Below are 56,472 nucleotides of genomic sequence, written 5' to 3' on the forward strand. Positions count from 1 at the left end.
CAGGCGCCGCACCATCGCGCAGGCTGCATGCGTCATGTAGGTGTTGAGCGGCGCGCCGAAGAAGGTGAGCCCGCCGGTCACCGTGGGCTGCACGTCGGCGCCCAGCCCCAGCGTCCGCCGCGCCATCTTCGGCACGCAAGGGAAGCAGCTGTACAGCTCGATCGCGTCGAAATTTTTACCGTCGCCGCCGGCGATGTCCATCACGGCCGTCAGGACCGCGTTCTGCGGATGGCTCTCGTAAAACTGGTCGCGCACCAGATAGTCGGGCGGCTCCTCGGCAGACGCGCCGCCGAGCGGGTAGACCAGCTTGTCCTCAGCAATGCCAGCCGCACGCGCCCTGGCAAGGCTGGTGAGCAACAGCGCGCCGCCCATGTTAACACTTGGATTGGCGACCATCAGCTTGTTGTAGGGCCAGGCGATCAGCCGGTTGTCCGCGGTCGGCGTCGTGATCTCCTCGGGCGCATAGCGCCGCTTCAGCCACGAATTGGGATTTTGCGCGGCGGCCGCCGAATAGCGCGACCACAGCGTGCCTGACTCCGCCATCGCCTCGCGCGGTGTCTGGCCCCAATGCGCGGACGATGCCGCTTCATAGAACGGATAGACGGTCACGGGCCGGAACACGCCGAGCTTGATAGCCAGTGGCTTCTGAAACGCAGCGCCGCGCTTCGGCTCCGGGACATCCTGGGCGAACGGCGTCCATGGCAGCTTGACGCCGGCGCGCTCGGCCTTGGTTGCCGTCGATTGCGCTTCCGCGCCGCAGACCGCGGCGACGGTGCATTCGCCGCGCGCGATGCGTTTGGCTGCCTCGTGAATGAAGCGGATCGGGCTCTCGCCGCCGACCGGACCGTAATAGCAATGCGCCGGCGAGACGCCGAGCCGTTGCGCAAGCAGCTTCTCCGCATCGCGATAGCGCCAGCTCAGGAAGTTGACGACGTCGAGCGATTGCACCTCACCGAGCAGCTTCGCGCCGGCGTCAGCTTCGGCGCGTCGCAGCGCCTGTTCGAGCAGATCGAGCGGCTCGAGGCCCTCGGCGATCTCCTTGGGGCGGTCGACGATCTCGCCGATGCCGACGATGACGGGGATGCGGTCTTCGTGAACAATGGTCTTTTCGGTCATGGCCTCAATTCACGATGTCGATTGTTTTCGTCATTGCGAGCGTAGCGAAGCAATCCAGAATCTTTCCGCGATGACGGTCTGGATTGCTTCGCTACGCTCGCAATGACAGGTGGTTGTTACTCCGCCACCAGCGCATTCATGTGCTCGACGGCTTCGGCAAACTCTTCCTTGAACTCCTGCACCACGGCGCCGGCCGATTTCACGCTGTCGATCAGGCCGACGCCCTGGCCGACGAAATAGCTGACGAGATCGCGCGCCCTGGCGTTGCCGGCGGCCGCGGCGCGGTCGATCGAGTTGAAGGCGTCGCGGCTGATGATGCTTTGCAGCGGCATCGGCAGCGCGCCGGGGCTTTCCGGCGCGCGGTCCCAGGCATCGGTCCAGACCGAACGGAGCTGTCGCGCCGGCTTTCCGGTGCGGCCCTTCGAGCGGATTGCGTCACGGGACGACGCAGCGATCATCTTCTCGCGAAAGATCTCACTGGTCTCGGACTCGACGGTGGCAAGCCACACCGAGCCGGTCCAGGCGCCGGCTGCACCCATCGCCATGCAGGCTGCCATCTGCCGGCCCGTCATGATGCCGCCAGCCGCCAGCACCGGCACGTCGCGGACCTTCTTGATCGCCTTGATCACCTCGGGCACCAGCACCATGGTCGAGACCTCGCCGCAATGGCCGCCGGCTTCGGTGCCCTGCACCACGAGGATATCGACGCCGGCCGCGACCTGGCGCAACGCGTGCTCCTTGGCGCCGACAAGGGCGGCCACGGGCACGTTGTGCTTCTTGCCCATCTCGATCATCGCTTTCGGCGGCACGCCCAGCGCGTTCGCGATCAGCCGGATCGGATGATTGAAGGAGACTTTTAGCAACTCCAGCGCGGTCTCGGCATCGAACGGCTGCGGCTCGTCGTCAGCCACATCGGTTGTCATCAGCTCGATGTCGTACTTCTTCAGGAGATCGCTGGTGTATTTGCGGTGCTCCTGCGGCACGCGCGCCTCCAGGCTCTTCCAGGTGACGTCCTTCTCGCCCGCGGTCGAGATGTTCTCGGGGATCAGCACGTCGATGCCGTAGGGCTTGCCGTCGACGTGGTCGTCGATCCATTTCAGCTCGCGTTCGAGCGTATCCGGCGTATGCACGGTAGCACCTAACACGCCAAAGCCGCCGGCACGGCTGACGGCAGCAACGACATCGCGGCAATGGCTGAAGGCGAGCAGCGGAAACTCGATGCCCAGCATGTCGCAGATCGGCGATTTCATGGTCCTCTCCCGGCGGCCTTCTGTTGTTGTCTCTCGGGCGAAGGCCATCGAAGCTAGGCCATCGTCTTGCGCAATGCCAATCCGGATTTGGCAACGCATCTTGCGTGCACACGCCGTGCTGCGTGCCAGGCCGCACGCGGGAGCTCGGCAGGGCGGCCTCCATTCCAGGCCTTCCTCAGCAAGGTCAAGTTGCATGACCCGGACGTGAGTTCCGCGCCTCGTGCAGACCCGGCAGGGCTTGTCATCGGCCGTCAGCGGGCTAATTAATGCATGCGCATCTTTTCGCCGGAGCCCTCGCATGACCGATACCCCTTACGTGCCGCCAAAAGTCTGGACCTGGAACAAGGAGAATGGCGGCCAGTTCGCCAGCATCAATCGGCCGATTGCCGGGGCCACCCACGACAAGGAGCTGCCGGTCGGCAAGCATCCCTTCCAGCTCTATTCGCTGGCGACGCCGAACGGGGTGAAGGTGACGGTGATGCTGGAGGAGCTTCTGGCGCTCGGCCACAAGGGCGCCGAATACGACGCCTGGCTGATCAGAATAGGCAATGGCGACCAGTTCGGCAGCGGCTTTGTCGACATCAACCCGAACTCGAAAATCCCAGCGCTGATGGACCGCTCGGGTCCGGAGCCGATCCGGGTGTTCGAGTCCGGCTCGATCCTGTTCTATCTCGCCGAGAAGTTCGGTGCCTTCCTGCCGAAGGACATCAAGGCCCGCACCGAAGCCATGTCCTGGCTGTTCTGGCAGATGGGCAGCGCACCCTATCTCGGCGGCGGCTTCGGCCACTTCTACGCCTATGCGCCGTTCAAGATCGAGTACGCCATCGATCGCTTTGCGATGGAGACCAAGCGCCAGCTCGACGTGCTCGACCGGCGCCTTGCCGATAACGAATATCTCGCGGGTAAGGACTACACCATCGCCGATATGGCGGTGTGGCCCTGGTACGGCGCGCTCGCCAAGGGGCTGGTCTACGGCGCCGGCGAGTTCCTGTCGGTGCAGGACTACAAGAACGTGCAGCGCTGGACCGACCAGATCGCAAAACGCCCCGCGGTGAAGCGCGGCCGCATGGTCAACCGCGTCTCCGGCGACCCCGCCAGCCAGCTTCACGAACGCCACGACGCGAGCGATTTCGAGACCAGGACCCAGGACAAGATCGGCGAAGTGGCTGCTGCGTCGTAGGGCCTCTTCGCCTCTCCCCGCTTGCGGGGAGAGGCCGACGCGCGCCGAGCGATGCGAAGCATCGTCCGGAGTGCGGCGGGTGAGGGGGAGTCTCCGCGAGTCCGACTGACACCGTTTTCCCAAAGACAGCCCCTCACCCCAACCCTCTCCCCGTAAAGAACGGGGAGAGGGAGAGGACAGAGTTCACGCCATGCTCAGCTCGTGGCGTCCCACCACCATCCAGTGTACCTCGTCCGGACCATCCGCGAAGCGCAGGTGGCGGACGTCCTGGTACATTTCGGCGAGCGGGGTCCAGTGCGAGATGCCGGTGGCGCCGTGCATCTGGATTGACTGGTCGATAATCTTGCAGGCCCGCTCCGGCACCATGGCCTTGACCATGGAGACCCAGACGCGGGCTTCCTTGTTGCCGAGCACGTCCATCGCCTTGGCCGCTTTCAACACCATCAGCCGCATCGCCTCGATCTCGCAGCGCGCCTGCGCGATGATCTGCATGTTGCCGCCGAGATGGGCGATCTTCTTGCCGAAGGCTTCGCGGGTGAGGCCACGCTGCACCATCAGGTCGAGCGCCTTTTCGGCCTTGCCGATGGTGCGCATGCAGTGATGGATGCGGCCGGGGCCAAGACGGAGCTGCGAGATCTCGAAGCCGCGGCCTTCGCCGAGCAGCATGTTCTCCTTGGGCACGCGGACATTGTTGAATCGCATGTGCATGTGACCGCGCGGCGCGTGGTCCTGGCCGAACACATACATGGGCCCGAGCACCTCGACGCCGGGCGTGTCGCGCGGCACCAGGATCTGCGACTGCTGCTTGCTCGGCGCCGCGTCCGGATTGGTCTTCACCATCACGATGAGTATCTTGCAGCGGGGATCGCCGACGCCGGAGATGTAATACTTCTCGCCGTTGATGACCCACTCGTCGCCGACAAGCTTTGCGGTGGTCGAGACGTTCTTGGCGTCGGAGGAGGCGACGTTCGGCTCGGTCATGACATAGGCCGAGCGGATCTCGCCGTTCATCAGCGGCTTCAGCCACTTCTCCTTCTGCTCCTTGGTGCCGACGCGCTCCAGCACCTCCATGTTGCCGGTGTCGGGCGCCGAGCAGTTCATGGTCTCGGAGGCGAGCGGGCTCTTGCCGAGCTCGGAGGCGATATAGGCGTAGTCGAGATTCTTCAGGCCCTGGCCGGTCTCGTCATCGGGCAGGAAGAAGTTCCAGAGGCCTTCCTTCTTGGCCTTGTTCTTGGCGACCTCCAGCACCTCGAGCTGCTTCGGCGTAAAACTCCAGCGATCCTGTTTGCCTTCGCCGGCCTTGGCGAACTCGGTCGACATCGGCTCGACCGTCTCGCGAATGAATTTCCTGACATGATCGTAGAGCGGCCGCACCTGGTCCGACATGCGGAGATCGTTGAGCTCGTCGCCGGGATTGAGCGTGTAGTTGGTGGTGCGGGGAATGTAGGCGTGCTTTGTCATTGTTCCTCCCGGGGTCACTGAGATCGCGTTGGGCCGGAGAATAGTCGCAGCACGGCCAAAGCGCGAGCGCGTATTTTCTCACGCAAGCCATGCCATGCGATGGAATTTCGCAAGGGCGTTTGAAATGTTGTTTGAATCGAGGAGCGCTGTTTCGATGTGCTCGCCGCGCTCTCCGCTGTCATCGCCCGATTCAATCGGGCGATCCAGTATTCCAGAGACGGAAGTGATTGAACCGAGAAGCCGCGGCTTCAATCAGTTCGGCATCCGGTGCATCGCGCAGATCTTGTTGCCGTCGAGATCGCGCAAATAGGCGATATACAGCTTGTTTCCCGCGCCCTCGCGAATGCCGGGCGGATTCTCGATCGGCGTTCCGCCAGCGGCGACGCCGGCGGCGTGCCACTTGTCGACCTGCTCAGGCGAGTTGGCGGCAAAGCCGATGGTGCCACCATTCGCACAGGTCGCCGGCTCGCCGTTGATCGGCTTCGACACCGAGAATACGCCGGTCCTGGTGAAGTAGAAAATGCGATGGCCGTCGACCTTCGCCGGACGTACTTCGAGCGAGTTCAGCAAATTGTCGTAGAAGACCTTCGCCTTGTCGAGATCGTTGGTGCCAATCATGATGTGCGAAAACATTTGCCCTATCCCCTCAGCGCTTGCAAAACCAGAGACCGTAGGTGGGCAAAGCGCAGCGTGCCCACCACGGTAGTCGAAAGCGCTTGTGGTGGGCACGGCGCAGATGCGCCTTTGCCCCCCTACGAGATCTCAAAACGCCGTATAGCCGCCGTCGATCACGAACGTATCCGCGGTGTGATACGACGACGCCTTGCTCATCAGATACACCGCGATGCCGCCGAAATCGGATGCCTCGCCGAAGCGCCGCACCGGAATGCGCGGCATCACGTTGGCGACGAATTTTTCGTTGGCCATGATGCTTGATGTCATGTCGCTCTTGATCCAGCCCGGCAGGATCGCGTTCGCGGTGACGCCGTGGCGCGCCAGCTCGACGCCGAGCGCGCGCACCAGCGCGTTGATGGCGGCCTTGGTCGCCGCATAATGCTCGTTGCGCGCAGTGCCGAAGATCGAGGCGAGGCTCGAGGTCGCAACCAGCCGGCCAAAGGGATCGCCGGCATTGGCGCGGTCGGTCATGTGCTTTGCGGCCGCCTGGAAGGCGTGGAACACACCATCGAGATTGGTCGCAAACATCGCGCGCCATTCCGCCTCGGTGCGCTCGATGAAGGACCTGCGGCCGCCACCGCCGATGCCGGCATTGGCGAAGCAGCCGTCGACCCGGCCGAAGCTGTCGAGCGTCGCGTTCATAGCGGCATTGACGGAGGCCGGATCGGTGACGTCGCAGACGCGGGTATCGACCTTGCCGGTGAGGCCCGCCATGCTCGCGGCAGCAGCCTTGTTCTTGTCAGCATTGCGGCCCCAGATCGAGACGTTGCAGCCTTGGCCGGCGAGCGCCTGCGCGATGCCGAGCCCGATACCGCCATTGCCGCCGGTGATCACCGCGACGCGGCCGGAGAGGTCGAAAAGATTCATGGGCGCGTTTCCTGTTTTTTGCTTAAGGCGCATCAGCCGCTGCGCGCAAGATTGCTTGCTATGCTCTGATCACCATGGACAAGACCGCGCCAAAAATCAAATATGCGCTCCGGCAACAAATTCCGGTCTGCGAAACTGACGCGGGCCGCAACCGACGAGGAAACGATGCAGTTCAAACACGTCACGCTCGAAATCGATGGTTCGGTTGCGATCATCAGGCTCGATCATCAGGAGGTGATGAACGCAGTCTCCGTGGACATGCTGGGCGGGCTCTCCGATGCGCTCGACGCGATCGAGGAGAAAAAGGATGAGGTGCGCTGCGTCGTGCTGACCGGCGCCGGGCGGGCGTTCTGCACCGGTGCGAATCTCCAGGGCCGCAACAACCAGTCGAAGAAGACCAAGGCCGGCCTGACGCTCGAGACCGGCTTTCATCCGTTCCTGCGCCGCGTCCGCAATCTGCATTGCCCGATCGTCACGGCGGTCAACGGCCCGGCGGCGGGCGCCGGCATGAGCTGCGCGCTGCTCGGCGACATGATTTTATGCGCGCGGTCGTCTTACTTTCTTCAAGCCTTCCGCCGCATCGGCCTCGTGCCGGATTGCGGCTCGACCTGGCTGCTGCCGCGCCTGATCGGCAAGGCGCGCTCGGTCGAATTGTCGCTGATGGGCGAGCGGCTGCCGGCCGAAAAGGCGCTGGAATGGGGCCTCATCAACCGCGTCTACGATGATGGCGTGCTGATGGAGGAGGCGATGAAGCTCGCGCGCGATCTCGCCAGCGGCCCGACGGTCGCGCTGTCGCTGATCCGCAAGCTCTATTGGGACAGCCCGGAAAACTCCTTCGAGGACCAGCTCAATCTCGAATTCCAGTGCCAGCTCCGCGCCGGCGATACGCAGGATTTTCGCGAAGGTGTCGGCGCCTTCCTGGAGAAGCGTCCGGCGCAGTTCAAAGGCAAATGATCGAGGCGGAGCTCTCCCGCAGCGTTGCGCGCTGGTGCAAGGGAGCGACCGGCGTTACCGGCGCGGCAAAGCTGTCCGGCGGCGCCAGTCAGGAGACCTGGCGCTTCGACATTACCCATCCCGATGGGCCGATCGGCGCGATCCTGCGCCGCTCGCCGAAAGGCTATGGCGCAGCGCCAACGCGTGCAGCCGGTCTTGCCGCTGAAGCGCGGCTGATGCAGCTCGCCTATGAGGCGGGCGTGCCGTCGCCGCGTGTGATGCATGTGCTGACGCCGGACGAGGATCTCGGCACCGGTTTCATCATGCAGCGGGTCGAGGGCGAGACCATCGCGCGCAAGATCCTGCGCGACGAGGAGTTCGCGGCGGCGCGGCCGCTTCTCGCGCGGCAGATCGGCGTCGTGCTTGCGGGCCTGCACAGGCTGCCGCAGGACAAGCTGCCCGAGTTGCGCAGCCGGTCCGGGACTCAGGAGATATCCGAGTCCGAGCGCGACTATCGCAGCCTGAATTGGCCAAAGCCGGTGTTCGAGCTGGCGCTGCGCTGGCTGCGTGACCACGATCCCGGTCCGTCCGCCGAGACCACGCTGGTGCACGGCGACTTCCGCAACGGCAATCTCATCATCGGCGCCGACGGCGTTCGCGCGGTGCTGGACTGGGAGCTCGCCCATCTCGGCGATCCCATGGAGGATCTCGGCTGGGTCTGCGTGAACTCCTGGCGCTTTGGTGAGATCGACAAGCCCGTCGGCGGTTTCGGCTCGCGCGAAGAGCTGTTCGCCGGTTACGAGGCTGCCGGCCGCAAGGTCGATCCGTCGCGCGTGAAATTTTGGGAAGTGATGGGCACGCTGCGCTGGGGCATCATGTGCGGCGGCATGATGCAGCGGTTCCGCGAGGGTCCGGATCATTCGATGGAGCGCGCCATGATCGGCCGCCGCGCCTCGGAGACCGAGATCGATCTGCTGCGGCTGCTCGCGCCGCGGGGAGGTTAGGCATGCAGGACGAACCGACACCGATCGAGCTGACCAAGGCAGTCGCCGATTTCCTCCGCAACGACATCACGCCGCTGGTCTCGGGCCATCAGGCCTTCAAGTTGCGGGTGGCGGTCAACATCCTCGACCTCGTGACTCGGCAGTTGACGCAGGAGGAGGGGGGTGATGCTGCGGAGGTGGAGCGCCTGCGCGCGCTACTTGGCATGGACGGCGCGGTGACTGACCTCAACCGCGCACTCGCGGATCGTATCGCCAAGGGCGAGGTGGATCTCGCAACACCGGGGCTGGCCGAGCATCTGTGGGCGACTACGATGGACAAGCTCGCGGTGGATCAGCCGAACTATGCGTCATACAAGCGCGAGCTGGGGCGGGGCGGGTAGGCAGTGGCCCCATCCTCCGTCATTGCGAGGAGCCCTTGCGACGAAGCAATCCAGACTGTCTCCGCGGGAAGATTCTGGATTGCTTCGCTCCGCTCGCAATGACGCGTTGAGCTACTTCCCCACCCAGTTCGGCGGCCGCTTCTCCGAGAACGCCTTCGGGCCCTCGATGTAATCCTGCGACGCGACCATCGCCTTCACCGCCGGATATTCGCGCTGCTCCTCGATTGCCTGCTCCAGCGACACGGCAAGGCCCTTCCGGATGGTCTGCTTCGACGCCCGAATCGACATCGGCGAGTTCTTGGTGATCATCTCGGCCCAGCGCAGCGCGCCAGCAAGCGCTTCGCCCTGCGGCACCACCTCGTTGACGAAGCCGAGCTCAAAACTCTCCTTGGCGCTGACATGACGCGCGGTGAGGATCATGCCCATGGCGCGCTTCAATCCGATCTGGCGCGGCAGCCGGTGCAAACCGCCAGCAAGCGCAGCGAGGCCGACGCGCGGCTCGGGCAGGGCGAAGGTCGCGTTCTCCGAGGCGATGATGAGGTCGCAGGCGAGCGCGATCTCGAAGCCGCCGCCCATGGCGACGCCGTTGACCGCGGCGATGATCGGCTTGTCGCAGTCGAATCGCGCGGTGAGGCCGGCAAAACCGCCCTTGTCCCAGCCGCGCTTGCCTCCCGCCGCCTGCCACTTCAGATCGTTGCCGGCGCAGAACGCCTTGTCGCCGGCGCCGGTGACGATCGCAACCCACTGCGCAGGGTCGGCGGCGAAATCGTCAAACACCTTTTGCAGCTCGAAATGCGCATCGGTGTGCAGCGCGTTGTAGACCTCGGGCCGCGACAGCGTGATGATCGTGATCGGCCCCTTGCGTTCCACTTTTGAGAATTTCAGCTCCATCGCGCGCTCCCGCATTTTCTCGTGAAGGAATATTGGCGTCATAGTACCGCGGAGGCATCGTTCAACACCATCGAATTGCGCAATGTGCCTTGCGCGTCTGGCACGCCTCGCTTTGCTTGACTTGAGCGCGCTCTTCTCACCCTAATCGTGCGAAGCAAAACGCGCCTAGCGTCTTAACGCAAAACGATAGAATCAATCCGGGAGAGAACCGTGGATTTCTCATTACCTGCCGATCTCGTCGCCTATCTCGGAGAGCTCGATCGTTTCATCGAACGCGAGATCAAGCCGCTGGAACAGGCCGACGACAACATCCGCTTCTTCGATCATCGCCGCGAATGGGCGCGCACCGATTTCGAGAATGGCGGCCTGCCGCGTCACGAATGGGAAGCGCTGCTGCGCAAGGCGAAGGATCTCGCGGACGCCGCCGGCCATCTGCGCTTTCCGGTGCCGAAGCAGTATGGCGGCAAGGATGGCTCCAACCTCTGGATGGCCGTGATCCGCGAGCATTTTGCCGCAAAGGGCCTCGGCCTGCACAACGACCTCCAGAACGAGCACTCCATCGTCGGCAATTTTCCCGTCGTCACCATGCTCGATCGCTACGGCCGCGACGACCAGAAGGCGATGATCGACGGCTCGATCAAGGGCAAATACCGCATCACCTTCGGCCTGACCGAACCCAATCACGGCTCGGACGCGACTCACATGGAGACGCGCGCGGTGCCGGCGACTCGCGACAACGTCAAGGGCTGGATCATCAACGGCGAGAAGATGTGGACCACCGGCATGCACGTTGCCACGCATTGCGCGCTGTTCGCGCGCACCTCGGGTAATGACGGCGATGCCCGCGGCATCACCTGCTTCCTGGTGCCGGCCAAGAGCCATGGCGTGAAGGTCGAGGAGTACATGTGGACCTTCAACATGCCGACCGATCATCCCCGCGTCAGCTTTACGGACGTGTTCGTGCCTGAGGATGCGCTGTTCGGCGAGGTCGGCCGCGGCCTGTCGCTGGCGCAGTGCTTCGTGCACCAGAACCGCATCCGCCAGGCCGCGAGCTCGCTCGGCGCGGCCGTTTACTGCATCAACGAAAGCGTGAAATATGCGCGCGAGCGAAAGCCGTTCGGCAGGGCGCTGGCAGAGAACCAAGCGATCCAGTTCCCGCTGGTCGAGCTTGCCACGCAAGCCGAGATGCTGCGCCTGTTGATCCGCAAGACCGCATGGGAGATGGACCAGCTCACCGAAGAGCAGGTCGAGCGCACGCTCTCCGATCGCGTCTCCATGTGCAACTACTGGGCAAACCGCCTCGCTTGCGAATCCGCCGACCGCGCCATGCAGGTCCACGGCGGCATGGGCTATTCACGCCACAAGGCGTTCGAGCACATCTACCGCCACCACCGCCGCTACCGGATCACCGAGGGCAGCGAGGAGATCCAGATGCGCAAGGTGGCGGGGTTTTTGTTTGGGTATATGGGGCCGGGGAAGCATTGAGCGTCAATCTGTGCACTCGTAGGGTGGGCAAAGCGAAGCGTGCCCACCATGCTTCCGGCTAGCGTAGTAAGACGGTGGGCACGGCGCGCGAAGAGCGCACCTTTGCCCACCCTACGAAATCAATTCACCCGTCGATCCTTGCCCGCCCAATACGGCTCCCTCAATTGTCGCCCGCACCACGCCGAAGGCGGCGCGCTGCGCTGCGTCCGGGGCACGAGATTATCCCCGCTTCGCCCGGTCCTTCTCGTTCTGCGCCATGATGCTCTCGCGCGCGGTCTTCCAGTCGTCGTCGCTCCAGTCCCGGAGCTGGTAGAAATTGCCGCCCATGGCCAGCGCCTGTGCACCGTCCATGGCGATGGTCTCGCCGGTGATCCAGTCGCAGCCGCCGGAGATCAGGAACACCGCGAGGTTCTGCAATTCCTCCATGGTTCCGACGCGGCCCATCGGGTTCATCGCCTTGGTGCGAGCGCCGGCCTCGTCGCCGGGCTTGATGCGCTTGCTCATGCCCTCGGTCGGGATCTCGCCCGGCGCGATGGTGTTGAGACGGATGCCGTGTCGGCCCCATTCGGTCGCAAGCGACATCGTCATGGCGTGGATCGCCGACTTGCTCATCGCCGACGGCACCACGTAAGGCGAGCCGTTGCGCACCCAGGTCACCGTGATTGAGACGACATTGCCGGGCTGCTTCAAGGCGATCCAGCGCTTGCCGACCGCATGCGTCACATAGAACGTGCCGTGCATGACGATGTTGGCGACCGCGTCGAAGCCGCGCGGCGAGAGCTCCTCGCTGCGCGAGATAAAATTGCCGGCGGCGTTGTTGATGAGGTCGGTCAGCGGCGCGTCGCGAAAGATACTCTCGATCATCTCCTCGACGGCGAGCGCATTGCGGATGTCGACGCCGTGGCTGGTGACGCGGCCGCCATACTGATCCATCAGTTCTGTCGCGGTCTCGTCGCAGACGATCTTGCGCCGGCCGCAAATGTGCACCTCGGCGCCGAGCTGGAGAAAGCGTGCCGCCATCGATTTGCCGAGGCCCGTGCCGCCGCCGGTCACGAGAATGCGCCGTCCAGCCAGAAGATTTTCCTTGAACATGGCTGTTTCTCCCTTACGGATTGTCAGTTAATTGGTCGATTGACTAAATCCGGCGGTCAGCTTTCTGTAAAGCGGCACCGAACAAGAACAGGCAAGAACTAGGGGAGAATTCATCCATGGAAGAGCGCGTCTCGATCTCGATCTCGGAAGGCGTCGCCGACGTGCGCCTGGTGCGCGCGGATAAGATGAATGCGCTCGATCAGGCCATGTTCGAGGCCCTTGTTGCGGCAACCGAGCGGCTTTCGAAGGAAAAAGGCGTGCGCGTCGTCGTGCTGTCCGGCGAGGGCCGCGCCTTCTGCGCCGGTCTCGACATGGGGCGTTTTGCCGCCATGAAGGAGAATGGCGGCAACGGAATTCCGGGTGGCGAAAATCGCGATCTCACCAAGCGCACGCATGGCCAGGCGAACTTTCCGCAACAGGCGGTATGGGGATGGCGCCAGCTTCCGGTTCCCGTGATTGCGGCCGTGCACGGCGTTGCCTTTGGCGGTGGCTTCCAGCTCTCGCTCGGCGCCGACATGCGCTTCCTCGCCCCCGATGCGCGGATGTCGGTGATGGAGATCAAATGGGGCCTCGTGCCCGACATGGCGGGCACGCCGATCCTGGCCTCGCTCGTGCGCGATGACATCTTGCGCGATCTTACTTACACCGGCCGCATCTTCTCCGCGCAGGAGGCGATGACGTATGGCCTCGCCACGCGCATCTGCGACGACCCGCGCGTCGCAGCGCTCGAAGTCGCACGCGAGATTGCTGGCAAGAGCCCCGATGCGATCCGCGCTGCCAAGCGCCTGCTCAACAATCTCTCGGTCGATTCCGGCCCTGCGTTGCTTGCAGAGTCGGTCGAGCAGCAGAAGCTGATCGGCAGCGCGAACCAGACCGAAGCGGTGCGGTCGAATCTGGAGAAGCGCGCGGCGAGGTTTGCGGATTGAGTTCGTCATTCCGGGATGCGCCGCAGGCGCAGGCCCGGAATCCATCGCACCTCATCGTCCGCTGTGAAATGGATTCCGGGTTCGATGCTTCGCATCGCCCCGGAATGACGGCCTGAGTGATGCCCACCTCTCTCAACCCGACGAAACATCGGAAAACAAAAATGAGCGAAGCGTCCCAATTCCTCGGCATCGTCTCCGGAGATCGCCGTCGCGACCATGCCGAGGTCGCCAATCGCGCCGACCGCATCGCGTCCGGCCTCGCCAGGATCGGCGTCCGCCAAGGCGATTGCGTCTGCATGCTGATGCGCAACGATATCGCCTTTCTCGAAGCCGCTTACGCCGCGATGCGGCTCGGGGCCTATGGCGTGCCGATCAACTGGCATTTCAAGCCGGAGGAGATCAACTACATCCTTGGCGATACCGGCACGTCCGTGCTGATCGGACATGCCGACATGCTGCACGCCTTGCGCGATGCGATCCCGAAAGGCGTGACGGTGCTCAGCGTGCCGACACCGCCGGAGATCCTGTCCAACTACAAGATCGATCCCGATCACCTGACGGCTCCTGAATTCGCGATCGATTTCGAATCCTGGCTCGCGCAATTCCAGCCCTATGACGGCCCGGTCGTGCCGCAGCCCATGAACATGATCTACACCTCAGGCACCACCGGCCATCCCAAGGGCGTGCGCCGCAATGCGCCGACGCTGGAGCAGCAGGCCGCCGGCGAGCGCATGCGCGCGATGATCTATGGCTTGAAGCCCGGCGCTCGCGCGATCCTGCCGGGCCCGCTTTATCATTCCGCGCCGAACTCGTTCGGCATCCGCGCCGGCAAGCTCGGCGGCGTATTGGCGCTGATGCCGCGCTTCGAGCCGGAAGAATTTCTGGAGCTGATCGAGCAGTACAGGATCGACACCATCTTCATGGTGCCGACCATGTTCATCCGCCTGATGAAGCTGCCGGAGGAGGTGCGCAGCAATTACGACGTCTCCTCGCTGCGCCACATCATTCACGCTGCGGCACCATGTCCGGCCGATGTCAAGCGCGCCATGATCGAATGGTGGGGTCCGGTGATCTACGAATTCTACGGCTCGACCGAATCCAGCGCGGTCACGTTTGCGACCTCCGAGGACGCACTGAAGAAGCCCGGCACCGTCGGCAAGATCTCGCCCGGCGCCGAGCTGCGCTTCATCGGCGATGACGGCCGCGTGCTTGGTGTCGGCGAGATCGGCGAGATCTATTCGCGCATGGCCGCGATGGCCGACTTCACCTACCACAACAAGCCGGAGAAGCGCGCCGAGATCGACCGCGACGGCTTCATCACCTCGGGTGACGTCGGCTACATCGACGCGGACGGTTACGTCTTCATCTGCGACCGCAAGCGCGACATGGTGATCTCGGGCGGCGTCAATATCTATCCGGCCGAGATCGAATCCGTGCTGCACGCCGTGCCGGGCGTGCATGATTGCGCCGTGTTCGGCATCCCCGACGCCGAATTCGGCGAGGCGCTGATGGCCGTGGTCGAGCCGCAGCCGGGCGTCACGCTCAATGCAGCCGATATCCGCGCGCGGCTGAAGAGCTCGCTTGCCGACTACAAGGTGCCGAAGCATATCGAGGTCCGCTCGGGACTGCCGCGCGAAGACTCGGGAAAAATCGTCAAGCGCCGCCTGCGCGATCCCTATTGGGAGCAGGCGGGACGAAAGATCTAGCTCGGATTTGTGTTATACAAACGCGATCATTGACCCCGGATCATCCCAAGGTTCCTGAATCTAATGGCCCCCGTTTCCATTCTGCTCAACGTCATCTGGATTCTCATCGGCGGTGCCTGGATGGCATTCGGCTGGCTGGTGGCGTCCATCATCATGGCCATCACCATCATCGGCCTGCCTTGGGCGCGGGCGGCGTTCAACATCGCCGTCTATGCGCTCTTGCCGTTCGGTTCGCGGGCGGTCAGTCGCGACGAGGTCACTGGTGCTGGCGATATCGGAACCGGCCCGCTCGGAGTGATAGGCAACATCATCTGGTTCGTGCTGGCCGGCTGGTGGCTGGCGCTCGGCCACGTCCTGACGGCCGTGATCTTTGCCATCACCATCATCGGCATTCCCTTTGCGTGGGCCCATCTGAAGCTCGCAGGCATCGCGCTCTGGCCGATCGGCAAGGTGATCGTGCCTGCCTGACCTTGCCGGCACACTTCGAGCCCGGCGCGGGCCTGTGTGCGCCGCCCCCAACTTCATCTTGCGCTGCGGCAAAAAACTTGCACACTTGGTAGGCCGGGGAGCCATTGGGAGCTCTGCAAAAGGAGCGAGCCATGTCCCTCCAGACCCTACCATCCGACGCTGCCGATCTTCGCCCGAACAGGCCTGAGGACGCCCAGGCGCTGGAGGCCGATGCGCGGCTGCGCGACGACATCCGCCTGCTCGGGCGTATCCTGGGCGACACGGTGCGCGACCAGGAGGGCGCAGATGTGTTCGACCTGGTCGAACGCATCCGGCAGACCTCGATCCGGTTCCACCGCGACGAGGACCGGCCTGCGCGCCGCGAGCTCGAGCAGATCCTCGACGGCATGTCGACCTCGGAGACAGTGCGAATCGTCCGCGCCTTCAGCTATTTCTCCCACCTCGCCAACATCGCCGAGGACCAGAACAACATCCGCCAGATGCGCGCGGGCAAGGGCGGCGGCTCCGGCGTGCTGGCGGAGACGCTCGCCAAAGCCAAGGCCGCGGGCATTGGCGCGGATACGCTACGCAATTTCTTCAAGAGCGCGCTGGTCAGTCCGGTGCTGACGGCGCACCCCACTGAAGTCCGCCGCAAGAGCACCATGGACCGCGAGATGGAGGTCGCTCGCCTGCTCGACCGCCGCGAGCGGGTTGCGCTGACGGAGGACGAGGCCGCCGCCAGCGACGAGCAGCTTCGCCGCGAGGTGCTGACGCTGTGGCAGACCAATCTGTTGCGCCGGACCAAGCTCACCGTGCTCGACGAGGTCGCCAACGGCCTGTCGTTCTACGATTACACCTTCCTTCGTGAAGTGCCGCGGTTGGTCAACGCACTGGAAGACCGGCTGGAGGAGGGCGGCGAGCAGGCCGCCAGCGAGCTCGCCTCGTTCCTGCGCATGGGAAGCTGGATCGGCGGCGACCGCGACGGCAATCCGTTCGTGACCGCCGACGTGATGCGCGGCACGCTGCGGCTCCAGTCGAGCCGGGTCATGCAGTTCTATCTGAACGAGCTGCACGTGCTCGGCTCGGAGCTGTCGATCGCAGCGCATCTCGCCGACGTCTCGGGGGAGCTGCGCACACTGGCGGAGCGTTCGCCCGATACCTCGCCGCACCGGAGCGGCGAGCCCTATCGCCTCGCGGTCTCCGGCATCTATGCCCGCCTGACGGCCACGGCCGAAAAGCTCGAGGTCGAGATCACCCGCCGTCCCGTCGGCAAGGGCGCGCCCTATGAGAGCGTCAAGGAGTTGCAAGCCGATCTCGACGTGCTGCACCGCTCGCTGATCTCCAATAACGCCCGCGTCATCGCCCGCGGCCGGCTGCGGCTGTTGCGTCGCGCGGTGGATTGCTTCGGCTTCCATCTGGCGCGGCTCGATATTCGCCAGAACTCGGCAGTACACGAACGCACCATCGCCGAGCTGATGGACGCGGCAAACCCCGGCATGTCCTATCTCGCGCTCGGCGAGGAGGCGCGCATCTCGCTGCTCACCAACGAATTGCGCAGCATCCGCTCACTGGTTTCGCCATTCGTCAAGTACAGCGACGAGACCATGGGTGAGCTCAACGTCTTCCATGCGGCTGCGGAGGCGCATGCGAAGTTCGGCTCGGACGCGATTCCCCAATGCATCATCTCGATGTGCAAGGGCATGTCTGACATGCTCGAGGTCGCGGTGCTGTTGAAGGAGGTGGGCCTGGTCCATCCCTCCGGGCGCAGCGCCATCAACATCGTGCCGCTGTTCGAGACCATCGAGGATCTGCAGGCCTCCAGCGGCATCATGGATCGCATGCTGTCGCTGCACGATTACCGCCGCCTCGTCGACAGCCGCGGCAGCGTGCAGGAGGTCATGCTCGGCTATTCCGACTCGAACAAGGACGGCGGCTTCGTCACCTCGGGCTGGGAGCTCTACAAGGCCGAGATCGGCCTCGTCGAGGTGTTCGAGCGCCACCACGTTCGCCTGCGCCTGTTCCACGGCCGCGGCGGCTCGGTCGGCCGTGGCGGCGGGCCGAGCTATGACGCCATCGTTGCGCAGCCGGGCGGGGCGGTGAACGGCCAGATCCGCATCACCGAGCAGGGCGAGATCATCTCGTCGAAATATTCCAACGCGGAGGTCGGCCGCAACAATCTCGAAATCCTGGCGGCGGCGACGCTGGATGCCAGCCTGTTGCAGCCGAGCCAGAGCGCGCCGCGCCGCGAATATCTCACTGCGATGGACGAGCTTTCAAATCTGGCCTTCAAGGCCTATCGCGGCCTCGTCTACGAGACCGACGGTTTTGTCGATTATTTCTGGGGTTCGACCGTCATCAACGAGATCGCGACGCTCAACATCGGCAGCCGTCCGGCGTCGCGCAAGAAGACCCGCGCGATCGAGGATTTGCGTGCGATCCCCTGGGTGTTCTCCTGGGCACAATGCCGCCTCATGCTGCCGGGGTGGTACGGCTTTGGCAGCGCGGTGGAGCAATGGATCGCGCAACATCCCGACAAGGGCATGCCGTTCCTGAAAGAGCTCTACAAGGAATGGCCGTTCTTCCGCATGCTGTTGTCGAACATGGACATGGTGCTCGCGAAAAGCTCGATCGCGATCGCATCGCGCTATGCCGAGCTGGTGCCGGACGAAGCCCTGCGCGAAAAGATCTTCGGCCGCATCCGCCGCGAGTGGCATTCCTGCATCGAGACGTTGCTCGACATCATGGATCAGGACCGGCTGCTGCAGGGCAACCCGCTGCTGGAGCGCTCGGTGCGTCACCGCTTCCCCTATCTCGATCCGCTCAACCACGTGCAGGTCGAGCTCTTGAGGGAGCACCGCGCGCAGAACCCGGATGAGCAGGTGCTGCGCGGGATTCAGCTGACGATCAACGGCATCTCGGCGGGGCTGAGGAATACGGGGTAGGTTCAGGAGCCACGCGGTCGCCTCGCACTCTGTCGTCATGCCCGGGCTTGTCCCGGGCAACCACGTTCTTCGTGCCGTGTGTCAACGCGTGGATGGCCGGGACAAGCCCGGCCATGACGAGGAGCGGGGCTCTCAACAGAAATGCGCGCCCTGCGTCTCCACATAGACCGAGTACAGCGACTGGCTCGCGGTCATGAACAGGCGGTTGCGCTTCTTGCCGCCGAAGCACAGATTGGCGCAGGTCTCCGGCAGCATGATCTGGCCGATCCGTGCGCCGTCGGTCGGCGCGAACACCTGCACGCCGTCATAACCCGGTCCGACCCAGCCGGCGCCGACCCAGATATTGCCTTCGGTGTCGACGCGCATTCCGTCGGGGAAGCCCGACTTGCCGTCGAGCTTCATGTCGATCAACCGCTTCGGGTTCGATAACTTTTGACCGTCGAGGTCGTAGGACCACACCACGTTTTCCGCCTGCGGATAATGCGTGATCCCGGTGTCGCAGACATAGACCTTCTTGTAGTCGTGCGAGAAGGCGATGCCGTTCGGCTTGAACGGGTCGTCCGCGACCTTCGTCAGCTGGCCGGACTGCGCGTCGAGGCGATAGACGGCTTCCTTCTGATAGGGCTGCAGCGAGCCGGTATTGGCGAGCTTGCCCTCGTAGATGCTGATCGCGCCGTAGCCGGGATCGGTAAACCAGATCGACTTGTCGTTGGGATGCACGACCATGTCGTTCGGGCCGTTGAGCGGCTTGCCGTTGGCCTGCTCGGCCAGCGTTGTCACCGAGCCATCGTGCTCGTAGCGGACGAGGCGGGTGCGCTCGGCGCTGATCTGGCGTCCCTCGGTGTCGAACGAATTGCCGTTGGCCTCGTTCGACGGCTTGTGGAACTGCTCGGAGATATGGCCGTCATCGTCGAGGTAGCGCAACTGCCGGTTGGCGGGGATGTCGCTCCAGACGAGATATTGCCCCTGCGCATTCCACGCCGGTCCCTCCGCCCAGAGGCAGCCGGTGTAGAGCCGCTTGATCGCGGTGTTGCCGACCTTGGCCTTGAAGCGCTTGGGATCGATGACGACGATGTCGGGGTCGGGATAGCGCTGCGGCTCGGCATTGGCGCCATAGTCGCGGGCGTCGGCCTTGGAGGCGAGCAGGGCGGATGCGGCGACGGTCGCGGCGCCCTTGAGAAGCGTGCGGCGGCCGAGACCGCCACGCTCGCTTGCAGTGATGTCGTCAGAGTTGGTCAGTATTCTTGTCATGGTTTCCTCCCAAAGTTGTGTTGGGAGGACACCATTCGCCCGCATTCGGGCGTAAAGCGGGGCGATCTCTGGACAAGGCAACCAGAGATCGCGGCGCAGGGATGCCAAAAATATGGCTAGACCGGATCCCACGGGAAGATGTCGGCGGAGCGATCGAGCTTGTAGAACGAGCCCTTCAGCGCCGGCATGCCGTGCTCCGCGATCGACTGCGGCGTCCAGCCTTCGCTGCGATGCACCGAGCGCAGCGGACGGTTCTGGCTGAACAGGAACAGCTCGTTCATGCGCGCGCCAAAGATCTGGCCAGAGACATCCTTGGCGGCATCGGAGAGCAGATAGGCGCAGATCGGCGCGATCTTCTCCGGACCCATCTGCTTGATCTTCTCGACACGCGCCTTCTCGGCGTCGGTCTCGGTCGGGATGGTGCCGATCATGCGGGTCCAGGCAAACGGCGAGACGCAGTTCGAGCGAACGTTGAAGCGGCCCATGTCGAGGGCGATGGATTTAGAGAGCCCGATGATGCCGAGCTTGGCGGCGGCGTAGTTGGCCTGGCCAAAGTTTCCGATCAGGCCCGAGGTCGATGTGAAGTGCACGAAGGAGCCGCTTTCCTGCTCGCGGAAGATGCGCGCCGCGGCATGGCTGACGTAGAACGAGCCCATCAGATGTACCTTGATGACGGCCTCGAACGCTTCCACGCTCATCTTGTGGAAGATCATGTCCCGCAAGATGCCGGCATTGTTGACGACGCCGTCGAGCCGGCCGAAATGATCGGTCGCGGTCTTCACGATCTTACTCGCCGGCACGGCTTCCGCGACCGATTCGAAATTGGGGACGGCGATGCCGCCGCGCTTCTTGATCTCGTCGACCACCTCTTCGGCGGGGGATGCGCTCGAGCCGGCACCGTCGGCGGCAACACCGGGGTCGTTGACCACGACCTTGGCGCCTTCCGCCGCGCAGAGCAGCGCGATCTCGCGCCCGATGCCACGGCCTGCGCCGGTAACGATGATGACCTTGTCCTGCAGTGATTTGCTCATGTGGGTTTCTCCGCTGTCCGTTCCAATTTCCGCCGTCATTCCGGGGCGCGCCTCTTGGCGCGAGCCCGGAATCCATTTCTCCGCCTCGCCTGCTGCACGATGGATTCCGGGCTCGTCGCTTGCGCGCCGCCCCGGAATGACGGTGCGCTACCTCTCGTTCGTAAACACGATCGTGCCACTTGCGGCGAACATGCCGCCGACGCCGTGGCATACCGAAATCTTCGCGTTGGGCACCTGTGCCGGCGCGATGCCGCGCATCTGGCGCACACTCTCCTGGAGCGCGTACATGCCGTACATGCCCGAATGCATGTAGCTCAAGCCGCCGCCATTGGTGTTGAGCGGAAGCTTGCCGCCGGGGCGCGTGTTGCCGTCCGAGATGAATTGGCCGGTCTCCTCGTGCGGCATGAAGCCGAGGTCGCCGAGGCCGAACAGCGGCAGATGCGCGAAAGCATCGTAGATCATGAGGTGATCGACGTCCTTGTGCGCGATGCCGGCCTCCCTGAACGCCAACGGCCCCGCGGTCTTGAACGCGCGCGAGGAGTTGAACGTCTCCATCTGGCTGACCATCGGCGTCTCGACGCTCTCGCCGGTGCCCATGATGTAGACGGGCTTGCGCGGAAAATCCCTGGCGCGATCGGCCGAGGTCAGGATCAGCGCGCCGCCGCCGTCGGTGACGAGGCAGCATTGCAGCAGCCGGAACGGATAAGCGATCATGCGCGAGTTGAGGACATCGGCGACCGTGATCGGGTCCTTCATCATCGCCCGCGGATTCTTCGCCGCCCATTCCCGCTGCACGACCGCGACCGAGGCGAGCTGCTCATGCGTGATGCCATAGGTTTTCATGAAGCGCAGCACGGGGATCGGGAACATGCTGGGCGGGCCGTAGACGCCGAACGGCGCTTCGAACTGGCCTTGCAAACTGTCGGCGGGGATCGAGCGCGGCGCCTTGCCGATCATCGACTTGCCGCTCTCGGCATGCGTGATCAGCACGGTCTTGCACAGGCCGGCCTCGATCGCCGCGGCAGCGTGGCGGACGTGCAGCATGAACGAGCAGCCGCCGACCGAGGTGCCGTCGACCCAAGTGGGCTTGATTCCGAGATAATGGCAGACCTGCTGCGGCGTCTCGACCGCGGTGGCGAAGCCGTCGATGTCGGACAGTTTTAGCCCGGCATCGGCGATGGCATTGAGCGCCGCATCCGCGTGAAGCTGGAGCTGCGAGACGTTGGGGATGACACCGAGCTCGGTGGTCTCGGCCGCGCCGACGACGGCAACCTGGTTCTTGCGCATGGTTTACCCCTTCGCCGGACGGAACACGGGGAAGGTGATCTTGTCGTCGAGTGCCTCGAAGGCGACCTCGAGCTTCATGTCGAGCTCAAGCGCCTCCGGGGTCTGCGGACAATCGATGATGTTGCTCATCATCCGCGGCCCTTCGGCGAGCTCCACCACTGCGATCGCGTAAGGCGGCGTGAAGCCGGGCGCGGCGGGACGGTGATTGATCACGTAGCTGTAGAGAAAGCCCTTGCCGCTCGCCTTGAACATCGAAACCTTGCGCGAGGCGCAGGACGGGCAGAACGGGCGCGGCGGGAAGTAGACATGCGCGCAGGCGTCGCAACGCTGCAGGCGCAGCTCGCCCGCCTTGGTGCCGTCCCAGAAATGCTGGGTTTCCGGCGTCGGTTTCGGTCGCGCGCGCTGCGGTTCGGCCATCTCGGAACGCCCTCCTCAGGGACAGGCTTCATGCCCGCCTGTTTCAATCTTGATGCGACAATCGGCTATAGCGCGTCAACGGTCCAGCAGGCAGCATGCATGCCATCATGCGCACAATGCTTGTGTCGAACTGAGCCGGCGCTATAGATTGCGCGCGCAATATTCCGTGAGACAGACATGCCCGATTTTCCGACACTGGCGAAGCTCGCCGACGACCTCGAAAGCGGTCGCACCACCTCCCGAAAACTGGTCGAGGCGTGCATCGCCAAAATCGCCGATCCCGCCGGCGAGGGGCAGCGCACCTTCGTCCATGTCGCCAAGGACGCCGCGCTTGCGACCGCGGATGCGATGGACGGTTTGCGCAAGGCCAAGGCCGCGCCGTCGCGCTATGCCGGCATCCCGGTCTCGATCAAGGATCTGTTCGACATCAAGGGCCAGGTGACGCGTGCCGGCTCCCGCGCGCTCGACGATTCCCCGCCGGCCGAGCAGGATGCCGCCACCGTGGCGCGGCTGCGCAGGGCCGGATTTGTCGTGATCGGCCGCACCAACATGACCGAGTTCGCCTATTCCGGCATCGGCATCAATCCGCATTACGGCACGCCGAAGGGCGCCTGGAACCGGGCCGAGGGCCATGTGCCCGGCGGCTCGTCCTCGGGCGCGGCGGTGTCCGTGCTCGACGGCATGGCGCACGGCGCGCTCGGCACCGACACCGGCGGCTCCTGCCGCATTCCGGCGGCCTTTAACGGTATCGTCGGCTATAAGCCGACGCAGCGCCGTGTACCGCTCGACGGCGCGGTGCCGCTCTCGTTCTCGCTCGACAGCATCGGGCCTTTGGCGCGATCGGTCAGCTGCTGTGCCATTCTCGACGCCGTGCTCGCGAACGAGCCGATCGTGCCCCTGAAGCCGCGCCCCGTGAAAGGCATGCGGCTTGCGGTGCCGACCACGATCGCGCTCGACGATCTCGACGCTGAGGTGGCCCAGACGTTCGAGCGCGCGCTAAAGTCGCTCGCCGACCATGGCGCCATCATCGACCGCATCGAGATGGCCGAATTCCACGACATCGGCCCGATGAACGCCAAGGGCGGCTTTGCCGCGTCCGAAAGCTATGCCTGGCATCGCTACCTCATCACGTCCAAGGGCGACGTTTACGACCCCCGTGTCTCCGTCCGCATCATGCGCGGCGAGGCGCAGAGCGCGGCCGACTATATCGATCTCCTCAACGAGCGCCGCTCGCTGATCGCCCGCGTCAATGCGCGCATCGCGCCCTATGATGCCCTGGTGCTCCCGACTACCGCCAACACGCCGCCGAAGATTTCGGATCTCGCCGACGACAAGGCGTTCACCGTCCAGAACCTGCGCGCGCTGCGCAATTGCACCCTGATCAACATGATCGACGGCTGCGCCATCTCGCTGCCGGCACATCGCCAGGGCGACGTTCCCGTGGGCCTGATGCTTGCAGGCGCGGGTGGATCCGATCGTCGTATCTTTGAGCTTGCTGCCGGCATGGAGGCCGTAATTCGTGTTTGACCTGACTTTCACCGTCGACGCCCAGGACACCACCACGCCGCTGACGCTGGCGGTTGACCAGATGGTCATCGCGGGCTGGACCGGCCGCGACGCGATCGCGCGCGACAAGCACATCGCCGAGCTGGAGGCGATGGGCATCGCCCGGCCGGCCTCGACGCCGATCTACTACCGCGCCTCGGCGCGGCGGCTGACCCAGGAAGACAGCATCGAATGCTGCGGCGGCGATTCCTCAGGCGAGGTTGAGTTCGTGCTGATCGGCTGGCAGGGCCGCATCTTCGTCGGCTGCGGCTCCGACCACACCGACCGCAAGGTCGAGGCCTACAACGTCACGGTCTCCAAGCAGATGTGCGACAAGCCGATTGCGTCCACGCTGTGGGAGCTCGAGGACGTCATCGGCCATTGGGACAGGATGATTTTGCGCTCCTACGCCACGATCAAGGGCGAACGCGTGCTCTACCAGGAGGGCACGCTGGACGCGATGCTGCCGGTCAATGACCTCATCGCGCGCGGTTTCGAAGGCGGAAAATTTCCTGACGGCTGCGCCATGTTCGGCGGCACCTTTGCAGCCAAGGGCGGCATCCGCCCCGCGGATCGGTTCGAGTTCGAGCTGGAAGATCCCGTGCTGAAACGCACGATCAAGCACGGCTACAATGTGATGACGCTACCGGTGAGGGGCTAAAGTCTCTCCGCCGTCATTGCGAGCGACGCTCTCTCGGCGTCATTGCGAGGAGCCCTTGCGACGAAGCAATCCAGAATCCCTCCGCGGAAAGACACTGGATTGCTTCGCTCCGCTCGCAATGACGGGGAGAGAGTCGGAAATCGGGTGGCAGAGGGCGGGGCGGTCCTGCGAGAGTCAATGCCATGGCAGCAACGGCACGCAAACCACCTCGGTCCCAGTCGGTGGACCTCACCGCCCACGTCGATGCCCTCGACTGGTCCCACATCGCCGGCGAGCTCGACACCCAAGGCTGCGCCGTCCTCAAGGACCTGCTGACGCCGGATCAATGCCGCGCCCTCGCCGCCCTCTATCCCGACGACGCGAACTTCCGCAGCCGCATCGTCATGGGCCGCCATGGCTTTGGCCGCGGCGAGTACAAATATTTCTCCTATCCGCTGCCCGATCTCATCACGCAGCTGCGGCCGGCGCTCTATGCGCATCTCCAGGGCGTCGCCAACCGCTGGAACGAGGCGATGGGCATCGACATCCGCTATCCCACAGCGCATGCGGCCTTCCTGAAGCGCTGCCACGAGGCGGGGCAGGCGCGGCCGACGCCGCTACTGCTGCAGTATGAAGCCGGCGACTACAATTGCCTGCATCAGGATCTCTATGGCGAGCACGTGTTCCCGCTCCAGGTCGCGATCCTGCTCTCCGAGCCCGGCCGCGACTTCACCGGCGGCGAGTTCGTGCTGACCGAGCAGCGCCCGCGCATGCAATCCCGCGCCGAGGTGGTTCCGCTCGCTCAAGGCGATGCGGTCGCCTTCGCTGTGCATCATCGCCCCGTGCAGGGGACACGCGGCACGTACCGCGTTAACCTGCGTCATGGCGTCAGCCGGATCAGGTCCGGCCGGCGCCACACCCTGGGTGTGATCTTTCACGATGCCAAATGAGTGCGGCGATTGACGGCTGATTTGTTCGACAGCGTTGCCGAGGCGCAGCCGTCACGCGAGGAGATCGCGGACGGTGCCGTGCTGCTGCGCGGCTTCGTCAAGCCGATCGAGAGTGAGCTGATCGAAACCGTGCGCACCATCGTGGCGCAGTCGCCGTTCCGCCGCATGACCACGCCCGGCGGCTACCAGATGTCGGTGGCGATGACCAATTGCGGCGAGCGCGGCTGGATCGCCGACCACACCGGCTATCGCTATGATCCCATCGATCCGCGAACCGGCGCGCCATGGCCGGCGATGCCGCCGGTGCTCCGCGATCTCGCCCGCCGCGCCGCGGAGCAGGGAGGCTTCCAAAACTTTGCGCCCGACGCATGCCTCGTCAACCGCTACGAGCCCGGCACGCGACTGTCGCTGCATCAGGACAAGGACGAGCTGGATTATTCGGCACCGATCGTCTCGGCCTCGCTCGGCCTGCCCGCGACCTTCCTGTTCGGCGGCCTGGCGCGCGCCGACAAGCCGCGCCGTTTCCGCCTGGTCCATGGCGACGTCGTGGTCTGGGGCGGCCCGTCCAGGCTCGCCTATCACGGCGTCGCGCCGCTCGCCGATGGCGAGCACGCGCTGCTCGGCCGGAAGCGGATCAATCTGACATTCCGTAGGACGCGCTGACGCTTACGGCTTCGGCGGGTGAATGAACGCCCACGGGCTGACCTCGGAGTCCCGCGTCACCTCGACAGAGAGCAGATAGGGCCCGCTGTGGCTAAGCGCCCTCTCCATCGCGGCCTTGAACTGATCCGGCGAGGTCACGCGCGCGGCCGCCACGCCAAAGGACTCCGCGAGCTTGACGAAGTCCGGATTGACCAGATCGGACGCCACCACGCGGCCGTCGAAACGTTCGCGCTGGTCGCGGCGGACATTGCCGTAGGCGTTGTTGTTGAACACCAGCGTCACCACGCCGATATTGAATTGCACGGCGGTGGCAAGCTCCTGCACGCCGAACATGAAGCCGCCGTCGCCGGTGATCGCCACCACCGGCCTGTCGGGATTGGCGACCTTGGCGCCGAGCGCAGTCGGGAAGCCCGAGCCGAGCGTGCCCTGGTAGCCCGAGGTGATGAAGGTGCGCGGCTCGTAGATCGGAAAGCCGTACCAGGAGGCAAAGCCGAACTGCGAGAGTTCGTCGGTGACGATCGCATTCGCCGGCAGCACCTCGCGCAGGATGTTCAGATACGCCATCTGCGGCTGGATGCGCTGGATCTCCGCCAGCGCGGTTGCGCTGGCCTCGCGGATCGCGGCGCGGCGGCCGGCGGTCTTGCTGTAGCCCGCCTTGCTGACGGCGGCAGTGAGATCGGCGGTCGCGGTCTTGGCGTCGGCGACGATGGCGGTGTCGGCGATGAAGCGCCGCATCTCGACGGGATCGATGTCGATGCGGATGCTCTTCAACCCGTCCGGCCGATACGGCCAGCGCGACATGGTCGGCAGCTCCAGCCGCGAGCCGATGCCGATCATCAGATCCGTCTTCGGCCACAGCTTGTAGGCGGCGGCCATGGTGAGGCCAAGCTCGTGCGCATTGGAGACGATGCCGCGGCCGCTGCGGAAGGCGACCACAGGCGCGTCGATCATCTCGGCGAGCTCGAGAATCTCCTCGCGTGCCTCGATCGCGCCGCTGCCGACGAAGATCATCGGCGCCTTGCTGCTCTTGATGAGTGCTGCGGCCTGCTTGATCATGTCAGGATCAGGCAGCGGCGCGGGCAGCGGCTCAAGCACCTGCGCGGCGGCCGTGTCCGCGCGCTGCGTAAAGATGTCCCAGGGCATCTCGACCGAGGCCGGACCGCGCCGCCCCGATGTCATCTCCTGGAACGCACGCGCCACGGTCGTCGGCGCATTGCCGGGATGCTCGATGCGGTCCGCCCACTTCACATAGGTGCGCAAGGTGGCGAGCTGGTCCGGCATCTCGTGCAGATGACCGCGGCCCTTGCCGAGAAACTGCGTCGGCACCTGGCCCGTCACGCACAGCACCGGCTCGTTGCAGCCGTAAGCGGTGAGCAGCGCCGCGCTGGCGTTGAGCACGCCGGGGCCGGGCACCACGCTGAACACGCCGGGTCTGCCGCTGGAGCGGGCATAGCCGAACGCCATGTAGCCGCAGGCCTGCTCGTGCCGCGCGCCGATCACCTTGAGCTGGGCCTGGTGGAAGGCGTCGAACAGGCCATAGACCTGCGCGCCGGGCAGGCCGAACACGGTGTCGATGCCGTGGGCGACGAGCCCGCTTACGATCGCTTCGCCGCCGGTGAGGGTGGTCATTGCATCATTCCATTCGTGGTGTTGTTCAGGCTTCGTCGACGACGCCGTTGCGCAAGGATCCGATGCCCTCGGCCGCGACCTCGATGACATCGCCGGGCTTCAAATAGCGCGGCGGATCGAACCGAGCACCGGCGCCGGTCGGCGTGCCCGTGACGATGATGTCGCCGGGGACCAGCGTCGCGAAAGTCGAGATATAGCTGATGAGATAGCGGAACGGAAACATCAGCCGGCTGGTACGGTCGTCCTGCCGCAGCTCGCCGTTGACATGCGTGGTGAGGCGAATGTCAGCGATTTGCGCTTCCCTGGCGTAGGGCACGAGCCAAGGCCCGAGGCTGCCGCTGGAATCGAAGTTCTTGCCCTGCGTGACGTTGAATTTGGCGTGGCGCAGCCAGTCACGCACCGAGCCTTCGTTGCAGAGCGTGAGGGCTGCGATGTGATCGAGCGCGGCGTCTTCCGCAATGTGCCGGCCGGGCTTGCCGATCACCAGCACGATCTCGCCCTCGTAATCGAGCTGCGCGGATGCGCGCGGGCGCACCAGCGGCGTGTCGTGGCCGACAAAGGAGCGGGGCGAGCGCATGAACATGCTCGGATATTTCGGCGCGTCCTGGCCGTCCTTGTACTCAGCATTGCGGTCGGGATAGTTGACGCCGATGCAGATGATCTTTTCCGGCGCAGGCACCGGCGGCAGCCAGATGACGTCACCATGCGCGTGATCCGGCGCAAGGCTGGCGGCCGCTTCGGCAAGGCTCGCGAGCTTTCCTGCCGCAATCACCTCGCGCAGCGTCGGATAGTCCTTGGCGTGGCGCGGGGAGAGATCGACGATGCCGCCCTCCAGGACGGCGCCGTACCGGGTTGCACCCTTGACGGAATAGGTGGCGAGGCGAGGGAGCTTCATCGCTTAATCCGCCACCAGCACGTCGGCCACGAACTTTGGCTCACGCACGGCTTGGCCTGAGAACGACGAGCCTTGCTCGAACCAGGAGCGTGGCGCCGGCGCGCCCCACAGGGTCTGGCGGCGCGGATCGCGCAGCGACCAGCGCAGCGGCTCGTGGTCGTGATCCCCAGTGAAGTAATCGCTGGTGTAGAGCTCGAGGCGGTGTCCATCAGGATCGCGAACGTAGAGGAAGAACGCATTCGAGATGCCGTGGCGCCCCGGTCCGCGCTCGATGTTCTTGACGAAGCCAGCGGAAGCCATGACGTCGCAGAGATGGATGATGTTCATCGCCGTCGGCGTCCAGTAGGCGAAGTGGTGCAGCCGTGGGCCCTTGCCGTTGGTGATCGCGAAATCGTGGACGTTGCCCTTGCGATGCATCCAGGCCGCTGCGATACGACCGTTCGGTCCGTCCTCTTCGGCATATTCGGTGAGGCGGAAGCCCAGCCGCGCATAGAAGTCGACCGTATCCTGCACCTCGGCGGCGAAGACGTTGAAATGATCGAGCCGCTGCGGATGGCATCCCCTGTAGAGGTCGTAGCGGCGGAGCAGATGCGGTCTGCGGTCCATCGACGCATAGAGCTCGATCTGGAAGCCGAAGGGGTCGGTGAATTGCAGCGTGCGACCCTGGAACGGCTGGTCGCCGAAGGCGTAGCCAAGACCGTTCTCGGAAAGAAACTTTGCGGCCTTGTCGAGGTCGCCGTCATTGCCGACCTTGAAGCCGAGCCTGTTACAGGCGGGCACGGCTGCCTTGCGCAGCACCAGCGAGTGATGCTGATGCTCCTCGGCGGCGCGAAGGTAAACGCATTTGTCGTCGGCATCCTCGACATGCAGGCCGACGACGGTCTCGTAGAACGCCCGGCTCAGCTTCAGATCGGTCACGTCGAGCACGACGTGGCTGGAGCGGATGATGTTGAATGGCGGCTCGAAGATATGTTGCGGTACGGGCATTGCGTTTCCCCTCTCGGCCCTTGTCATTCCGGGGCGCGCGGAGCGCGAGCCCGGAATCCATTCTTCCACTAACTCTGCTGCGCGATGGATTCCGGGTTCGGCTCTTCGAGCCGCCCCGGAATGACAATCAAATTCCCAGTTTCTGAATCTTGTGCGTGCCCCGCGCCAGCGAGACATGCTTGGTTTCCATGTAGAAGTCGAACGAATAGTCGCCACCGTCGCGGCCGATGCCGGAGGCCTTCATGCCGCCGAACGGGGTCGGCAGATGGCGGACGTTCTCCGAGTTCAACCAGATCATGCCGGCCTCCAGCGCGTCGGCAACGCGCAAGCTCCGGCCGACATCGTTGGTCCAGACATAGCCGGTGAGGCCATAGCGGATGTCGTTTGCGATCTCGATCGCGTCCGCTTCGTCCTTGAACGGCAGCACGGTGAGGAAGGGGCCGAACACCTCTTCCTGCGCCACGCGCATCTTGCCGCTCGCGCCGGTCACCAGAGTGGGCTCGACATAATGTCCGCCGCCCGGGCCGTCATAAGCCTTGCCGCCGACCGCGATCGTGGCGCCGTCCTGGCGCGCCACGTCGAAATAGGAGCAGACTTTTGCGAGGTGCCGCTCGTGGATCAGCGGCCCGATTTCGGTCGCGGGATCGAGGGGGTGGCCGACCTTCAGCGCCCTCACGCGCGCGGTCAGCCTTTCGATGAACTTGTCCGCGATGCTTTGCTGGATCAGCAGGCGGCTCGATGACGTGCAGCGCTCGCCGTTGAGCGAGTAGATCATGAACACGACAGCATCGAGCGCGCGGTCGAGATCGGCGTCGTCGAACACGATCACGGGGTTCTTGCCGCCGAGCTCGAAATGCACGCGCTTCAAGGTCGGCGCGCCCTGAATCATGATCGCCGATCCCGTCGCGCTTTCGCCGACGAAGCCGATCGCCTTGATGGCGGGATGTTCTGTCAAAGCCTTGCCGGCCTGTTCGCCAAAACCGTGCACGGTGTTGAACACGCCATCGGGTACGCCGGCTTCCTTGACGAGCCTGGCCAGAATGGATGCCGTCACCGGCGACCACTCGGCCGGCTTGTGCACGACGGTGCAGCCAGCGGCCAGCGCGGGCGCAATCTTCCAGGTCGAGAGCATGAACGGCGTGTTCCACGGCGTAATCACGCCGACCGGGCCGATCGGCACGCGGGTGGAGATATTCCAGTGCTCGTCGCTCGGCGTGTTCTGGCCGTCGCGCGCCTCGGCGCATTTGTCGGCGAAGAACCGGAAGTTTTCCGCGGCGCGGATCGCGGCCTTGGCCATGAAGCGATAGGCCTGGCCGGTGTCGATGCATTCGAGCACGGCGATGTCTTCAGCATTGTCCTCGATCGCGTCTGCAACGCGATGCAGCAGCTTCTTCCGCGTGACGGGGCCCATGTCGCGCCATGATTTGAAGGCCAGCGCAGCAGCCGTTGCTGCGGCGTCGATGTCCTCGGCATTGCCGCGGGCGACGCTCGCGAGCGTTGCGCCATCGACCGGCGACTTTGTCTCAAAGGTCCGGCCCGAGATCGACGGGACAATCTTGCCGTCGATCATGTGGCCGATGCCGTCCGCCTGCAGCTTTTTAAGCAGGGGTGCTGCGCGGTCGTGGTTGGCCTGGAATACATCGGCTTTCGGCGTGGGCTTATCCATGGGCGGCCACCACTTTCAATGCGTCGTGGATGTTGTTGCGCTTCCAGCTGGTGTCCTTGTCGTTGATCTGCATGTCGAACGACAAGGCGAACTTGCTGGCGGCAAAAACGGGATCGAGGTGTTTCGAGAGCGCCTCAAAGACATGCTCGCCGGCCTTCTGCCGCGTGGCGAGATCGCGGCCTTCACCGATGCGCAGCACCATGTCGAGAAAGCCGTAATCGTGCCTGTTATCGGCGACCGCATAGTGCTCGCAGCGGATGGCACGAACGCGGATGCCGCCGAGCGGGAAGATGCCGGTTTCGACCGCCGCCTTGCGCACGATCTCGCAGACGGCGCCGATGTCGACACGGTGATCGAGATTGGCCGAATATTCGATCGTGAAATGCGGCATGGCTGTTTCACTCCCTGGGTCGTCTAATTGCCTTAGGCGAAGTAGCAGCTGACCGAGCCGTAGGCGCCATAATCGGCTTGAATTGTGTCGCCCTTACGGGTCTCGATCGGACGGATGAAGGAGCCGGCGAGCACGATTTGGCCGGGCTCGAGCGCGAGCCCAAGCGGCGCGATCTTGTTCGCAAGCCACGCAACTGCAGTCGCGGGGTGATTGGGCACGCCGGCGGCGAGGCCGGTTTCTTCGAGCTGGCCGTTCTTGAAGCAAAGCGCGCCGATCCAGCGCAAATCGGCGTCGAGCGGACGGATCGGCCGGCCGCCGAGCACGATGCCGGCATTCGCCGCGTTGTCGGCGATGGTATCGTAGATTTTTCGCGTGGCTTTCGTCTTGGGATCGACGCGCTCGATCCGCGTGTCCAGAATCTCCAGCGCCGGAACCACGAAGTCGGTGGCATTGAGCACGTCGAACATTGTGCAGTCGGGACCTTCGAGCCGCTTGCTCATGACGAAGGCGAGTTCGGCCTCGACGCGGGTTGCGATGAAGCGCTCGGTCGGGACCATGCCGCCATCGGCGAAGAACATGTCGTCGAGCAGCACGCCGGAATCCGGCTCGTCGATGGCAAGCGCGCTCTGCATCGCCTTCGAGGTCAGGCCGATCTTGTGGCCTTTGACGCGGCGTCCCTCGGCGATCTTGATGTCGACCCAGGCCTTCTGAATCGCGTAGGCATGGGCGATGGTGATGTCGGGGAAGTCCTGCGAGAGCTGCCGGATCTGCACGCGCGTCTTCTCCGCCTCGTGCAGACGGTTCGCGCAAGCTTGGATATCGTCTTTGGAAAGCGCCATCAGTGATCGACCAAAATCGTGGTGCCCGGAGATACTTAACATGTTAAGTGAATGCGTCAATCACAATTCGGGCTTGCTGCACTGCAAACGTTTTGCAGTCTGAAAGGGCGTCATGACGAAGAGACCGGCTGATTCCGCGAACGCAAGCGCGCCTGCCGCGCGGCAGGTGCCGATGCGCGATTTCTCGCGATCGTTGCCGATGTCGCTGCTGCGGGCACGCGAGGCGGTGATGCGGCAATTTCGCCCATCGCTGCGCGAGCACGGCCTGACCGAACAGCAATGGCGCATCCTGCGTGCGCTCGCGTCCATTGAGGCCGCCGAGGTCACGGAACTCGCGCGCACCGCGTTTCTCCTTGGGCCGAGCCTGTCACGCATCCTGCGCGATCTCGAGGCGCGCAACCTGATCGAGCGCAAGACCGCGAAGGCCGACCAGCGCCGCAGCATGGTCTCGATCTCCAGGGACGGCGTGAAGCTGATGGCCTCCGTGGCGCCGTCCTCGGAAGCGATCTATGCCGAGATCACGCAGCGCTTCGGCGCGCGCAAGCTCGCGGAGTTGCAGGAGATGCTGGGCGAGCTCGAGCGCAGTCTTGCCGCACCTGGCGCCGCGGACGAGACAACAGCCGAGGAGTGAGACCAGATATGCGTGCCCGCGCAGCGAGAACAATGGACATCCGCGCGTTTTTTCGCTCAAAGTGCCGCGAGACGTACAAAGGCGAGGCGATCCGGAGCGTCAGAATAAAGAAGTTCCGGATTGCTTCGCTTGAGCCTCGGCGAACAGGTCGCCGGCACGACGGCGAGCGAGAACAACTGAGAAGGAAGGCAACGTGGCGAACAAGGTCAAGGAAATCTGGAAGTCGGGCAAGGCCGTGGTCAATGCGTGGCTGGCTATTCCCTCCGGCTTCTCCGCTGAGATGATCGCGCAATGCGGCTTCGACAGCGTCACCGTCGACATCCAGCACGGCGTGCAGGATTATCAGTCGATGGTGCAGTGCTTCCAGGCCATGGACAAGCATCCGGTCACCCCGATGGTCCGCGTGCCCTGGAACGAGCCCGGCATCATCGGCAAGGTGCTCGACGGCGGCGCCTATGGCGTGATCTGCCCGATGGTCAACACGGCGCAGGAGGCCAGGAACCTCGTGTCCTATTCGAAATATCCGCCGAAGGGCGTCCGCTCGAACGGCCCGATCCGCGCTGGCATGTACGGCACCGCAGGCTCCTACCAGAAGACGGCCAATGACGACATCGTGCTGCTGCCGATGATGGAGACCAAGACCGCGGTCGAGAACATGGAAGCGATCTTCGACGTCGAAGGCATCGACGGCGTCTATATCGGCCCGTCCGACCTCGGCTTCTCCTACGGCCTCGAACCGAAGCTCGACCGCTCCGAGCCCGAGATCCTCGCGATCTACGACAAGATCATCAAGGAGTGCGCCAAGCGCGGCCTCAACGCGGGCATCCATTGCAGCGGCGCCGAGGGTGCTGCGCGCGCCATCAACATGGGCTTCAGGCTGGTGACCCTCTCGAACGAGGTCGGCCTGATGACGACCTTTGCCAAGATGCAGGTGAATGCGACCCGCAAGGATTCCGGCGGCAAGGCTTGATGACTCTCTGTGTCCCGGACGCGGTGCGGCACGCAGTGCCGCTCCGCAGAGCCGGGACCCAGAAGCCAACCTCACGCATGGGCCCCGGCTTAGCAGCGCACCGCTTTCGCGCTGCGCAGCATCCGGGGCACGATAGTTTCGATACAGGAGATACCCATGACCATCAGCCCCGTCATCCGCCTGCATCCCGCTGATGGCGTGCTGATCGCGCGCGCGAGTCTGCCGCCGGGGACACTGGTGGCTGACGGCGTGACCACGGTCGAGCGCATTCCCTCCGGCCACAAGGTCGCGATCAAGCCGATCGCAGTGGGCGAGCCTGTCATCCGCTACGGTCAGATCATCGGCTTTGCGACCATTCCGATCGCGCCGGGCCAGCATGTGCACGTGCAGAACATCGGCATGGGCGATTTCGCCAAGGACTACGCCTATTGCGCCGACGTCAAGCCGACGCCGAATTTCGACCTGCCGGCGACCTTCGAGGGCATCCGCCGCCCGGACGGCCGCATCGCCACGCGCAACTATATCGGCATCCTCACCTCGGTGAATTGCAGCGCGCATGTCGCGGGCCTCGTTGCCGACGTCTTCAAGAAGAATCCCTTCACCGGCGACAATCCGCTGGCCGATTTCCCCAATGTCGACGGCGTCGTCGCGCTGACGCACAAGACCGGCTGCGGCATGACGCAGAACGAGCCGCTGGCGCTGCTCCGCCGCACGCTCGGCGGCTACGCGCGGCACGTTAATTTCTCCCACGTCATCGTGCTTGGCCTCGGTTGCGAGGTGAACCAGATCGGCGGGCTCATGGAGGAGCAGAAGCTCGCCGGCCGCCTGCGCGCGATGGACATCCAGGAGGTCGGCGGCACCCGCAAGACGGTGGAGGCCGGCATCGCCTTCGTGCGCGAAGCTCTTGCGGATTCCAACAAGGTCAAGCGCGAGTCCGTGCCGGTGAGTGAATTGACTGTGGCGCTGCAATGCGGCGGCTCGGACGGCTATTCCGGCGTGTCGGCCAATCCGGCGCTGGGCGCGGCGAGCGACCTCATCGTCCGTCACGGTGGCACCGTGATCCTGTCGGAGACACCCGAGACCTACGGCGCCGAGCATCTGCTCACGCGCCGCGCGGTCAGCCGCGAGGTCGGCGAGAAGCTGGTCGATCTCATGCGCTGGTGGGACGAATACACCGAGCGCGAGGGCGCCGAGATGAACGCCAATCCGAGCCCCGGCAACAAGGCTGGCGGCCTCACCACGATTCTGGAAAAGTCGCTCGGCGCGATGGCGAAGGCCGGCACCACCAATCTGGTCGACGTGGTGCGTTACGCCGAACCGGTGACCAAGCGCGGCTTCGTGTTCATGGACACGCCCGGCTACGATCCGGTCGCCGCCACCGGCCAGGTCGCCGGCGGCGCCAACCTCGTCTGCTTCACCACCGGCCGCGGCAGCGTGTTCGGCTGCAAGCCCGCGCCCTCGATCAAGCTCGCCACCAACACGCCCATGTACAAGCGCATGGAAGAGGACATGGACGTCAATTGTGGCACCATCCTCGAAGGCGAGGAGAGCGTGCAGGAGTGCGGTCAGCGTATCTTCGATCTCATCCTCAAGACCGCATCCGGCCAGCCGACCAAGAGCGAAAGCTTTGATTTCGGCGGCGCCGAGTTCGCGCCCTGGGTGCTGGGCGCGACGATGTGAGGGGCGAATAGCGAATAGGGAGTAGCGAATAGAGCGATCCCCCGGCAATTCGCCATTCGCCACTCACCATTCGCCCTTACCATAGGCACGGTCTGCCCGTTGTTAATGCTTGATCGAGGTCACCAGCGGTGTTCTGCTCAAAAAAGCTGCTGGAGCACCGCACCCCGTGTCGATCTACGTCGCATTACACCACGTCACGCACTACAAATACGACCGCCCGATCGATCTGGGACCGCAGACCATCCGTCTGCGGCCGGCGCCGCACACGCGCACGCCGATCCTGAGCTATTCGCTCAAGGTCACGCCGGCCAATCACTTCGTGAACTGGCAGCAAGATCCGCTAGGTAACTGGATCGCGCGTTACGTCTTCCCGGAGAAAACGACCGAGCTGAAGATCGAAGTCGATTTCACGGCACAGATGACCACGGTCAATCCGTTCGACTTCTTCGTCGAACCTTACGCCGACAGCTTTCCGTTCGAATACCCGAAAGACCTCAAGGCCGAGCTGGCGCCGTATCTCGAGATCATCAAGCCCGATCCCGCATTCGCAAAATATCTCGCCTCGATCCCGCGCGAGGCCCCGAATACCGTCAATTTCCTGGTCGATCTGAACAGGGAACTGCAACAGAAGATCAACTACGTCATTCGCATGGAGCCCGGCGTGCAGACGCCGGAGGAGACGCTCACATCCTGCGCCGGCTCCTGCCGCGACTCCGCCTGGCTGTTGATCCAGACCTTCCGCCATCTTGGCCTCGCCGCGCGCTTCGTGTCCGGCTATCTCATCCAGATCCGCCCCGACATCGATCCGATCGAGGGGCCGCCGGAGGTGGAGAACGACTTCACCGATCTGCACGCCTGGGCCGAGGTCTATCTGCCGGGCGCGGGCTGGATCGGGTTTGATGGGACCTCGGGCATGCTCGCGGGCGAGGGGCACATCCCAGTTGCCGCCACGCCGCATTATCGTTCGGCCGCGCCGATCTCCGGTGGCGCGGGCTTTGCCGAGGTCGAATTTGCCTTCGACATGAGCGTCCGCCGCATCCGCGAGGCGCCGCGCATCACGAAGCCGTTCTCCGATGACTCCTGGACGCGGCTCAACGATCTCGGCGAGCAGGTCGACGGCGATCTCGCTGCGCAGGACGTGCGGCTCACCATGGGCGGCGAGCCGACCTTCGTCTCGGTCGACGATCTCGAAGCGGCGGAGTGGAATACGGAAGCGGTCGGCCCGACCAAGCGCGCGCTCGGCGACGATCTGATCCGCCGTCTGCGCAATCGATTCGCGCCGGGCGGCCTGCTGCATTACGGCCAGGGCAAATGGTATCCCGGCGAAAGCCTGCCGCGCTGGGCCTTTGGCCTGTACTGGCGCAAGGACGGCGTGCCGATCTGGAAGAATGGCGACCTCATCGCCAGGATCGAGAAGCCCAAGCTCGCCGTGACCGAGGACGCCGAAGACTTCATGGAGGGCACGGCGGCACGGCTCGGGCTCGATCCCGGCTATGTCATTCCGGCCTATGAGGACACCGTCTACTGGCTTCAGAAGGAGGCCGATCTTCCCGTCAACGTCGATCCGTCCGACTCCAAATTGTCCAATCCGGAGGAACGCGCGCGCATGGCGCGGGTGTTCGATGAGGGCCTCCGCAAGCCACGCGGTTTCGTGCTGCCGGTGCAGCGCTGGAACGCGCCGCCACGCTGGCGCAGCGAGCGTTGGCAGCTCCGGCGCAATCATCTGTTCCTGATGCCGGGCGATTCGCCGCTCGGCCTGCGCCTGCCGATCGGTTCGCTCGGCTATGTCCCGCCCGGTGAATATCCCTACATCGTCGAGCAGGACCCGCTGGAGGCGCGCGGCAAGCTGCCGGTGTTCACACTCCCGGAGCGCCCGACAGCGTCGCCGCGGGTCGCGCCCGAGAAGCTCAATACGTCCGTCCCCGTCCGCACGGCACTGTCGATCGAGGTCCGCGACGGCGTGATCTGCGCCTTCATGCCGCCGGTCGAGCGTATCGAGGATTATCTCGAGATGATCGCGGCGGTCGAAGCCACCGCCGAGGAGATGCAGCTCCAGGTCCATGTCGAGGGCTATGCGCCGCCGTTCGATCCGCGCATCGAGGTCATCAAGGTGACGCCTGACCCCGGCGTCATCGAGGTCAACGTTCAGCCCGCAAAGAACTGGCGCGAGGCGGTCGACATCACCGTCGGGCTCTATGAGGATGCCGGCAAGATACGCCTCGGCGCCAACCGCTTCCTGGTCGATGGCCGCCACACCGGCACCGGCGGCGGCAACCACGTCGTGGTCGGCGGCTCCAGCCCGCAGGATTCGCCGTTCCTGCGCCGCCCCGATCTCTTGAAGAGCCTGGTGCTGTACTGGCAGCGGCATCCGTCGCTGTCCTATTTCTTCTCCGGCCTGTTCATCGGCCCGACCAGCCAGGCGCCGCGCATCGACGAGGCCCGTCACGACAGCATCTACGAGCTCGAGATCGCACTCTCGCACGTGCCGCCGCCGGGCTATCAGACGCCGCTGTGGCTGGTTGACCGGCTGTTCCGGCATCTGCTGGTCGACATCACCGGCAACACCCACCGCGCCGAGATCTGCATCGACAAGCTCTATTCGCCGGATAGCCCCACCGGCCGACTCGGCCTGGTCGAATTCCGCGCGCTCGAAATGCCGCCGGATCCGCGGATGTCGCTGGCGCAGCAGCTCCTGATCCGGGCGCTGATCGCAAAATTCTGGCGCGAGCCGCAACAAGGCAAGTTCGTGCGCTGGGGCACCGCGCTGCATGACCGCTTCATGCTGCCGCATTTCATCTGGGATGATTTTCAGGACGTGCTCTCCGAGCTCAAGAGCTCGGGCTATCCGTTCGAGCCGGAATGGTATCTGGCCCAGCTCGAATTCCGCTTCCCCGCCTTCGGCCGCATCCATCATGGCGGCGTGACGCTGGAGCTGCGCCAGGCATTGGAGCCTTGGCACGTGCTGGGCGAGGAGGGCTCGGCCGGCGGCACGGTGCGCTATGTCGACTCGTCCGTCGAACGGCTCCAGGTCAAGGCCGACGGCTTCGTCGAGGGCCGCCATGTCGTGACCTGCAACGGCCGCCGCCTGCCGATGACGTCGACCGGACGCTCGGGGGAAGCCGTGGCGGGTGTCCGCTTCAAGGCCTGGCAGCCGGCCTCCGGCCTGCACCCCACCATTCCGGTCCATGCGCCGCTGACGTTTGACCTGATCGATACCTGGAACGGCCGCTCGCTCGGCGGCTGCGTCTATCACGTCGCCCATCCCGGCGGCCGCAGCTACGACACCAAGCCGGTCAACACCTACGAGGCCGAGGCGCGGCGGCTGGCGCGCTTCCAGGACCACGGCCATACGCCGGGCCCCATGCAGCCCCCGCCCGAGGAACGCACAAATGAATTCCCGCTGACCCTCGACTTGCGGACACCGCTCCTGCAATGAGTATGATGGTGGGGCAGGGAGAGGCGCATGGGCGAGGGCGCAGCCGAACAGGACAAGGCGGGTAAGGCGCAGGGTCAGCGAGAAGGCCAGCGCCGCCTCGCGCAATGGGTCCGCGACTATCGCCGCCTGCCCGGCATCCCCGACGAGTTTCTGGGGCCCGACGGCGCCCCGCGCGCGGTCTGGAGCCGCTTCTTCGATGCCTTCGGCACGCTGGCGCCCGACGAGGTCGAGCGGCGCTTCGGCATGGCCGACCGCCATCTCCGCGAGGCCGGCGTCACCTACCGCGCGCCCGGCGACAGCGCCGACCGGCCGTGGTCGCTCAGCCATCTGCCGCTGCTGATCGACGAGGCCGACTGGAAGCAGCTCTCCGCCGGCATCACCCAGCGCGCCGAGCTTTTGGAGCTCGTGCTGCGCGACATCTATGGCGAAGGCCGGCTGGTCGCGGAAGGTGCGCTGCCGGCCGGCGCGATTGCCGGCAGTCCCGAATACCTCCGTCCCGTCTGCGGCGTGCCGCCGCCGGGCGGGCGCTACCTCTCGCTCTATGCTGCCGATGTCGGCCGTGGGCCCGACGGCCGCTGGTGGGTGCTGGGCGACCGCACGCAGGCGCCGTCAGGCGCGGGCTATGCGCTGGAGAACCGCCTGGTGCTGTCGCGCGCCTTCTCCGATCTCTACAAGTCGATGAATGTGCCGCGCGTCGCGCCGTTCTTCGAGGCGTTTCGCGATAGCCTTCGCGCGCGTGCCGATCGCGACGAGCCGCGGATCGGCGTGCTCTCGCCCGGCAGTTTCAGCGAAACCTATTTCGAGCACGCGACGCTGGCGCGCTATCTCGGCTTCCTCTTGGTCGAGGGCGACGATCTCGCCGTCAGCGAAAACCGCATCCACATTCGCACCGTCGCGGGGCTGAAGCGGCTCGACGTATTGCTCCGCCGTGTCGATTCCAACTCGCTCGATCCGCTCGAGCTCGATGCCTCCTCGCATCTCGGCGTGCCCGGCCTGATCGACGTGCTGCGCAAGGACGGCATCGTCGTTGCCAACATGCCGGGCTCCGGTGTGCTGGAGGCGAGGGCGCTGCTCGGCTTCCTGCCGGCCTTGAGCCGCCGTTTGCTCGGCGAAGAGCTGAAGATGCCGCACATCGCGACCTGGTGGTGCGGCCAGCGCTCGGCGCGCGACGAGGTATTGTCGCGGCTCGACGAGGTCGCGATCGAAGGCGCCTACCGGCGCGGCGTGCCCGGCTTCGACAGCAACGGCCCGGTGCTGGCGAGCGGGCTCGATGCCGCCGGACGTCAGCGGCTGGTCGATGCAATCAGCGCCCGCGGCATGGATTATGTCGGCCAGGAGGTGGTGCGCTTGTCCACCATGCCGGTGTGGGAGCAGGGGCAGATCATGCCGCGCCCCTTCGTGCTGCGCGTGTTTGCTGCGGCAACGCCCGACGGCTGGGCCATCATGCCCGGCGGGTTCTGCCGGATCGCCGAGCAGGCGGATGCGCGCGCGGTGTCGATGGGGGACGGCGCGCGTGCCGCCGACGTCTGGGTGGTCTCGGACAAGAAGGTCTCGACCGCGTCGCTGCTGCCAGCGACAGACAAGGTCCGGATTCGCCGGATCGCCGGCGTGCTGCCGAGCCGCGCTGCCGACAATCTGTTCTGGCTCGGCCGCTATCTCGAACGCGCCGAAGCGACGCTGCGGCTGGTGCGCGCGCTGGGCTCGCCGAGCGGACCCAACAAGGGCACCGCGGCCTCGCTGCAATCGGCCGAACGGATCCAGCGCCTGCTGGTGACCTGGGGTGCGATCTCGCAGACCTCGCGCACGGCACCGGGGCGCATCGTCGCCGAAGCCTTGCAGAGCGAGGCGCGTTTCGGCTCGGCGCTGTCGCTGGTGCGCGCGGCGCAGCGCACCGCAACCTCCTTGCGCGAGCGGCTGTCGCCCGATGCCTGGCAGGTCATCACCGAGATGGCCGATCGGCTCTCCTACGAGGTCGAGGACGACGACAGCGTGTTGAGTGCGGCCGAGCTGACCTTGCAGGAGCTTGCGAGCTTCGCAGGCCTCGCGCAGGAGAACATGAACCGCGCCGCCGGCTGGCGCTTCCTCGATATTGGCCGCCGCACCGAGCGCGCCATCAACACCGCGCGTTTTGCCCGACAGTTTGCCTATGACGAGGCTGGCGACGAGGACCTCGACATCCTGCTGACGCTGGTGGATTCCCAGATCACCTACCGCTCGCGCTATCTGCTGGCGCCGATCCTGGCGCCGGTGCGCGATCTCGCCGTGCTCGATCCCTACAATCCGCGGTCGGTGGCGTTCCAGGTGACGACACTGAACGAGCATATCGCGGCATTGCCAAGCTTGAAGGAGCACGGCCTGATCGAGCAGCCGCAGCGGCTTGCGGTGGCGGTGCAGTCCATGCTGGCGACCGCCGAAGCCGAGAAGCTCGAGGTCAAGACTTTGTTCGCGCTGGAGCAGGATTTGCTCAGCCTCGCCGAAGCGATCGGGCTGCATTACTTCCCGCACGGCACCAATGCGAGCCGGCCGGAAAAGCTGACGGGGCTGGCGTGATCTACGACATCCGGCACGTCACGACTTACGAGTACGAGAGCCCGGTCAGCTTCGCCCGCTGCACGCTGCGGCTTGAGCCGAGGGACGGCAACGGCCAGGAGCTGATCTCGCACAAGATCGAGATCCGTCCGCGTCCGTCCGAGCGCCACGTCCGCCGCGATTTCTTTGGCACGCTGACCGAGAGCATCGTGATCGAGGCCGCGCATCGCAATTTACGCATCGACTCGCGCTCGCGCGTCTCCGTCGCGCGGAAGCCACCGGCGCGCGACGCCGCGAGCCCATCCTGGGAGAGCATCCGCGACATCGCGTTCGAAGCGACAAGCCTCGGGCCGGCCTCGCCGGTCGGTTATGTCTTTGCGAGCCCGCTGGTGCCGGTGTTGCGTCCCGTCAGTGCCTATGCCGCCGAGAGCTTCGCGCCCGAAAAGGGCATCCTCGCCGGCGCGGTCGATCTCATGCATCGCATCCGCACCGGGTTTCGCTATGACCCGAAGGCGACGGCGATCTCGACGCCGCTCGACGAGGTCTTCGACAAGCGCCACGGCGTCTGCCAGGATTTTGCCCATGTGATGATCGCGGGGCTGCGCGGGCTCGGCCTGCCTGCCGCCTATGTCAGCGGCTACTTACGCACCATTCCGCCGGCAGGACAGCCGCGCTTGCAGGGAGCGGATGCCACGCACGCCTGGGTGTCGCTGTGGTGCGGCGCGGAGCTCGGCTGGGTCGATTTCGATCCGACCAACGATCTCTTGGTCGCCAATGACCACATCGTGCTGGCGGTCGGTCGCGACTTCTCCGATGTGTCCCCGGTGGACGGCATCATCGTCGGCTCCCCGAAGCAGAAGCTCGGCGTCGCCGTGGACGTGCAGCTGGTGGACTGATTGCGGTTTTGCCGTCCCGGCGACGCCCGCCAGGGATGTGTCGAGCATTCACCGCAACCGCGATATCGCGGAGCACAACTGCAACATATTTCCGTGTTTTCACTCCCGGGTTTGGCCAGTCGCCCCAGATTGGGCTATGCTGAGCCTGCGTCGAGGGCGAGTATGAGGCGTCAGGAGGCTAGCGTGGGACACCACCGACGGACGGGGCTGCATCCATGATGACGTTACCGCGACTGGCAGCTGAATCCCTGGAGAAGCTGCTGGGCACGTTCATGCGGCGTCGGTATGACGAGAGCGCTGCGAGTATAGTCGAGAGCGCAACCCGCACGGCGATGGAATGCATCGGCAACAGCGATGCACTTTACCATAACATCGAGCATACGATGCTGGTGACGCTGGCGGGCCATTCCATCCTCAGCGGCCGAAGCCTCCATACCCACCTGACGGCCGAGGATTACGTCCACGTCCTGATCGCCTGCCTCGCCCACGATATCGGCTATGTGCGCGGCCTGTTCGAGGAGGATGACATCGACGGCTTCGTGATCGATGCTGCCGACACCAAGATCTCGTTGCCGCGCGGTGCGTCGGACGCCAGCTTGATGACGTATCACGTCGACCGCTCGAAGCTCTATGTGACGCGGCGGTTGCGGCACATTCCGGGGCTTGATCCTGAACGCATCGCCCGCGCCATCGAGGGGACGCGCTTCCCGGCCCGCGAGGGCCAGGAATACGACGACGAGGCGTCGATCCTGCGCGCCGCCGACTTCATCGGGCAGCTCGGCGATCCCAACTATCTGCGCAAGGCCAATGCACTCTATTACGAGTTCGAGGAGGTCGGCATGAACCGCCAACTCGGCTACGACTCGCCCGCCGACATCGTGAACCGCTATCCGCAATTCTATTGGAATAGCGTCGCGCCGCACATCCAGACCGAGATCGGCTATCTCAACAAGACCGAGATCGGCCGGCAGTGGATCGCCAATCTCTACAGCAACGTGTTCCGGGCCGAACGCGAGATATCGCTATCCGGACCGCAGAAGTAGGGCTCTTGTAGCCCGCATGGAGCGAAGCGGAAAGCGCCGCCGCCGGCGCTTCTGAATCCTGAGCGGCCAAAGCCTGATTTTCGCGATCGCAGGAACTTTTCGCTGTCGCCGTCGTCCAATCCTGAGCTGCGCGTTGAGGTGCCAGGGAGATGACCATGACCGAGGACAAGAAGCCGGGCGGACCCGACCTGACCAGGGGCGTGTCGTTGCGCGAGTTCAAGGATGGTAAGCTGCTCGGGCATGTCGGCGAGGAGGACGTCCTGCTGGTGCACGCCGCCGGCGATGTGTTTGCAATCGAGCCCGAATGCAGCCATTGGCATGGTCCGCTGGCCGAAGGGCTGGTGGTCGGCGACACTATCCGCTGTCCCTGGCATCACGCCTGCTTCTCACTTCGCACCGGCGAGGCGACGCGTGCGCCGGCACTCAATACGCTGACAGTGTGGGAGGTGACGCGCGATCAGGACAGGATCATGGTCCAGCGCAAGCGCGATATGCCGAAGCCTTCGGCGTCCCACCGCACCGCGCCAACTCCGGAAAAATTCGTCATCGTCGGCGGCGGCGGGGCCGGTTTTGCGGCGGCCGAGATGCTCCGGCGCGAGGGTTTTGCCGGCAGCATCACGATGCTCAGCAGTGACGGCGCGATGCCGGCCGACCGGCCGAACCTGTCCAAGGACTATCTCGCCGGAAATGCGCCGGAAGAATATCTGCCGTTGCGCCCCGAGGACTACTATGGGGATGCCAGCATCGATCTCCGGCTCAACACCAACGTCTCGGCGATCGATCCGAAGACGCGCAGCGTGACGCTCGGCAATGGCGACAAGCTGCCGTTCGACCGGCTGCTGCTCGCGACCGGCGCAGAGCCGGTCAAGCTCCAGATCCCCGGCGCCGATCAGCCGCATGTCCACACCTTACGCTCCGTGGCCGACAGCCGTGCCATCATCAAGGCGGCGGGCAGCGCGAAGCGCGTGCTCGTGATCGGTGCGAGCTTCATCGGCCTCGAGGTCGCGGCGTCGCTTCGTGCGCGCAAGCTCGAGGTCCATGTGGTCGCGCCGGAGGAGCGGCCGATGCAGAAGGTGCTCGGTCCCGAGATGGGCGATTTCATCCGCAAGGTTCACGAGGAGAACGGCGTCAGCTTCCACTTGAAGGACACCGTGGAGAAAATCGACGGTACCCGCGCCACGCTGAAGAGCGGCGCCGTGATCGAGGCCGACCTCGTCGTGGTCGGCATCGGCGTCAAGCCGCGCCTTGCGCTGGCAGAGCACGCAGGGCTCGCAGCCGATCGGGGCGTCAGCGTGAGCGAATATCTGGAGACCAGCGTCGCCGGAATCTTCGCCGCCGGCGATATCGCGCGCTGGCCCGATCCGCATTCGCGGCAAACCATCCGCGTCGAGCACTGGGTGGTGGCGGAGCGGCAGGGCCAGACCGCGGCGCGCAACATGATGGGCAAGCGCGAGCGCTTCGACGCCGTGCCGTTCTTCTGGAGCCAGCATTTTGACGTCGTCATCAATTATCTGGGCCACGCCGACAGCTACGACCACATTGAGATCGACGGCAGCATCTCCAAACGGGATTGCATGCTGCGATATATCAAGGCCGGCCGCGTGCTGGCCGTCGCCTCGATCAACCGCGATCTCGACAATCTCAAGGCCGAGCTCGAGATGGAGCGGGCGCGCGGGTGAGGCGCCGCATTTGAGGTTGATTTACCTCAATGTTGGCTCCCGCAGGGGCCGCTCGGCCGGCTGTCGTCCCGGCGCGATCGGTGCTATCCTGAGCTGTGCGCTGGGGCTTCACATGCAGGAGTGGCCGTCATGACAAGCGCTTCGGATACGTCTCGACATATGGGTCTGGGCTCCGGCCTTGCGGCGCTGCACGCCAAATGGGGCTGGATCGTTGCCCTCGGTATCGTCTATCTCGTCACAGGCTTCGTCGCGCTCGGCAGCATGGTGATGGCGACGGTCGCAAGCGTGATCGTGGTCGGCGCCATGATGATCGTCGCAGGGTTCACCGAGGTGATCGGCGCGTTCCAGATGAAGAGCTGGGGCAAGTTCGTGCTCTGGGCCTTGCTCGGGGCGCTCTACATCATCGCGGGCTTCCTGACCTTCGAGAACCCGTTGTTTGCAGCAGCGCTGCTGACCCTGTTCCTCGGCGCCTCGCTGCTCGCCTCGGGCGCGGTGCGGCTGTTTCTCGCCTTCAGCATGAAGCGCGAAAGCCCGTGGGTCTGGGTGGCGCTGTCGGCCATCATCACGCTGCTGCTCGGGCTGTTGATCCTGGCACGCTGGCCGGTCAACAGCGTCTATATCCTCGGCCTGTTCCTCGGCATCGATCTGATCATGGCCGGTGCCGGCTGGATCAGCCTGGGTTTCAGCCTGCGGCGGCGTCACTAGCTCGTCAGCAACGCGACGCGAGAACATCATGGCGCAGGCCTCCAGCCTGAAGAGCGCGCCGCTGTCGCTGCTGCTGCCCGGCATCACGCTCAACACCACGCCGCAGGATTTCCGCCCGATCAAGGACGGCTATATGCTCCGGTTCGACGGCAACGACTGGATCGTAGGGAGCCGAGCTGCTGCGCGGGACGTGAGGGGTGGAATCGTAGGGTGGGCAAAGGCGCGCGCTCTTCGCGCGCCGTGCCCACTATCCGCGCGCCGTGCTGGCATGGTGGGCACGCTTCGCTTTGCCCACCCTACGATACTTCGCGGGAGGTGAGGGGCGGCGTGGGTGAAGGACTCTCTCCTCTCGCTCGGAATCGTAGGGTGGGCAAAGGCGCGCGCTCTTCGCGCCGTGCTGCTTACCTACCCCACGGCCCGAACCTAAAATTCACGCCCGCCATGACGGTATCGATCCGGCGGCTAACGCGAATAGGCTCGATGAAACCAAACGCGTCTTGCGTGTTCAGCGTCTGCGTACCGAAATCCATGTGATTGTATTCCACGAATACCGACCAGTTCGGCGCAAAGAGATATTCGAGACCGCCTCCGATGTCCCAACCTGACCGTGTCTCCGCACCCGAGTTATTTGAGACACCCATTCCGGTGATCGTGTAGTCAAGTTTTGCATGGGTCCAAGCAGCGCCGCCCTTGACATAGATGAGGGCCTGCGGGAGCACCGCATAGCCGACGCGCATGGTCGCAGTCGTAATCCAGGACGTCTTTGCGCTGAGGTCGAAAACGTTCGGGAATTGGGGATCGGCGGCTCCAGGCACCACATGGTTGCTGCCGCGAAGGTCAGCAGCTTCAAACATGCCTTGGGCGCCGATCACCCATGATCCAACCTGGTAATCGCAACCCACCTGACCGCCGCTGAGCACGCCGGAATTGCGCTCTGACCCTAAGTCGAAGTTTGGCAGCCGGTGAGGATTGACATTGGTATAGTCTTGGCGGTCCCAGCCTCCGCCGACATTTCCGCCGATGTAGCAGCCACTCCAAACGGAAATTGGAGCCGGCGCCATCGGCGCCTTGGTGTAAGCCCGTGTGCCAAGATCGGCGCTCTGGGCAGCCGTGGCGGATACCGCGAGTGCAACCAGCGCAATACCGCTGAAAATCCGAAAAGACATGCAGCCTCCATTCATCAAAAACGGCTCGAAGTAAAAATCCAGCTATTGGATATACCAGAGCCCACCGAGCGCGCGTCTTTCATTCTCCCATCAGGAGACGTATTTGAAACTCTGTTGCTGCGTTGTTACACGGCCCGGGGCGTCACTCAGCGGACTTTTCGGACATCTGTCGAGCCGACGACATATGGGCTGCGCTTGGCCCCAAGCCGAACGGCCCATGGTGCGTTGTCCTGTCGGCTAATCGCAACAAACCGGAAATCCGCATCGTGATGTCCATGATAACCCTCCGCGAGATAACCGCTGCAACTGTGCGGGTGGTTTGCGCCTTGGAAACCAGAGAGGAGCAGAAGCGCTTTGTCGCCCCCAACGCACTCTCAATAGCGCAAGCATATTTCGAGCCGCGAGCCATCTTCAGGGCAGTGTACGCAGACGAGGTACCGGTTGGCTTCGTGATGTGGAAGCCAGCCGATGAGACGGAAGTTGCCTACCTTTGGCGGTTAATGATCGACCATAACCACCAAGAGATGGGATACGCAAAACAAGCGATCATGCAGCTGATCAATCTTCTCCGCGATGCTGGCTACCGACGAATGCAGACGAGCGTCGTGCTCGGCGATGGCGGTCCGCTAGACTTCTATCGTTCGATCGGATTCGTTGAGACTGATGCGATGCTCGCAAACGGAGAGCGGGTTCTAACGCGCAGCTTGTAGAATTCCGTACGAGTCCGCAGCCGCTTCATCCGCATCGGCGACGGTCCGGACCACCTCGCCGCAATCGGCAAGGAGCTGATCAAAGCGCGGCGGGGTGATATGCAGATGTCCCGAAGTTCCGCGCCATTGCCGTTCTCACGGGCGTTGCGCGATGAGCCCTCACCGCTGAGCACGTAAGACTCCGGGGATCAAGACTCATCGCTCCAGGTGTCATGTTGCTGACTCATTCCCTGTCTTAGACAGCGACAACGAAAACACGATGCGGGAACCGCTCAGGTTCTCGCAATGGTTCCGCAAGCCAGGGGTGGCACGAATCCGCAAGAGACTGGCGCAAGTCGAAAAACGCTGACGCGTTCGCTTGGCCATGTTCTGCGGCATCGGGAACCGCACGAAAAATCAAAGGAGATATAATGGTGTTCCGCTCGAGCGCCGCAATTTGCGGCGCCCTGGTTGCGCTTGCCGTTTCTGTGACAGTTGCCCGCAGTGAAACAAGTGGGGTTCATTCAAGCACCGTCGTCGATGCCGCCCGTGGAGATGTGATCGTTGGCGCAGCATCGACATATAATCCGTTCAAGCCTGGCAAGGAGGAGGGTGGCCCGAGAACGGCCTCCGGCGAGCGTTATGATCCCTCAGTCTGGACAGCCGCCATCAAGACGGGCTTGCGTCAGAAATTTGGCGGGGTTCAGTTCGGCGCGAGACCGAAATTTGCGCTCGTCGAGGCCGTCGGCAAGAAGGTCATCGTCAAGATCAATGACGTGGGGCCGCTCAGGCCCGGCCGCATCATCGATCTCAACGAGCGGACGATGCGCCATTTCGACCCGAGCATGGAGCTTGGAGTCCTTCCTCACGTCACAGTCAGGCCGCTGTCCGGCGACGATTGGACTCCTGGGCCGGTCGGCTGAACGTTGTAGCCGAAGGAGACGCAGCACAACGGGTTGGAATCATGCCGCCGTGGGCTTTGCTTTCTTTGAGACCGTTGCTCTGCGTCGCCCATTGCAGGCCGCAGCATGCCGATGGATGATGAGGCATGGCAAGCCGGCAACCCACCCTCATCGTTTTCGGCGGCCTTCCCGGCACCGGGAAGACCACGCTCTCGCGCGAGCTGACGAGACGGTTTGCAGCGAGCTACATCCGCGTCGATGCGATCGAGCAGACGCTGCGCGCGGCGGGCCATGATGTCGGCCCGATGGGCTACGTCATCGCCAATGCACTGGCGGCCGAGAACCTGCGGCTCGGCCGCGTGGTTGTCGCGGATTGCGTCAATCCGGTGCCGGCGAGCCGTGATGGTTGGCGGCAAACGGCCATGCAAGCATCAGCGCGCATCGCCGAGATCGAAGTGATCTGCAGCGACGTGGCTCTGCACCGGCAGCGCGCGGAAGCGCGCACGTCCGACATCGCCGGCCTCAAGCTGCCGAGCTGGCACGACATCGTCAGTCGCCATTATGAACCATGGGATCGCGATCATCTGGTGCTCGATACCGCCAGTGATTCGATCGATCATCTGCTCGAACGGATGGAGATCTATCTTCGCGACGAAACCGGTTGAGCTGGGTTCCGCCCCACGGCGACATTTTGTCCGCGCCAACCCCGTCATCATCCGTTCAAAATCCGTTGCTAGTCTCCCACGTGACGATTGGTTCGCCGGATGTACGCGGACTGCATCGCAAGCCTCGGCCCTCGTGCCGGGGCTTTTCGTTTGGACGCATATCAGCGCGACTAGCCGCGCTTTCTTCGCGCTTCGTTGTAGCGGAGCGCGTCGACGATCACCTTGAATGCAGCCGAGTTCTGCCGTGAGGTCGGATAGTAGATGTAATAGCCGTCGAATTTCGGCGACCAGTCGTCGAGCACGATGACGAGCTCGCCGGACCGGACGTGCCGCGTCACCATATCTTCGGGAAGATAGGCGATGCCGAAGCCTTTGACAGCGGCTTCGATCATGGCGCGGGAGTCGTTGAAGGTCAGTTGCCCCTCGACCCGTACCCGGAGGTCGGGACCGTTCTTGGCGAACTCCCATACATAATGACCGCCGGCCGCCGCGCGCCGCTTGATGCAGACATGCTTCAGGAGGTCCTGCGGATGCTTCGGCTTCGGATGCTCCTTCAGATAGGCGGGCGAGGCGACCGCGACGAGCCGCCAGTCCGGACCGATGCGTACCGCGATCATGTCCTTCTCGACGCTCTCGCCGAGGCGGATGCCGGCATCGAAGCCGTCCTCGACGATGTTGCGGAAGGCCGTGTCGAGGCTGAACTCGACCTTGATGTCGGGATATTTCGTCAGGACTGGCACCAGCTTCGGCCAGACGGCTTTTTCCAGGGCATGGTCCGAGAGCGTAATCCGGATAGTGCCCGACGGCTTGTCGCGCAGGGACATCAGTGCGGCGATATCGCGTTCGATCTCCTCGATGCGCGGCGCAACCGATTGCTGGAGCCGCTCGCCGGCCTCGGTCAGGCCGACGCTTCGGGTCGTGCGCGTCAACAGCCGCAGGCCCATCTGCGATTCCAGGCGCTTGATTGTGTGGCTCAGCGTCGACTGCACGACGCCCAGTTTCGCGGCGGCCTTCGTGAAGCTGCGCTCGCGGGCGACAGCCACGAAGGCCAGCAGATCGTTGAAATCCTGAGCGGCCATGGGCCGCCACTATTCATGGCTCACATCGATTAATGCAAGCAAATTATATCGGCTAATCGAATGCCGTCGGCGGCGCTATGTGTTGCCGTGACCAGCGCCGGTGTGGGCGCTTCGCGACATATGGATCCCCGATGGACGTCACGACAAATCAGAAGACGATGCAGCCAGTGGCCGCGTGGAGTGCAGTTTTTGCACTGTCGCTCTGCGCCTCGACGCTGGTCGCAGCCGAATGGATGCCCGTCAGTCTGCTGACGCCGATCGCGGACAGTCTGCATTTGACCGAAGGCCAGGCGGGGCAAGCCATTTCCGTATCCGGCCTGTTCGCGATTCTCACCAGTCTCTTCATCTCGGCCGCGACGCGCGGTGTCGATCGTCGGTCCGTCTTGCTGTGGCTGACCGGCATCACCCTCGTCTCCGGCATCCTCGTTGCTTTTGCGCCCAGTTACGCGGTCTTCATGGTCGGACGCGCGCTGGTCGGCATGGCCGTCGGTGGCTTCTGGTCGATGTCCGCCGCGACGATGATCCGCCTCGCGCCGGACAAGGATGTGCCGCGTGCACTTGCGCTTCTCAATGGCGGCAATGCCCTCGCGACGACGATTGCCGCGCCTCTCGGCAGCTTCCTCGGCCAGTACATCGGTTGGCGCGGCGCGTTCTTTTGCGTCGTGCCGATTGCAGCGCTGACCCTGCTTTGGCAATTCTTCACGTTGCCGCGCATGCCGAGTCAGCAGCGGGCAAGCGCGGCGGCGGCGTTCAAGGTTCTGCGCCGCCCTGAAGTTCCCTACGGCATGCTCGCAGCGGCGCTGTTCTTCCTCGGGCAGTTCTCACTCTTCACCTATCTGCGGCCGTTCTTCGAAATGGTGACGCGCGTCGACGCCACGACCATTTCGGTTCTGCTGCTCGTCATGGGCGTGGCCGGTCTTGTCGGCACGTCACTGATTGGGCTCGTCATCCGCCAGCGCCTTTATTCGTCTCTGGTCTTGATGCCGTTCGCAATGGCCGTCGTGGCGGTCGCATTGACGGGTTATGGTTCCTCACTCGGCGCAACGGCTGCACTGATGTCCCTGTGGGGCTTCGTCGGTACGGCGGCGCCCGTCGGCTGGTGGACGTGGCTGAGCAGGGCATTGCCTGACGACGCGGAAGCAGGCGGAGGCTTGATGGTCGCGGTGGTTCAGTTTGCCATCACGATCGGAGCCGCCGGCGGTGGCGTGCTGTTCGACGGTGGCGGTTATCGGGCCACCTTTCTGTTCAGCGCCGTCATACTCGCGCTCTCGTCCTCGGTCATCTTGTTTGGAATCTTTCGTCGCAGGGCAAGAACCAACTCGCAATGCGCGGCTTGTGCCTTGTGACGCGGTTTCGCGCGTAATGTTTGAAACACTGGCAGTAACGGAGGCATGACATGCAAATTCGGCAAGCAGGCTCGCAAGCGTCGGCCCGGGCTCCGGCAGAGTATTTCACCGGCACGGTCCGTATCGATCCCTTGTTTCCGGCCATCGATCCATCTCGCGTCGCCGGCAATCACGTCACCTTTGAGCCCGGCGCGCGCACTGCATGGCACACGCATCCTTTCGGCCAGACGCTGATCGTCACGTCCGGCCGCGGCCACGTGCAGCGCTGGGGCGGTCCGATCGAGGACATCCGACCGGGCGACGTGGTCTCGTTCGAGCCCGGCGAGAAGCACTGGCATGGCGCGTCAGCGAACACGGCCATGAGCCATATCGCCATCCAGGAAGCGCTCGACGGCAGCCCGGTCGCGTGGATGGAAAAGGTAACAGACGAACAGTATGGCGCGGCTGCCGCCAACGGAGACCAGCCATGAAGGCAACCGTCCTCTACGGGCCCGGCGATGTCCGTTACGAAAGCGTCGACGACCCCAGGATCATTCGCCCGACCGATGCCATCATCAAGCTGTCGGCCACCTGCATCTGCGGTTCCGATCTCTGGCCCTATCGTGGACTACAGCCCAGTGAGGGCCCTGCGCATATGGGGCATGAATATTGCGGCGTGGTCGTCGAGATCGGCGGCGCGGTGCGGACGATCAAGCCCGGCCAGTTCGTCGTCGGCTCGTTCTGCCTTTCGGACAATACCTGCCCGCATTGCAAATTCGGTTTCCAGTCGTCGTGCGAGCAGCGTGAGTTCATGTCGGGCGCGCAGGCGCCTTACGCGCGCGTCGCGCTCGCTGATGGCACGCTGGTCGCGACCAGCGAGATGCCGGGACGCGATCTCATCCCGCATCTGCTTGCGACCTCCGACGTGCTCGGGACCGGCTGGTACGCCGCGGACGCCGCGAATGTGAAGCAAGGCTCCGTGGTCGCGGTGGTCGGCGACGGTGCGGTCGGCCTCATGGGTGTGCTTGCAGCGAAAGAGATGGGCGCGGAGCGCATCATCGCCATGAGCCGCCACAAGACGCGGCAGGATCTGGCCCGGGAGTTCGGCGCCACCGATATCGTCGTCGAGCGCGGCCTCGAGGGCATCGCGCGCGTCAAGGAGCTGACCCGGGGCGTCGGTGCCGACTCGGTGCTCGAATGCGTCGGCACGCAGGAAGCCATGTCACAAGCGCTCGAATGCACGCGTCCGGGCGGCACGATCGGCTATGTCGGCGTTCCCCATGGCGTGACCTTCGATGGCCAGGCGTTGTTCTTCGGGCAGCGGCGCATGCTGGGCGGTCCCGCTCCGGTGCGGCGGTTCCTGCCCGATCTCATGGATCGGGTGCTCAATGGACGGATTCAGCCGGGCAAGGTGTTCGATCTCACGCTGCCGATCGACCAGGTTGCCGAAGGCTACAAGGCGATGGACCAGCGCCGCGCGATCAAGACGATGCTGACGGTGTGACGGCGGGGCAGGGCGCTGTCTATCGGGAGCGACTCTGCAGGCTCCCGATCAGCCGCCCAACCAGCTCATCGATTTCGCCCAGCGCCGTTGGCGGATCGAGGAATTCCTCCGGACTGATTTTACGAATCCGATTGTTTCGCGATCGCATAAGCGTAGGGTCCTGTCGATCACGCTGCCAGCTCGTACGACGACGTGAAATTGAGGTCTCTGACTCTTAACTCTTGCGAGGAGGACCAAAATGTTCGCGCACATCCCGACAGTATTGCTTACGTTGCCGCTGATTTTCAACGTCGCCGACACCGTGCCGAACTTCAACATTCAACGGGGCTGCAAAGTCGACAGCGCGTCGGCTTCCGATCCCAATGCCGGTATGGCCGCAACAATCAAGCGGTGTGTGGACGACGAGCAGCGGGCGAAGGATCAGCTTCAGACCCAATGGCCGGGTTTTTTGGCGTCTGACCGCGCTATGTGTATGTCGGTGGCCGTTGGCGAGAAGGCAGACGACAATGCGATGCCGCCCAGTTACGTCGAATTGTTGACCTGTCTTCAGGATCAACAATTTGCGCGAAAGCTTCCCAAGAACTGATCGTACTGCATCGCGACTGCTCCGAACTTCGGCCGTCCGGTTTGATTTAAATCAACACGCGGAATTTCCACTGACCGCCGCACGCGTGAGTGCGAGGACAAACATGCTTGCTTCCACAGCGTGTTAGGCGCAATGTGCGGTAGCAGACAATCGTCCGGACCATTGATGTCTATCGGACGATGATTCAAATCGCTCTAGCATTCTTCGATGTTCAATTGACGTCTGGCGCGCATTGAGGCGCCGGCCATGTGATTGATCGACGGCCGCTTCCTGGCGCGCCGTCAGGACGAGCGTAGTTTTGTGTGCCTTGGCAGGATTGTGCGTATCATGAGTCTCTCCGAAGCAGGCACGTGGGCAGTTGCTGAGCGACACGCCGACATGCTGCTCGTTCCCGGCGGCATGTTCCGGATGGGATCGGACAAGCATTATCCCGAGGAGAAGCCGGCCCATCGCGTCGCGGTCGACAGCTTCCGGATCGATCGAACGCCAGTGACGAACCAGCAGTTTCGTGCATTCATTGAAGTGACGGGATACGTCACCTTTGCCGAGATCGCTCCCGATCCGAACGATTATCCGGGTGCATTGCCCCACATGCTGAAAGCGGGTTCGCTCGTTTTCAATCCACCCGATCATCCCGTCGATCTCCGCGACCGCAACTCTTCCGTGGGCAAGCTCGACAAGGCGCTCGATGTCGCTCAGGCGGAGGGCTGGACCATTGTCGACATGAAGAATGACTGGAAGCGCGTATTCGCGTTTGAAGGAAAATGAGACGCCCAATGGCCTGAAAACCGTCTGGCCGTGAAAAAGGACACAACGAAAGTCAGCCGCGTAGCGGCGGCAATCGATCGACGTGTTTGGGATGACAGGCATGACTTCGCCGAATTTGCCGCTCTGGCTTCGTTTTGTCCTGCTGGTCGGAGCAGTTGGTCTTGCGGCAGGCGCGAGCCTGTTCGCTTATCGATACTACACGCGCCCGGTGACCCTGAGCGTGGCGGTCGGCTCCATTGATGGCGAAGCGGCCAAGATGATGTCCGCTATGGCAAGCCGACTCGTCGCGACCAACGCGCCGGTCCGGCTGAAGGTTGTCGACAGCGGCACGGCGCTCGAGGCGGCCAATGCGTTTTCGGCCGGCAAGGTGGACCTTGCCGTGGTTCGCGGCGATGTCGGTGACCTGTCACAAGCGAAAGCCGTGGTGGTCGTGAGCCACATGGTCGTCCTCATCGTTGCTCCGCCGGGATCGACCATCGACAGCATCGACAAATTGAAAGGCCGGCGCATCGGGGTGATCGGCGGAGACATCAATGCCAAAATCGCCGATGTGCTGAGCAAGGAATACGGACTGGATCGACAGAAGGTGTTCAAGGATATCCCTTTGACGGATGCCCGGCGAGCCATCCAGTCCAAGGAGGTTGCGGCAGTGCTCGTCGTGATCCCTTTGGCCCAGAAATATTTGTCACTGGTGCGAGGCTTCTCCCAGCAAGGGCCAAAAGCGTTGCCGATCCTGATCGCGATCGATTCCGCCGCGGCAATCGCGGAAACCGAGCGTGCCTATGAGAGCTTCGACGTCCCAAAGGGCACCCTGCGAGGAGCGCCGCCAGTCCCGGACGATGACCTGACAACCTTGAGGACTTCACTCTATCTGGTTGCGAACAAGAAGCTTGGTTCCGATCTGGTCGCCACGCTCACCCAGACGATCATGAGCGTCCGCAGGGACCTTTTGGCCGAGGATCCGATTTTCGCGCAGATCACAGCGCCCAGCACCGACCAGGATGCCTACCTTCCGCTGCACCCCGGGGCGGCGGCCGTCTACAACGCCACCCAACAGAGTTTCATGGATGAGTACGGCAACTGGATTTACCTCACGCCGATGATCCTGGGAGGCGCTGCGACCGTCCTCGCCGCGGCCTGGAAATTCCTGGGACTTGGGAGCCCGAAAAGCGAGGGTCCGCTGGATTCCCTTTATGCGCTGGGGCGCCGTATCCGAAAGGCCGGCACCGAAGCCGAACTCTCCGACATCGAGGAAGAGATCGACGGTATCCTCAGCGCGCAACGCGCCAAAGCAGCGCGCGGAGACGAGAGTGCGGTGGACGACGCGACGCTGAATGTCGCCGCCCATAGGCTCGAGAGCTTGGTCCACGATCGACGAGCGATGCTTGCGAAGAAACCTGCAGTGGCCTGTGTAGCCTGAGCGACACAGAGGAGTCGTTATGAATTAGTTGCCGCTGCGAACTCCCGCAGCCATCGCCCTTTTATGCGCCGGCTTTCTTTCGACCACCGCGACGGTTTCGAGGGCCGATGAAAGCGGCACCAGTTTTTAGCTTCCGGGCATATTTGGCAGTCTCGCGACCGCGCCGGGGCAGCCGGGATGGGCGTTCGCGACGGTTTATTATCATACATCGGTCAGTGCTGGTGCCGATGTCGCGCGTTCCCGCGGACTTCAG

Annotated in this window: 50 protein-coding genes and 1 pseudogene (1 of these 51 only partly in view); 32 read left to right on the forward strand and 19 right to left on the reverse strand. The window is 64.1% G+C overall.

Annotated elements, in window-relative coordinates:
- Together ABID58_RS05130 and ABID58_RS05135 are read right to left on the reverse strand one after the other, a co-directional pair.
- Positions 1–1,116, reverse strand: the 5' portion of a protein-coding gene (locus ABID58_RS05130) for an acetyl-CoA acetyltransferase (protein ID WP_354031792.1). Its footprint begins 402 nt before the window's first position; only the first 1,116 of its 1,518 coding nucleotides appear in the window; it begins with the start codon at positions 1,114–1,116; its stop codon lies off the left edge, out of view.
- Positions 1,117–1,232: 116 nt separating this feature from the next.
- Positions 1,233–2,366 (reverse strand): nitronate monooxygenase, encoded by a 1,134-nt coding sequence (locus ABID58_RS05135; RefSeq protein ID WP_354031793.1) that lies wholly within the window; start codon positions 2,364–2,366, stop codon positions 1,233–1,235.
- 298 nt (positions 2,367–2,664) lie between these two features.
- Here ABID58_RS05135 and yghU point away from each other — a divergent pair, with 298 nt between their 5' ends.
- Positions 2,665–3,546 carry a glutathione-dependent disulfide-bond oxidoreductase gene (yghU, locus tag ABID58_RS05140; protein WP_354031794.1) on the forward strand — a complete coding sequence of 294 codons (882 nt, stop codon included), beginning with the start codon at positions 2,665–2,667 and terminating at the stop codon, positions 3,544–3,546.
- A gap of 183 nt (positions 3,547–3,729) precedes the next feature.
- On the opposite strand, the gene ABID58_RS05145 is transcribed toward yghU, so the two are convergent.
- The 3 genes from ABID58_RS05145 to ABID58_RS05155 all read right to left on the reverse strand — a co-directional run bounded on the left by ABID58_RS05145 (position 3,730) and on the right by ABID58_RS05155 (position 6,549).
- Positions 3,730–5,007 carry an acyl-CoA dehydrogenase family protein gene (locus ABID58_RS05145; protein ID WP_354031795.1) on the reverse strand — a complete coding sequence of 426 codons (1,278 nt, stop codon included), beginning with the start codon at positions 5,005–5,007 and terminating at the stop codon, positions 3,730–3,732.
- 252 nt (positions 5,008–5,259) lie between these two features.
- Positions 5,260–5,640, reverse strand: coding sequence for a VOC family protein (locus tag ABID58_RS05150; RefSeq protein ID WP_354031796.1), 381 nt, complete (start codon positions 5,638–5,640; stop codon positions 5,260–5,262).
- 129 nt (positions 5,641–5,769) lie between these two features.
- The gene (locus ABID58_RS05155; RefSeq protein WP_148748876.1) at positions 5,770–6,549 is read right to left on the reverse strand and encodes an SDR family NAD(P)-dependent oxidoreductase; all 780 of its coding nucleotides are present in this window, start codon (positions 6,547–6,549) and stop codon (positions 5,770–5,772) included.
- Positions 6,550–6,714: 165 nt separating this feature from the next.
- Between ABID58_RS05155 and ABID58_RS05160 the strand changes: the two genes are divergently transcribed.
- Genes ABID58_RS05160 through ABID58_RS05170 form a run of 3 tightly spaced genes read left to right on the forward strand, consistent with a single transcriptional unit; the run spans position 6,715 to position 8,866 of the window.
- Positions 6,715–7,503, forward strand: coding sequence for an enoyl-CoA hydratase/isomerase (locus tag ABID58_RS05160; RefSeq protein WP_354031797.1), 789 nt, complete (start codon positions 6,715–6,717; stop codon positions 7,501–7,503).
- Complete coding sequence (locus ABID58_RS05165) at positions 7,500–8,486, forward strand: phosphotransferase family protein (protein WP_354031798.1); 987 nt, start codon at positions 7,500–7,502, stop codon at positions 8,484–8,486. The genes ABID58_RS05160 and ABID58_RS05165 overlap by 4 nt, the downstream gene beginning before the upstream one ends.
- A gap of 2 nt (positions 8,487–8,488) precedes the next feature.
- Positions 8,489–8,866 (forward strand): DUF6285 domain-containing protein, encoded by a 378-nt coding sequence (locus ABID58_RS05170; protein WP_354031799.1) that lies wholly within the window; start codon positions 8,489–8,491, stop codon positions 8,864–8,866.
- Positions 8,867–8,977: 111 nt separating this feature from the next.
- On the opposite strand, the gene ABID58_RS05175 is transcribed toward ABID58_RS05170, so the two are convergent.
- Positions 8,978–9,757 (reverse strand): enoyl-CoA hydratase-related protein, encoded by a 780-nt coding sequence (locus tag ABID58_RS05175; RefSeq protein ID WP_354031800.1) that lies wholly within the window; start codon positions 9,755–9,757, stop codon positions 8,978–8,980.
- A gap of 210 nt (positions 9,758–9,967) precedes the next feature.
- Between ABID58_RS05175 and ABID58_RS05180 the strand changes: the two genes are divergently transcribed.
- The gene (locus ABID58_RS05180; protein WP_354031801.1) at positions 9,968–11,242 is read left to right on the forward strand and encodes an acyl-CoA dehydrogenase family protein; all 1,275 of its coding nucleotides are present in this window, start codon (positions 9,968–9,970) and stop codon (positions 11,240–11,242) included.
- Positions 11,243–11,461: 219 nt separating this feature from the next.
- Here the strand turns inward: ABID58_RS05180 and ABID58_RS05185 are convergent, their stop codons facing one another.
- Positions 11,462–12,334 (reverse strand): SDR family oxidoreductase, encoded by an 873-nt coding sequence (locus ABID58_RS05185; RefSeq protein WP_354031802.1) that lies wholly within the window; start codon positions 12,332–12,334, stop codon positions 11,462–11,464.
- Positions 12,335–12,450: 116 nt separating this feature from the next.
- Between ABID58_RS05185 and ABID58_RS05190 the strand changes: the two genes are divergently transcribed.
- From ABID58_RS05190 to ppc, 4 genes are all read left to right on the forward strand, one after another.
- Positions 12,451–13,260 (forward strand): crotonase/enoyl-CoA hydratase family protein, encoded by an 810-nt coding sequence (locus tag ABID58_RS05190; protein WP_354031803.1) that lies wholly within the window; start codon positions 12,451–12,453, stop codon positions 13,258–13,260.
- A 161-nt stretch (positions 13,261–13,421) separates the two neighbouring features.
- Positions 13,422–14,966 (forward strand): acyl-CoA synthetase, encoded by a 1,545-nt coding sequence (locus ABID58_RS05195; RefSeq protein WP_354031804.1) that lies wholly within the window; start codon positions 13,422–13,424, stop codon positions 14,964–14,966.
- Between the two features lie 63 nt (positions 14,967–15,029).
- Positions 15,030–15,434 (forward strand): YccF domain-containing protein, encoded by a 405-nt coding sequence (locus tag ABID58_RS05200; protein WP_148748867.1) that lies wholly within the window; start codon positions 15,030–15,032, stop codon positions 15,432–15,434.
- A 131-nt stretch (positions 15,435–15,565) separates the two neighbouring features.
- Positions 15,566–18,355, forward strand: coding sequence for a phosphoenolpyruvate carboxylase (gene ppc, locus ABID58_RS05205; RefSeq protein WP_354031805.1), 2,790 nt, complete (start codon positions 15,566–15,568; stop codon positions 18,353–18,355).
- 132 nt (positions 18,356–18,487) lie between these two features.
- Here the strand turns inward: ppc and ABID58_RS05210 are convergent, their stop codons facing one another.
- The 4 genes from ABID58_RS05210 to ABID58_RS05225 all read right to left on the reverse strand — a co-directional run bounded on the left by ABID58_RS05210 (position 18,488) and on the right by ABID58_RS05225 (position 22,341).
- Entirely contained in the window at positions 18,488–19,606 is a 1,119-nt protein-coding gene (locus ABID58_RS05210; protein ID WP_354031806.1) for an SMP-30/gluconolactonase/LRE family protein, read from the reverse strand.
- 116 nt (positions 19,607–19,722) lie between these two features.
- Positions 19,723–20,637, reverse strand: a complete 915-nt coding sequence (locus ABID58_RS05215; protein WP_354031807.1) for an SDR family oxidoreductase — start codon at positions 20,635–20,637, stop codon at positions 19,723–19,725.
- A gap of 147 nt (positions 20,638–20,784) precedes the next feature.
- Positions 20,785–21,924: a thiolase C-terminal domain-containing protein gene (locus ABID58_RS05220; protein WP_354031808.1), complete on the reverse strand. Its 1,140-nt coding sequence runs from the start codon at positions 21,922–21,924 to the stop codon at positions 20,785–20,787.
- Positions 21,925–21,927: 3 nt separating this feature from the next.
- Positions 21,928–22,341 carry a Zn-ribbon domain-containing OB-fold protein gene (locus tag ABID58_RS05225; protein ID WP_354031809.1) on the reverse strand — a complete coding sequence of 138 codons (414 nt, stop codon included), beginning with the start codon at positions 22,339–22,341 and terminating at the stop codon, positions 21,928–21,930.
- A 177-nt stretch (positions 22,342–22,518) separates the two neighbouring features.
- On the opposite strand from ABID58_RS05225, the gene ABID58_RS05230 reads away from it, so the two are divergent.
- The 4 genes from ABID58_RS05230 (at position 22,519) to alkB (ending at position 26,139) form a co-directional block, all read left to right on the forward strand.
- Positions 22,519–23,868 carry an amidase gene (locus ABID58_RS05230; protein WP_354031810.1) on the forward strand — a complete coding sequence of 450 codons (1,350 nt, stop codon included), beginning with the start codon at positions 22,519–22,521 and terminating at the stop codon, positions 23,866–23,868.
- Complete coding sequence (locus ABID58_RS05235) at positions 23,861–24,547, forward strand: DUF2848 domain-containing protein (RefSeq protein WP_354031811.1); 687 nt, start codon at positions 23,861–23,863, stop codon at positions 24,545–24,547. The genes ABID58_RS05230 and ABID58_RS05235 overlap by 8 nt, the downstream gene beginning before the upstream one ends.
- 182 nt (positions 24,548–24,729) lie before the next feature.
- Entirely contained in the window at positions 24,730–25,476 is a 747-nt protein-coding gene (locus tag ABID58_RS05240) for a 2OG-Fe(II) oxygenase (protein ID WP_354031812.1), read from the forward strand.
- 9 nt (positions 25,477–25,485) lie between these two features.
- Entirely contained in the window at positions 25,486–26,139 is a 654-nt protein-coding gene (gene alkB, locus ABID58_RS05245) for a DNA oxidative demethylase AlkB (protein WP_354031813.1), read from the forward strand.
- A 3-nt stretch (positions 26,140–26,142) separates the two neighbouring features.
- On the opposite strand, the gene ABID58_RS05250 is transcribed toward alkB, so the two are convergent.
- The 6 genes from ABID58_RS05250 to hpaH all read right to left on the reverse strand — a co-directional run bounded on the left by ABID58_RS05250 (position 26,143) and on the right by hpaH (position 32,546).
- Entirely contained in the window at positions 26,143–27,768 is a 1,626-nt protein-coding gene (locus tag ABID58_RS05250; RefSeq protein ID WP_354031814.1) for a thiamine pyrophosphate-dependent enzyme, read from the reverse strand.
- A 25-nt stretch (positions 27,769–27,793) separates the two neighbouring features.
- A complete protein-coding gene (locus tag ABID58_RS05255) occupies positions 27,794–28,663 on the reverse strand; it encodes a fumarylacetoacetate hydrolase family protein (RefSeq protein WP_354031815.1) in 870 nt (289 codons plus the stop codon).
- Positions 28,664–28,666: 3 nt separating this feature from the next.
- Entirely contained in the window at positions 28,667–29,650 is a 984-nt protein-coding gene (hpaD, locus tag ABID58_RS05260) for a 3,4-dihydroxyphenylacetate 2,3-dioxygenase (protein ID WP_354031816.1), read from the reverse strand.
- Between the two features lie 127 nt (positions 29,651–29,777).
- Positions 29,778–31,316 (reverse strand): 5-carboxymethyl-2-hydroxymuconate semialdehyde dehydrogenase, encoded by a 1,539-nt coding sequence (hpaE, locus tag ABID58_RS05265; RefSeq protein ID WP_354031817.1) that lies wholly within the window; start codon positions 31,314–31,316, stop codon positions 29,778–29,780.
- Positions 31,309–31,707: a 5-carboxymethyl-2-hydroxymuconate Delta-isomerase gene (locus tag ABID58_RS05270; RefSeq protein ID WP_148752123.1), complete on the reverse strand. Its 399-nt coding sequence runs from the start codon at positions 31,705–31,707 to the stop codon at positions 31,309–31,311. Before ABID58_RS05270 ends, hpaE begins: the two co-directional genes overlap by 8 nt.
- A 32-nt stretch (positions 31,708–31,739) precedes the next feature.
- A complete protein-coding gene (hpaH, locus tag ABID58_RS05275; RefSeq protein WP_354031818.1) occupies positions 31,740–32,546 on the reverse strand; it encodes a 2-oxo-hept-4-ene-1,7-dioate hydratase in 807 nt (268 codons plus the stop codon).
- A 112-nt stretch (positions 32,547–32,658) separates the two neighbouring features.
- Between hpaH and hpaR the strand changes: the two genes are divergently transcribed.
- The 10 genes from hpaR (at position 32,659) to ABID58_RS37365 (ending at position 46,434) form a co-directional block, all read left to right on the forward strand.
- Complete coding sequence (hpaR, locus tag ABID58_RS05280; RefSeq protein WP_354031819.1) at positions 32,659–33,177, forward strand: homoprotocatechuate degradation operon regulator HpaR; 519 nt, start codon at positions 32,659–32,661, stop codon at positions 33,175–33,177.
- A gap of 193 nt (positions 33,178–33,370) precedes the next feature.
- The gene (locus ABID58_RS05285) at positions 33,371–34,147 is read left to right on the forward strand and encodes an HpcH/HpaI aldolase family protein (RefSeq protein ID WP_354031820.1); all 777 of its coding nucleotides are present in this window, start codon (positions 33,371–33,373) and stop codon (positions 34,145–34,147) included.
- A 156-nt stretch (positions 34,148–34,303) separates the two neighbouring features.
- Positions 34,304–35,827: a UxaA family hydrolase gene (locus tag ABID58_RS05290; protein ID WP_354031821.1), complete on the forward strand. Its 1,524-nt coding sequence runs from the start codon at positions 34,304–34,306 to the stop codon at positions 35,825–35,827.
- A gap of 166 nt (positions 35,828–35,993) precedes the next feature.
- Positions 35,994–39,263, forward strand: a complete 3,270-nt coding sequence (locus tag ABID58_RS05295) for a transglutaminase family protein (protein WP_354031822.1) — start codon at positions 35,994–35,996, stop codon at positions 39,261–39,263.
- 27 nt (positions 39,264–39,290) lie between these two features.
- Complete coding sequence (locus ABID58_RS05300) at positions 39,291–41,813, forward strand: circularly permuted type 2 ATP-grasp protein (protein WP_354031823.1); 2,523 nt, start codon at positions 39,291–39,293, stop codon at positions 41,811–41,813.
- On the forward strand, positions 41,810–42,688 hold the full coding sequence (locus ABID58_RS05305; protein ID WP_354031824.1) for a transglutaminase family protein: 879 nt from the start codon (positions 41,810–41,812) through the stop codon (positions 42,686–42,688). Before ABID58_RS05300 ends, ABID58_RS05305 begins: the two co-directional genes overlap by 4 nt.
- Before the next feature lie 215 nt (positions 42,689–42,903).
- Entirely contained in the window at positions 42,904–43,731 is an 828-nt protein-coding gene (locus ABID58_RS05310) for a 3',5'-cyclic nucleotide phosphodiesterase (RefSeq protein WP_148752115.1), read from the forward strand.
- 155 nt (positions 43,732–43,886) lie between these two features.
- On the forward strand, positions 43,887–45,410 hold the full coding sequence (locus ABID58_RS05315; RefSeq protein ID WP_354031825.1) for an FAD-dependent oxidoreductase: 1,524 nt from the start codon (positions 43,887–43,889) through the stop codon (positions 45,408–45,410).
- 129 nt (positions 45,411–45,539) lie between these two features.
- Positions 45,540–46,115: an HdeD family acid-resistance protein gene (locus ABID58_RS05320; RefSeq protein ID WP_354031826.1), complete on the forward strand. Its 576-nt coding sequence runs from the start codon at positions 45,540–45,542 to the stop codon at positions 46,113–46,115.
- 28 nt (positions 46,116–46,143) lie between these two features.
- Positions 46,144–46,434: a hypothetical protein gene (locus ABID58_RS37365; RefSeq protein ID WP_502916380.1), complete on the forward strand. Its 291-nt coding sequence runs from the start codon at positions 46,144–46,146 to the stop codon at positions 46,432–46,434.
- An 82-nt stretch (positions 46,435–46,516) separates the two neighbouring features.
- Here ABID58_RS37365 and ABID58_RS05330 read toward each other — a convergent pair whose 3' ends face one another.
- Entirely contained in the window at positions 46,517–47,281 is a 765-nt protein-coding gene (locus ABID58_RS05330) for an outer membrane protein (RefSeq protein WP_354031827.1), read from the reverse strand.
- A 269-nt stretch (positions 47,282–47,550) separates the two neighbouring features.
- Here ABID58_RS05330 and ABID58_RS05335 point away from each other — a divergent pair, with 269 nt between their 5' ends.
- The 3 genes from ABID58_RS05335 (at position 47,551) to ABID58_RS05345 (ending at position 49,537) form a co-directional block, all read left to right on the forward strand.
- Positions 47,551–47,991 carry a GNAT family N-acetyltransferase gene (locus ABID58_RS05335; RefSeq protein WP_354031828.1) on the forward strand — a complete coding sequence of 147 codons (441 nt, stop codon included), beginning with the start codon at positions 47,551–47,553 and terminating at the stop codon, positions 47,989–47,991.
- 410 nt (positions 47,992–48,401) lie between these two features.
- Positions 48,402–48,893 (forward strand): septal ring lytic transglycosylase RlpA family protein, encoded by a 492-nt coding sequence (locus tag ABID58_RS05340; protein WP_354031829.1) that lies wholly within the window; start codon positions 48,402–48,404, stop codon positions 48,891–48,893.
- A gap of 125 nt (positions 48,894–49,018) precedes the next feature.
- On the forward strand, positions 49,019–49,537 hold the full coding sequence (locus ABID58_RS05345; RefSeq protein ID WP_354031830.1) for a P-loop nucleotide/nucleoside kinase family protein: 519 nt from the start codon (positions 49,019–49,021) through the stop codon (positions 49,535–49,537).
- A gap of 170 nt (positions 49,538–49,707) precedes the next feature.
- Here ABID58_RS05345 and ABID58_RS05350 read toward each other — a convergent pair whose 3' ends face one another.
- Positions 49,708–50,616, reverse strand: coding sequence for a LysR family transcriptional regulator (locus ABID58_RS05350; RefSeq protein WP_354031831.1), 909 nt, complete (start codon positions 50,614–50,616; stop codon positions 49,708–49,710).
- Positions 50,617–50,747: 131 nt separating this feature from the next.
- Here ABID58_RS05350 and ABID58_RS05355 point away from each other — a divergent pair, with 131 nt between their 5' ends.
- From ABID58_RS05355 to ABID58_RS05380, 6 genes and pseudogenes are all read left to right on the forward strand, one after another.
- Positions 50,748–51,962, forward strand: a complete 1,215-nt coding sequence (locus ABID58_RS05355; protein WP_354031832.1) for an MFS transporter — start codon at positions 50,748–50,750, stop codon at positions 51,960–51,962.
- A 50-nt stretch (positions 51,963–52,012) separates the two neighbouring features.
- The gene (locus ABID58_RS05360) at positions 52,013–52,432 is read left to right on the forward strand and encodes a (R)-mandelonitrile lyase (protein WP_354031833.1); all 420 of its coding nucleotides are present in this window, start codon (positions 52,013–52,015) and stop codon (positions 52,430–52,432) included.
- The gene (locus tag ABID58_RS05365) at positions 52,429–53,445 is read left to right on the forward strand and encodes a zinc-dependent alcohol dehydrogenase family protein (RefSeq protein ID WP_148752105.1); all 1,017 of its coding nucleotides are present in this window, start codon (positions 52,429–52,431) and stop codon (positions 53,443–53,445) included. The genes ABID58_RS05360 and ABID58_RS05365 overlap by 4 nt, the downstream gene beginning before the upstream one ends.
- A 238-nt stretch (positions 53,446–53,683) precedes the next feature.
- Positions 53,684–54,031 (forward strand): hypothetical protein, encoded by a 348-nt coding sequence (locus ABID58_RS05370; RefSeq protein ID WP_148752104.1) that lies wholly within the window; start codon positions 53,684–53,686, stop codon positions 54,029–54,031.
- 378 nt (positions 54,032–54,409) lie between these two features.
- Positions 54,410–54,682, forward strand: a pseudogene (locus tag ABID58_RS05375) (SUMF1/EgtB/PvdO family nonheme iron enzyme); the annotation flags it as partial.
- Positions 54,683–54,899: 217 nt separating this feature from the next.
- On the forward strand, positions 54,900–56,219 hold the full coding sequence (locus tag ABID58_RS05380; RefSeq protein WP_354031834.1) for a TAXI family TRAP transporter solute-binding subunit: 1,320 nt from the start codon (positions 54,900–54,902) through the stop codon (positions 56,217–56,219).
- Positions 56,220–56,472: the final 253 nt, after the last annotated feature.

The sequence above is a fragment of the Bradyrhizobium sp. S3.2.6 genome, assembly GCF_040546885.1.
Taxonomy (GTDB): Bacteria; Pseudomonadota; Alphaproteobacteria; order Rhizobiales; family Xanthobacteraceae; genus Bradyrhizobium; species Bradyrhizobium cytisi.

Excerpts from the sequence above, each read along its gene's own strand:
- ABID58_RS05155 (WP_148748876.1), bottom strand. The coding sequence starts at position 6,549 with ATGAATCTTTTCGACCTCTCCGGCCGCGTCGCGGTGATCACCGGCGGC.
- ABID58_RS05230 (WP_354031810.1), top strand. The coding sequence starts at position 22,519 with ATGCCCGATTTTCCGACACTGGCGAAGCTCGCCGACGACCTCGAAAGC.
- ABID58_RS05145 (WP_354031795.1), bottom strand. The coding sequence starts at position 5,007 with ATGACAAAGCACGCCTACATTCCCCGCACCACCAACTACACGCTCAAT.
- ABID58_RS05335 (WP_354031828.1), top strand. The coding sequence starts at position 47,551 with ATGTCCATGATAACCCTCCGCGAGATAACCGCTGCAACTGTGCGGGTG.
- hpaD (WP_354031816.1), bottom strand. The coding sequence starts at position 29,650 with ATGCCCGTACCGCAACATATCTTCGAGCCGCCATTCAACATCATCCGC.
- ABID58_RS05315 (WP_354031825.1), top strand. The coding sequence starts at position 43,887 with ATGACCGAGGACAAGAAGCCGGGCGGACCCGACCTGACCAGGGGCGTG.
- hpaR (WP_354031819.1), top strand. The coding sequence starts at position 32,659 with ATGACGAAGAGACCGGCTGATTCCGCGAACGCAAGCGCGCCTGCCGCG.
- ABID58_RS05300 (WP_354031823.1), top strand. The coding sequence starts at position 39,291 with ATGGGCGAGGGCGCAGCCGAACAGGACAAGGCGGGTAAGGCGCAGGGT.
- ABID58_RS05290 (WP_354031821.1), top strand. The coding sequence starts at position 34,304 with ATGACCATCAGCCCCGTCATCCGCCTGCATCCCGCTGATGGCGTGCTG.
- hpaE (WP_354031817.1), bottom strand. The coding sequence starts at position 31,316 with ATGGATAAGCCCACGCCGAAAGCCGATGTATTCCAGGCCAACCACGAC.
- hpaH (WP_354031818.1), bottom strand. The coding sequence starts at position 32,546 with ATGGCGCTTTCCAAAGACGATATCCAAGCTTGCGCGAACCGTCTGCAC.
- ABID58_RS05320 (WP_354031826.1), top strand. The coding sequence starts at position 45,540 with ATGACAAGCGCTTCGGATACGTCTCGACATATGGGTCTGGGCTCCGGC.
- ABID58_RS05360 (WP_354031833.1), top strand. The coding sequence starts at position 52,013 with ATGCAAATTCGGCAAGCAGGCTCGCAAGCGTCGGCCCGGGCTCCGGCA.
- ABID58_RS05310 (WP_148752115.1), top strand. The coding sequence starts at position 42,904 with ATGATGACGTTACCGCGACTGGCAGCTGAATCCCTGGAGAAGCTGCTG.
- ABID58_RS05370 (WP_148752104.1), top strand. The coding sequence starts at position 53,684 with ATGTTCGCGCACATCCCGACAGTATTGCTTACGTTGCCGCTGATTTTC.
- ABID58_RS05185 (WP_354031802.1), bottom strand. The coding sequence starts at position 12,334 with ATGTTCAAGGAAAATCTTCTGGCTGGACGGCGCATTCTCGTGACCGGC.
- ABID58_RS05365 (WP_148752105.1), top strand. The coding sequence starts at position 52,429 with ATGAAGGCAACCGTCCTCTACGGGCCCGGCGATGTCCGTTACGAAAGC.
- ABID58_RS05175 (WP_354031800.1), bottom strand. The coding sequence starts at position 9,757 with ATGGAGCTGAAATTCTCAAAAGTGGAACGCAAGGGGCCGATCACGATC.
- ABID58_RS05195 (WP_354031804.1), top strand. The coding sequence starts at position 13,422 with ATGAGCGAAGCGTCCCAATTCCTCGGCATCGTCTCCGGAGATCGCCGT.
- ABID58_RS05135 (WP_354031793.1), bottom strand. The coding sequence starts at position 2,366 with ATGAAATCGCCGATCTGCGACATGCTGGGCATCGAGTTTCCGCTGCTC.
- ABID58_RS05150 (WP_354031796.1), bottom strand. The coding sequence starts at position 5,640 with ATGTTTTCGCACATCATGATTGGCACCAACGATCTCGACAAGGCGAAG.
- ABID58_RS05190 (WP_354031803.1), top strand. The coding sequence starts at position 12,451 with ATGGAAGAGCGCGTCTCGATCTCGATCTCGGAAGGCGTCGCCGACGTG.
- ABID58_RS05350 (WP_354031831.1), bottom strand. The coding sequence starts at position 50,616 with ATGGCCGCTCAGGATTTCAACGATCTGCTGGCCTTCGTGGCTGTCGCC.
- ABID58_RS05170 (WP_354031799.1), top strand. The coding sequence starts at position 8,489 with ATGCAGGACGAACCGACACCGATCGAGCTGACCAAGGCAGTCGCCGAT.
- ABID58_RS05165 (WP_354031798.1), top strand. The coding sequence starts at position 7,500 with ATGATCGAGGCGGAGCTCTCCCGCAGCGTTGCGCGCTGGTGCAAGGGA.
- ppc (WP_354031805.1), top strand. The coding sequence starts at position 15,566 with ATGTCCCTCCAGACCCTACCATCCGACGCTGCCGATCTTCGCCCGAAC.
- ABID58_RS05355 (WP_354031832.1), top strand. The coding sequence starts at position 50,748 with ATGGACGTCACGACAAATCAGAAGACGATGCAGCCAGTGGCCGCGTGG.
- ABID58_RS05210 (WP_354031806.1), bottom strand. The coding sequence starts at position 19,606 with ATGACAAGAATACTGACCAACTCTGACGACATCACTGCAAGCGAGCGT.
- ABID58_RS05255 (WP_354031815.1), bottom strand. The coding sequence starts at position 28,663 with ATGAAGCTCCCTCGCCTCGCCACCTATTCCGTCAAGGGTGCAACCCGG.
- ABID58_RS05345 (WP_354031830.1), top strand. The coding sequence starts at position 49,019 with ATGGCAAGCCGGCAACCCACCCTCATCGTTTTCGGCGGCCTTCCCGGC.
- ABID58_RS05340 (WP_354031829.1), top strand. The coding sequence starts at position 48,402 with ATGGTGTTCCGCTCGAGCGCCGCAATTTGCGGCGCCCTGGTTGCGCTT.
- ABID58_RS05240 (WP_354031812.1), top strand. The coding sequence starts at position 24,730 with ATGGCAGCAACGGCACGCAAACCACCTCGGTCCCAGTCGGTGGACCTC.
- ABID58_RS05250 (WP_354031814.1), bottom strand. The coding sequence starts at position 27,768 with ATGACCACCCTCACCGGCGGCGAAGCGATCGTAAGCGGGCTCGTCGCC.
- ABID58_RS05215 (WP_354031807.1), bottom strand. The coding sequence starts at position 20,637 with ATGAGCAAATCACTGCAGGACAAGGTCATCATCGTTACCGGCGCAGGC.
- yghU (WP_354031794.1), top strand. The coding sequence starts at position 2,665 with ATGACCGATACCCCTTACGTGCCGCCAAAAGTCTGGACCTGGAACAAG.
- ABID58_RS05330 (WP_354031827.1), bottom strand. The coding sequence starts at position 47,281 with ATGTCTTTTCGGATTTTCAGCGGTATTGCGCTGGTTGCACTCGCGGTA.
- ABID58_RS37365 (WP_502916380.1), top strand. The coding sequence starts at position 46,144 with ATGGCGCAGGCCTCCAGCCTGAAGAGCGCGCCGCTGTCGCTGCTGCTG.
- ABID58_RS05160 (WP_354031797.1), top strand. The coding sequence starts at position 6,715 with ATGCAGTTCAAACACGTCACGCTCGAAATCGATGGTTCGGTTGCGATC.
- ABID58_RS05220 (WP_354031808.1), bottom strand. The coding sequence starts at position 21,924 with ATGCGCAAGAACCAGGTTGCCGTCGTCGGCGCGGCCGAGACCACCGAG.
- ABID58_RS05270 (WP_148752123.1), bottom strand. The coding sequence starts at position 31,707 with ATGCCGCATTTCACGATCGAATATTCGGCCAATCTCGATCACCGTGTC.
- ABID58_RS05225 (WP_354031809.1), bottom strand. The coding sequence starts at position 22,341 with ATGGCCGAACCGCAGCGCGCGCGACCGAAACCGACGCCGGAAACCCAG.
- ABID58_RS05380 (WP_354031834.1), top strand. The coding sequence starts at position 54,900 with ATGACTTCGCCGAATTTGCCGCTCTGGCTTCGTTTTGTCCTGCTGGTC.
- ABID58_RS05200 (WP_148748867.1), top strand. The coding sequence starts at position 15,030 with ATGGCCCCCGTTTCCATTCTGCTCAACGTCATCTGGATTCTCATCGGC.